Origin of the sequence: Microvirga arabica (assembly GCF_016811235.1) — a bacterium.
In the GTDB taxonomy this organism is placed as follows: Bacteria; Pseudomonadota; Alphaproteobacteria; order Rhizobiales; family Beijerinckiaceae; genus Microvirga; species Microvirga arabica.
Genome location: NZ_JAFBID010000009.1, coordinates 1 through 56634 on the forward strand (window position 1 = coordinate 1; position 56634 = coordinate 56634).

The window sequence follows — 56634 nt, forward strand, 5'->3', positions numbered from 1 at the left end:
GGCCGGCAGGATGTTGCCGCCGGGCGCGATCTCGATGCCGAAGCGCTCGGGCTTCAGGTCGGCGATCTTCGGCAGCGGGTGCTGGCCGGCCCAGATGATGTTGATGATCTTCTTGCCCGGCTTGTCCTTAAGCGCGTCGAAGATGCGCTGGGCGGAGGCGGTGAAGTCGGTGGCGTTCTGGGGTGCGTACTCCTCGAACACGACCTTCGCGTTCGGGCGGATCTCCGCGAGCGCGTTTTTCAGGGCCGCGACGCCGTCCTTGCCGAAGGCGTAGTCCTGCGCAAGGGTCGCGATGGACACCTCACCGCTTGCCGGCACGGCCGCCGCTGCGCCATAGGCATCCTGGGTCGAGTTGCGGGAAGTGCGGAAGATGAAGCGGTTCCACTTCTCGCCGGTGATCGCGTCGGCGACGGCGGGCTCCACGATCAGAACCTTGCCGTTCTCTTCGGCCACGGGAAGCATGGCGAGAGCCGCGGCGGACGAGGTGGTGCCGACGGCGAGGTCGACGTTGTCGTCGTTATAGGCCTGCTCCAGCAGCGTCTTGGCAAGGTCCGCCTTGAGCTGATCGTCCTTGACGATCACGTTGATCTTGCGGCCGTTGATGGCCATGGTGCCCTTCGTCAGGTACTCCAGGCCCATCATGAAGCCGGCCTCGGTCTGCTTGGCATAGGCCTCGAGCGGACCGGTCTTGCCGGCGATCAGAGCAATCTTGATGTCTTGAGCAAAAGCTGAAGATGCAAAGACAATTCCTGCCGCAGCGGCAGCGATTTTAAGTCCCAGGCGCATCGGTCTCCCCGTTTTTGTTATCGCGCCATTGATGACTTTGCAGTGCAGCATGTCAAGCGCAGGGCCCGCGCCGTCCCTAGTCAGAAAGGATGATGGAACAGACAGGGCTCACGCTTCCGGCAGCACCGGCTTTTCGATGTCCTTCGCCTCGCGCCCGCGCCGGGCGGCCTCGCGTTCGAGCAGCAGGAGAGCAAGCCCTGCGCCGCAGATCACGGCAGCTCCCACGAGCGTCCAGAACCCCACCACATCGCCGAAGAACAGATAGCCGAGCACGATCGCCCAGACGATGAGGGTGTACTGATAGGGAGCAACCACGGAGGCCGGAGCGATCTTCAGGGACCTGTTCACGCAGACATGCGCCGCCATGGACACGATGCCGAGCAGGAATAGGCCGGCGAGATCGAGGGGGCTTGGCGTCACCCAGGCGAGCGGCGCCGCGATGAGGCCGAAGATCAGGGCTCCGAGAATCTGGCCGAGCACCAGGGTGGCGTCGTGGGTCTCTCGCAGCTTGCGGGTCGTGATCATGAGAAGCGAGTAGAACAGGCTTCCCGCCAGCGCGATGAGGGCGGGCAGGGACAGGGTGGCGCTCGACGGGCGCAGGGCGATCAGCACGCCGACGAAGCCGCAGGCGATGGCGAGCATGCGCGGCTTGTCGATCTTCTCGCCGAGCCAGAACGCCGCGAAGGCCGCCACATAGATCGGTCCTGCCAGGTAATAGGTCATCACGTCGGCGAGCGGCAGATAGGTGACCGCCCAGTAGAAGCAGGCAACCTCCAGGGTCGAAAGGGTGATGCGCACCAAATGCAGCCCCGGCTGCGGTGGGATCTCGAACGGAACCTTCTGCCGGCGCATGAGGGGCAGGAGCACCATGAGGGCCGCGACGCTGCGCAGGAGCAGGACCTGCCCGACGGAATAGGTGGCGACGAGCCATTTGCCCATGACATCGTTCATGGCGAACATGAAGACGCCGAGCAGCATCAGGCCGATGCCGACAAGGACGCCTGACCGCACCTTGTGGGCTGGGGAAGAACCGGGGTGAGACATGGGCCGCATTCATGCGGGAAGCGGCAGCAATTCACAAGCGCGCGGGGGCAACTTTCAGAAGGTTTTCGCCCCGTTCACGGGCAACATGATCGCGTAAAGCGACGTCGTGGCGCAGATGTAGAGACGGTTGCGCTTCGGGCCTCCAAAGACCACGTTGGCGACCGCCTCGGGTACAAGGATCTTGCCGATGAGCGTGCCGTCGCTCTCGTAGCAGTGCACGCCATCGCCGGCGCTGGTCCAGATCCGCCCCGCCTCATCCAGCCTGAAACCATCGAACAGGCCCTGGATGCAGGTGGCGAAGACGCCCCCGCCTGAGAAATTTCCGCCATCGTCCACGTCGAAGACGCGGATGTGCCGGGGACCGTCCTTTACATGCGTCGCCCCCGTATCGGCCACATAGAGCCGGCGCTCGTCGGGCGAGAAGGCAATCCCGTTCGGGCGCACGAAGTCACCGGCGACGCTGCGCACATCGCCTGAGTGCGGATCGATACGGTAGACGTGGCAGGCGCCGATCTCGCTCTCCGCCTTGTGGCCCTCATAGTCGGAATCGATCCCATAGGCCGGATCCGTGAACCAGATCGATCCGTCGGATTTCACCACCACATCGTTGGGGCTGTTGAAGCGCTTGCGCTGGTAATGGCTGGCGAGCACCGTGATCGACCCGTCATGCTCGGTGCGGGTGACACGCCGGTTGCCGTGCTCGCAGGTGACGAGGCGTCCCTGCCGGTCGACCGTGTTGCCGTTCGAATAGCCGGAGGGATGACGGAAGACGCTGACGGCTCCCGACGTCTCGTCGAAACGCATCATCCGGTCGTTGGGCACGTCGCTCCAGATCAGGTAGCGGCCGGCCGGAAAGTAAGCCGGTCCCTCCGCCCAGCGGCATCCCTCCGCCAGCTTCTCAAGTCGCGCCGACCCGATATGCAGACGCTGGAAGCGATCGTCGAGAACGACGGCGATATCCCGGAACATGGCTGGAGCGATATCCCGTCAGTGCGCCATTAGGACGGGCATGGTCGTGTTGCCCAGGATATGGCTGGTGGCGCCGCCGAAAAACATCTGCCGCAGGCGGCTCTGGGTGTAAGCGCCCTTCACCAGCAGGTCGCAGCCAAGGGCGGCTGCCTCCTTCAGGATTGCTTCGCCTGGCCGGTTGGACGGATCGGCCGCTGTGATGGCTTCTGCCGGAAGATCATGCATGCGCAGATGACGGGCGAGCTCCGAGCCGGACGGGCCGGGAACGCCCCAGTCGTCGAGTTCGAGAACCACGATCCGCTTGGCCTTCCGGAGCAACGGCATCGAGTCCAGCACCGCACGGGCTGTTTCCGTGCTCCGGTTCCAGGCGATGACAGCCGTCTCGCCGAAGCTGCGGGTCGGCACAGGCGGAGCGATCAGGACGGGCCGTCCGGCTTCGAAGAGGGCGGCCTCCGCCGTGGACAGGCGGGTCTGGCCGTTCGATCCATCGGGCCGTCCTACGACGATGATGTCGAAGACCCGCCCGTAGGCTCCCAGGAAGGCATCCTCCATCAGCCCATCCTGTCGCCAGCCGGAACTCAGGCCCGTGAGCCCGGCAGCAGCGCGCGAGATCTGCTTTCCGGTCATGAAGGCCTCGAAGCGCTCGCGGCAGACGCGAGCCATCTCGAGACGGTTCTCGGGAGTGATCGGGGAGGGAACGCCGATGGCAATGTCCACGGGCAGGACCACCGGGTAATCCGGCGTGATGGCAATACCCTCGATATAGCTGTCGAACAGCTGGGCGAGCTGCACGGCAGCTTCCAGCTGGGGCTCGATGACGCCGTGGTCTTCGATCGGGACAAGAATGCTTTTCATAAGGATTATTGTCGCGCTTTAACCCACTGTCGACAAGAGGGCTCTTCAGGTCTCTCCTCTCAGACCTTCGGCGACCAGATATAGGGTGTCGTGGTGCTGAGGCGCTGGAACCCCCGCCGTTCGAGGATCGGCAGGCTCATCGGGCTGCAATCCACCGTCAGCCACTTGCAGCCCTGCTGTCGCGCCGCATGAGCCCGTATGGCGACCAGCGCCGAATAGACGCCTTTGCCGCGCCATTCCTTCAAGGTCGAGCCACCCCAGAGGCTTCCAAACATGTCTCCTGTCTTGTGACGGACCCAGCCGACGCTGACAGGCTGGTCTCCCGCAAAGGCCGCATAGATCCTGATCGCGTCAGGATCCGACTGCTTCTCCTTCGCAATCGAGGCAACCAGCCACTCCGAGTGCCGTAGATTTCCGTAAACGGCGGTGTTCACCACCCCGATGGCTTCCAGGGCGCCGGGGTTCTTCAGTTCTTCGATCCTGATGCCATCCCCAAGATCGGCATCGGCAAAGTTCTGGCTGGCATCCAGGGCCACGAGGGTCTCGGGTTCTTGAGCCTCGAAGCCTGCGGCGCGCAGTTTTTCGGGCAGGCTCGCCGGCTGGTCATGGCTGAAATGCTTCCACTCGAAAGCATACCCAAGGGCGCCGAAAAAGCCGATCTGGCGGGCGATCTCCCGGTCGGCATCCGCTTCGGTGAGCTGGGCGCGTGTGACAGCGTTGTCGTTGGGATCGGGGCTTGCACCGACGAGACGCACGATAGGCCCGACGCGCTCGACGCGATAACCGGGCGCGGGAGCCACAAGCGAGCCACGGACCTCGGTATCATAAAGAGTGAGAAGATTCATCATCGGTCCAGGAAGCACGGGAATGGATGCGCTTCACTATATCGGAGCTCAGACGACGGAGAAGTCACCAGGATTCCAGGAAACCTGCGGGTATTGCGGGTTCATCTCCTCGAGCGTCGCTTTGACGATGCTCGCGATGGCGGCGTTGCGGACCCATTTGCGGTCGGCCGGAATGACGTGCCAGAGCGCCCATGGGGTCGAGCAGCGATGGAGCATCGTCTCGTAAGCCTGCTGGTAATCGTCCCAGTGCTCCCTGTCGTCCAGATCGCCGGGGTTGAACTTCCAGTTCTTGGTGGGATCGTCGAGGCGGGCCTGCAGGCGCTCCTTCTGCTCATCCTTCGAGATGTGGAGCATGAACTTGAGGATCGTGGTGCCGTTCTCGACCAGCATCTTCTCGAAGGCATTGATCTGCTCGTAGCGCTGCTCGATCACCGGCTCGGGCGCGAATTTCCTGACCCTCCCGATCAAAACATCCTCATAATGCGAGCGGTTGAAGATGCCGATCGTCCCGCGTCGGGGGCAGACAGCGTGAACGCGCCAAAGGTAATCATGCTCCAGCTCGAGCTTCGTGGGCGGACCGAAGGCATGGACCGCGACCCCGAGAGGTCCCGTCGCATTGAAGACGCTGCGGATCGTGCCGTCCTTGCCCGAGGTGTCGGTGCCCTGGAGGATCACGAGAAGGGACCGCGCACCCTCGGCATAGAGCCGGTCCTGCAAGGTATCGATCTCCTTGGCGAGAGATGCCGTGTTCGCCTTGGTCTCCTGTTCGTCGCCGAAGAGGGACTTGTCGCGCGGATCGCGATCCCGAAGGCGAGCCTTTTCGCCGGGGCTGACCCGCAGCTTCTCGATCAAGGTCTTGGCCAGATCCGTCATCGTCATCTCCCGCTCTCTTCAGGACGATAGGGCATGAGCGCGTGAAAGGAAGGTTGGGATCGTCGGCAGGATGCCTTTACGGCCTTCGCGGCGCCATCTACCAAGAGAATGCCAACGACAATTCAGGGGCTCACGATGCTCGCTCTCTACTACTATCCCGGCAATGCCAGCCTTCTGCCGCACATGATGCTGCGCGAGATCGGAGCCGAGTTCGAGCTGCGCCTCGTGGACCGGGGGCAGAATGCTCAGAAGAGCGCCGAATACCTGAAGCTCAATCCCAGTGGGCGCATTCCGGTTCTGGTCGATGGCGATCTCGTGCTGTTCGAGACGGCCGCAATCGCCCTTCACCTGGCCGACAAGTTCCCGCAGGCCGGCCTTGCGCCTGCGCTCGGCACGAGCGAGCGGGCCGAGTTTTACAAGTGGATGATCCACCTGACCAACACCCCGCAGGCGGAATACCGCGCCTGGTTCTATCCGCATGAGCATGTGAGTGACGAGGCGGCCGCACCGGCGGTGAAGCAGGCCTCCAGCGAGCGCCTCAACCGCATGTTCGACGTGATCTCCGAGCAACTCGGCGACAGGACATGGCTCCTCGGGGACCGGTTCTCCGCCGCCGATCTCTTCCTGTTCATGCTGATCCGCTGGGGTCGTGGCATGCCGCGCCCGCCGCGGAGCCTGCCGAACCTGAACGCCCTGGCCGAGCGGGTACTGGCCCGCCCTGCGGTGCAGCAGGCTATAGATGCCGAGGGGCTCAAGGCTCCGATCTTCTAAGCGTTAGTTCTTGCGCGACGTACGTTTCGACGGTTTTTGCTTTGGCAGGACCTGATCGACCGTTCCGATATCCGCCCAAGGATCCTTCTTGAGCGATAGGAGGCGTTTGCCCAGGTTGTCGACCGTGAAGCCGTTGGGCCTGAGATCGGGTGAAAGCTCCTCCCAAGCCACCGGTGTCGCCACAGGTGCACCGGGCCGGGAGCGGGTGGAATAGGGCGCGACAGCCGAGGCCTCGCGGTTGTTGCGCAGATAGTCGATGAAGATGCGGCCCTCGCGCTCCTGCTTGACGGATGTAGTGGTGTAGCGATCCGGCTCGTCGGCCGCCATCGCCTCCGCAATCCCGCGCGAGAAGGCGAGGGCCTCTTTCCAGGGAGCCTTTGGCTTCAGAGGCACGACCACGTGCAGGCCTTTGCCACCGGTGGTCTTGACGAAGCTTTCCAGACCAAGAGCTTTCAGACGCTCGCGCACCGCAAGAGCGCCCTCGATCACGCGCGGCCAGTCCACGCCTTCTCCCGGATCAAGGTCGAAGATGAGACGGTCCGGGCGTTCGAGATCGGCAAGCGTCGCGCCCCAGACATGCATCTCCAGCACACCCGACTGCACGAGGGCGATCACGCCCTGGATGTCGGTGACCGTCAAAGCCTCCTGCGTGCCGCTGTTGTCCGGAATTGTGGTGCGATGAATGAAATCGCTCATGCCGGCCCAGGAATGGCGCTGGACGAAGCACTTCTTCTGCGTGCCTCCCGGGCAGCGGATGAGCGTGAGAGGACGGCTGGCGAGATGCGGCAGCAGCCACTCGCCGATGTCGAGATAAAACTCAGCCAGTTCCTGCTTCGTGAGCCCCTGATCCTCCCACAGCACGCGGTCAGGATGGGTGAGAGGCACGCCGGCCACTTGGATGCTGCCGGCCTTCGCCTCCTTGGCGCTTGAGGCTCGCTTCGCAGGCTTTGGTGCTTTCGCCGGTGATGGCTTCTTCGCGGCAGCATGCCGTTTTGCGGGACTCTTAGCCACGCGCCTTGGTGCGATCTCCTCGAGCGAGCGTCCGCTTTTCACCGAGAGCGGCGCCTCTTCGAGAATATCGAGGTCATCCTCGGTCCTTGCATGCGCATCATCGGCTTTGATCAGCAGCCAGGACGGCTGGCGCTCGCGCGGCCGCTTCGCCATGCGGACGAGATGCCACGTGCCTTTCAGCTTCTCGCCGTCGAGGCGGAAGGTGAGGTGGCCTTTCTCGTAAGCCTCGTGAGGGTCGCCCTCCGGTTCCCAGGCCCCCCGATCCCACAACAGGACGGTGCCGCCGCCATACTGGCCGTCGGGGATGGTGCCTTCGAAATCGCCGTATTGCAGCGGATGGTCCTCGACCTCGACGGCCAGACGCTTCTCGCCTTTGACCAGGCTGGGTCCCTTGGCCACCGCCCAGCTCTTCAGCACGCCGTCGAGCTCGAGCCGGAAGTCATAGTGCAGGCGGGAGGCATCGTGCTTCTGCACGACGAAGGAGGCGCCCCGGCGCCGGGAGGCCTTGCCTGCCGGCTCCGAGGTTTTCGTGAAGTCGCGCTTGGCGCGATAGGCTGCGAGCTTTGCCATGGCGTCAGAGCATGATTTGGTCAAGTGGATACCGGTTCACCGCACGATCATGCGGCAAACAAAGATCAAATCCGCGCCATGGTCTCCGGTTCCAACCCTCAGGAGGCCAGGGGCTGGACTGCCGTTTCAGCCTTGTCGTCCTTGGTGAGGAAGGCGGCCGCGATCAGGTCGCGGGTGTATTCCTCGCTCGGCCGGTCGAAGATCTCTTCGGCCGTGCCGCGCTCCACCACCTTACCGCTCTTCATAACCATGATCTCGTCCGAGAGCGCCCGCACCACGGCGAGGTCGTGGCTGATGAACACATAGGCGAGGCCATGGGCCTTCTGCAGATTGCGCAGAAGCTCGACGATCTCCTTCTGCACGGAGCGGTCGAGGGCCGAGGTTGGCTCGTCCAACACCACGAGCTTCGGGTGCAGGATGATGGCGCGGGCAATGGCGATGCGTTGCCGCTGGCCGCCGGAGAACTCGTGCGGGAAGCGGTTGCGCCATGCCGGGTCGAGCTGCACCTCCTCGAAGGCCTGGGCGGCGCGCCGGTCGCGCTCCTTTCGGGAGATGCTCGGCTCGTGAACGAGGAGGCCTTCGGTCACGATCTCACCTGCCGTCATGCGTGGGGAGAGGGAGCCGAAGGGATCCTGGAACACGAGCTGCAGGTGGCGCCTCAGCGGCTGCAAGCCACTTCGGTCGAGGGGCATGAGGTTGCGATCCTCGAAGCGGACGAGGCCGGAGGCCGGCTGCAGGCGCAGGATGGCGCGCCCCAGCGTCGACTTGCCGGAGCCGGATTCGCCCACGACGCCTACTGTCTCGCCGGCGCGAACCCTCAGGCTCACGTCGTCAACGGCGCGAAGCACATGGGTGGCCTTGCCGAAGAAGCTCTTCTCCAGGGTGAAATGCACCGAGATGTTCTGTGCGTCCAGGATCACCGGAGCGTTAGCCGCAACAGGCTCCTTGCGTCCGGTTGGTTCGGCATCGATGAGCATCTGGGTATAGGGATGCTTCGGGGCCGCAAAGATGTCGGCCGTGCGACCGCTTTCGACGACCTCGCCGCGCTTCATCACATAGGTGCGATCTGCGAAGCGGCGCACGACGCCGAGATCGTGCGTGATGAACACGATGGACATGCCGAGCCGCTTCTGCAGATCCGCCAGGAGTTCGAGGATGCGGGCCTGCACCGTCACGTCGAGGGCCGTGGTCGGCTCGTCGGCGATGAGCACGTCCGGGTTGTTGGCGAGCGCCATGGCGATCATCACGCGCTGGCGCTGACCGCCCGACATCTCGTGCGGGTAGGCGTCGATGCGCCGGGCCGGATCCGGGATCCGGACGAGCTCCAGCAGCTCGATGGCGCGCTTGCGCGCGTCGGCCTTGCTCAGGCCGCCATGGGTGGTGAGCGGCAGAGCCAGCTGATCCCCGATCCGGTAGAGCGGATCGAGCGACGTCATCGGCTCCTGGAAGATCATGGTCAGCTTGGAGCCGCGGTAGTGATTGAGCCTGCCGGGAGAAAGGCCCACCAGCTCCTCGCCGCGGTACTTGACCGAGCCCTCGGCCCAGCCGTTCGAGGCGAGAAGGCCCATGACCGACATCATGGTCTGGCTCTTGCCCGATCCGGACTCACCCACGATGGCGACGGTCTCGCCGGCGTTGATGTCGAGATCGATCCCCTTCACCGCATGGAGGATGCCGTCACCCGTGCGGAAGCGGACGTGGAGGTTGCGAACGGAAAGAACAGGTTCGGCCATGTCAGCGATCCTTCGGGTCGAGAGCATCGCGCAGGCCGTCGCCGATGAAGTTCAGGCAGAACAGGATCGCGACAAGCGTCAGTGCGGGATAGACCAGCATCCAGGTGGAATCCTGAATGCTCTTGGCGCCTTCCGAGATCAGGACGCCAAGGCTGGTATAGGGCTCCTGGACACCTAGTCCGAGAAAGGACAGGAAGCTTTCGAGCAGGATCACGCGCGGCACCATCAGGGTCATGTACACCACGACGGGTCCGAGGGTGTTCGGGATTACGTGCCGGCGGATGATGCCTTTGGTTCCAACACCGAGCGCCTCGGCCGCTTGGACATATTCCTGCCGCTTGATCGACAGCGTCTGTCCCCGGACGATGCGCGCCATGTCGAGCCACTCAACGGCGCCGACGGCCAGGAACACCAGCACGAAGTTCCGGCCGAAGAACACGACCAGCATGATGACGAAGAAAATGAACGGCAGCGAGTAGAGGACGTCGACGATGCGCATCATCACGAGGTCTGTGCGACCGCCGAGATAGCCGGAGGTAGCTCCATAAATGACACCGATGACGATCGCCACGAGGGTCGCCAGAAGTCCGATCGCAAGCGAGACTTGGCCGGCCTTCATGGTGCGGGTGAGAAGGTCGCGCCCATTGGCCTCCGTGCCGAAGAAGAAATACTGCTTCTCGATGGGCACATCGACCACAAGACGGCGCCCCTCGTCCTGCCTTTCCACGACCTGCGCGGTGCCGAACAGATCCGAGCGCTCGAAATAGGCGAGCAACCGCTCGTCTACGGGCCGCGTGCTCGTGCTGACGAGAGCCATGCGCACGGTGTCGCCGGTGATCTCGATGTTCTCAGGCTTGGCCCTCACGCGGGAGCCGATGCGCTCGGCCTGGGGGATGATTTGCTCCGCCTTCGGATATGCGGACAGGCTCGCCGGAGCGCGCACGTAGTCCGGATAGACCCGATCAAAAGGGTGGCCGGTGAAAAACGGCCCGAAAATGCACGCGAGCGAGATCAGGCCTAGAATGATCATGCTTGCGACGGATGCCTTGTTGCGGAGCAAACGTGCTCGCGCATCGGCCCAAAGCGAGCGACCGGAAACGGGACCAGTCGCGGGGATGTCGGAAATGACGGCGCCTTCAGCCATGGCGGTGCCTCAGTCGTAACGGACGCGGGGGTCGATCACCGCGTAGAGGATGTCGACGATCAAATTGAAGATGAGCACGAACACCGCCACCACGACGACGGTGCCCATCACGAGGGTGTAGTCGCGGTTCAACGCGGCCTCGACGAAATAACGACCGACGCCCGGCAGGGCGAAGATGGTCTCCACCACAACGGAGCCGGTGAGCAGGGCTGCGGCGGCCGGTCCGAGATAGGACACGACCGGCAGGGCCGCGCCACGCAAGGCGTGCCGCACGATTACCCACCGAGGAAGGCCAAGGGAGCGGAGCGTGCGGATATGGTTCGAACGCAGGTTCTCGATCATGGCCGCGCGGGTCATACGTGCGATGATGGCGATCTGCGGCAGCGCGAGGGTGATGACCGGCAGGATAAGATTGCGGGGAGCGCCGCCCGCCCAGCCCGCAACGGGCAGCAGGGCCAGCGCGAGACCGAAGACGATCTGCAGTACCGGGGCGATCACGAAGGTAGGGATCGTCAGGCCGAAGGTGCCGAGGCCGCTCACCATGTAGTCGATGGTGCTGTTCTGCCGGAAGGCAGCGATGGATCCCAGTGTACCGCCGACGATGATGGCGAGGCCGAGCGCGAGCCCGCCGATGCGCATGGAGACGGGCAGGCCGTTGGCGAAGAGCTCAGCAACGCTGAAATCGCGCATGATGAAGGAGGGGCCGAAATCGCCCTGCACAACGGCAGCGAGATAGCGCAGGTACTGCTCGAAGAGCGGTCGGTCGAGACCGTAGATCTTCTGCAGGTTCTCCATGACCTTGGCTTCGAGCGGGCGTTCGAGGTCGAAGGGGCCGCCCGGCGCAAGCCGGATCAGGAAGAATGAAATTGTGATGATGATGAAAAGGGTAGGAATCGCCGAGAGTAGACGGCGGAAAACGAAGGGGATCACGGTATCGACTCCGCTCGATAACAACCCCTCAGCGAGGGAGGCAGCCTTGCCGGCTGTCGTGTTGTTTGTGAGCCGAGCGGCCATGAGGCCGCTCGGCAAGATCGAGGATGTTTACTGCTTCAGGGACAGGAAGCGGCTCGGGTACACGCCAGAAATGTTCTGGTTGAAGCCGACGAGCTTGTCCGAGACCAGGTTCTTCGTGCTGTAGTGGAGCAGCGGAATCCAGGGCTCTTCCTTCATGAAGATCTGCTCAGCCTGGAGCAGATAGTCGGCGCGCTTCTTGAGATCGCCTTCCTTGGCAGCCTTGTTCTTCATGAGGTCGTCGAACTGAGCGTTCTTCCACTTGCCGTAGTTGAAGCCTTTGTTGTCGCTTTCCAGCAGGAACAGGAAGTTCTGCGGATCCGAGTAGTCGCCGATCCAGCCGTAGCGGGCCACATCGAAGTCGCCGCCGTCGCGCAGATGCGCGAAGTGGGTCTTGGAGTCGGTGTTGATGAACGAGGTCTCGACACCGAGAGCCTTCCACTGGTCGGCGATGGCTACAACCGTGTTCCGGTTGTTGTCCGTGGTGTTGTAGCGGATCTCAACCTTCAGCGGCTTGCCGCCGGGGCCGTATCCGGCTTCCTTCAGCATGGCCTTCGCCTTGTCCTCGCGGTCGATCGGCGACATGGAGGCGTACTCGGCCTGGGCCGGCTTGCCGTAGTTGCCGATGCCCGGGGGCACGAAGGAATAGGCCGGCAGCATGGTGCCGCCCCAGATCTGCTCCGCGATGAACTCGCGGTCGATCGCCATCGAGAGCGCCTTGCGGACGCGCACGTCATCGAACGGCGGCTTCGAGGAGTTCACCGGCAGGGCATAAACGCCGAGATACGGGCCGATCACGACCTGCTTGCCAAAGCGCTCTTTGAGAGCCTTCACCTGGTCGGCCGGAATGTCCGGGGTGGAGTGAAGCTCGCCGGCCTGGAAGCGGCGGACGGCGGCGGCGAGGTCGGAGATCGGGTAGAACATCACCTGATCGATCTTGACGCTCGCGGCGTCATGGAAGTTCGGGTTCTTCACGACCTTGATGTGCGAGTTCGGCACGAACTCGGCCAGCGTGTAGGCGCCGTTCGACACCAAGTTGCCGGGCTTCACGTAGTCCTTGCCAAACTTCTCGACCGAAGCCTGGTGAATGGGCAGGCCCGTCTGGTGAGTCAGCTGCTCGATGAAGTAAGGTGTCGGCTGCTCAAGGCGGATCTCGAGGGTGCGGTCATCCACCGCCTTCACGCCGAGCTCCTCAGGCTTGGCCTGACCCTTGTTCACCTTCTCGGCGTTCAGGATTGGATAGAGGATGTTGGCGTACTTGGCGCCGGTTTCCGGATTCATGATCCGGCGATAGGCGAACACGAAATCAGAAGCCTTCAGCGGATCGCCGTTCGACCACTTTGCGTTGGCGCGCAGCGTGAAGCGGTAGGTCTTGCCGTCGTCGGCCATCTCCCACTTCTCGGCAACGCCGGGCACCACTTCGCCCTTGTTGTTCTTGATCACGAGACCTTCATAGAGGTCGCGCAGGACGTGGGACTCGCCCACGGTGGAGGTCTTGTGAGCATCGAGCGTTTCCGGCTCACCGTCGTTGCCGCGGTGGTAGACGACTTGAGCGACCGCGAAGCTCGAAAAAGCTACCGTTGCGGCAGCCGCCAGAGCGGTACGTTTCAACCATGATGACATTGGACGCGTTCCCTTTCTGATTATCTCAGGGTTTTTGAATGTTTCGGTCAGAGCCGGTAAGGCAGTAACCTTGTCCTATTTGTTGATCAATCAACTGTTTATGTCCAGTACTATCCAAAAAATTAAGGAATTTCTGGAATAACAAAGGGTTGAGCCTGTGGAGGCGGCTCAGGCGCCCGTGTCGAAGACCAGTCCGACCGCCTCGATGCCGGCTGCTGCGGCGATTTCGTCGTTGTCGGAGGTGTCGCCGGAAACTCCCACCGAACCGAGGATCCGGCCCTGGCCGTCCTTGATCAGCACGCCGCCCGGAACCGGGACGAGCTGCCCGCCGACCGCGTGGGTGGCCGAAGCGATGAAGTAGGGACGGTCGGTCGCCATCTTGTGCAGGGCGCGCGAGCCGACGCCAAGCGCCAGGGCGCCGTAAGCCTTGCCCATGGCGATCTCGGCCCGCTTGATGCTGGTGCCGTCTTCCGACAGGAGGGCCTTGAGTGCGCCCCGGGCGTCATAGACCACCACCGCGAGAGGCTTGAAGGACTTCTCCCGGGCTGTCTTGAGGGCAGTGGTGGCGATCGTCTGAGCCGCTTCCAAGGTGAGTTCGGTCACTCGGTCTCTCCATTATAAGGTTACTCGCCGCAGGGTGCGGCATTCAGTGGGTGGCCGTGTCCCGTGCCGCCAGCCAGGTTGCCACGGCCCGGCGCTCATCGAGGGTCATCTCGGTGATGTTGTTGGGCGGCATCGCATGGGTGAGCACGCTCTGGACCCGGATGATCTCCCGATGTCGCTCGATCTCCTCAGGTGTATCGAGGCGAACGCCCTTCGGGGCGATGGTGATGCCGTCCCAGACGGGTTCCGCCGCATGGCACATGGAGCAGCGGGACTGGATTGCGAGCACGGCCTCGTCGAAGGAGGCCGTCACCACCTCGGGTGCTGCGGACGAGGGCGCCTGGGCCGTGTTGGCGTTGCCGGGCTTGCCGATGATCGAGAGCCAGATCGCTGCCCAAATGCAAAGCGCAGCCAAGGCCCAGGTCCACCAGGGCGAGTCCTTGCCCGCATGCTGCGAATTGAAGAAGTGCCGGATCGCCGCGCCTGCGATCACGATCAGCCCGATGATGCCGACCGAATAGGCGGACGACCACGCCAGCGGGTAGTGGTTCGACAGCATCAGGAAGATGACGGGGAGGGTCAGGTAGTTGTTGTGGGTCGAACGGAGCTTGGCCTCCTTGCCGAGCTTCGGGTCGGGCGTCTGCCCGGCCAAGAGGGTGGCCACCACCTTCTTCTGGTTCGGGATGATGACGAAAAAGACGCTGGCCGACATCCAGGTGGCGATCATCGCGCCCGTGTGCAGAAAGGCGGCGCGGCCGTTGAACACCTGCGTGAAGGCGTAAGCCGCCAAGAGAATATAAGCAAAGAGCACAGCGCCGAGCAGGAGCCCGTTCCTGCCGAGCGGGGAGCGGCACAGGCCCTCATAGACGAGCCAGCTCAGGGCGATGCCGCCGATGCCGATGGCGGCGGCCTGCCAGGTCGTGAGCGCTCGAACCGCCGGGTCGATGGTGTAGAGATCGGCCTGGAGGTAATAAACCCAGACGATGAGGAAGAACCCGCTGATCCAGGTGGAATAGCTCTCCCACTTGAACCAGGTTAGCTCCTTGGGCAGTTCGGGCGGCGCAACGAGATACTTGCGCATGTTGTAGAACCCGCCGCCATGGACCTGCCAGGCCTCGCCGCCGACGCCTTCCGGCAGATCTTCCCGCTTCTTCAGGCTGAGATCGAGATGGATGAAATAGAAGGAAGAGCCGATCCAGGCGATGGCCGTGATCACATGGGTCCAGCGGATGATCTGGCTGATCCATTCGGAAATTTGCGGGTCGATCATGCAGCTGCTTGAATGATGAAGGAATGCTTAGCCTAGGGCGGCGGTCGGGATTGCGATAGGCTGTGTCGGCAGCTTTTTCAACAGGAACCCTTTCAGGAAATCCTTGCCTTTCCACGGCGGCATCAATGGATGCGGCTTGACGCGGAACGCGCAGCCCCGAAAGAATTCCGGGTTCGATCTGACCTTTCTCCCAGCCGCGAGGTTTCATGGGTCGCCTGTCTACCCACGTTCTGGATACCGTCAACGGCAAGCCCGCCCGCGGCGTCTCTATCGAGCTGTTTGCCATCGAAGGCGAGGGGCGCCGCTCCGTCCTGCGCACCGTCACCAATGCGGATGGGCGCACGGATGCGCCGCTGATGATCGGCGATGCGTTCCGCATCGGAACCTACGAGCTCGTCTTCGAGATCGGCGCCTATTTCAAGGCCCTCGGCACGGCCATGGCCGATCCGCCATTCCTGGACGTCGTGCCGATCCGCTTCACCATCGCCGAGCCCGACGGGCATTACCACGTTCCGCTCCTCGCCTCCCCCTGGAGCTATTCCACCTATCGAGGAAGCTGAATATGCCCGCCTCCTATCCCCGCGACCTCGTTGGCTATGGCCGCAACCCGCCGCATCCGCGCTGGCCGAACGGCGCCCGGATTTGCGTGCAGTTCGTGATCAACTACGAGGAGGGTGGCGAGAACAGCATCCTCCACGGAGACCGCGCCTCCGAAGCGTTCCTGTCCGAGATCGTCGGGGCCCAGGCATGGCCCGGCCAGCGGCACATGAGCATGGAGTCGATCTACGAATACGGCTCCCGCGCCGGCTTCTGGCGCTTGTGGCGGATGTTCACTGAGCGCAGCATGCCGGTCACGGTCTACGGCGTCGCCACCGCTCTCATGCGCAACCCGGAGGCAGTCGCCGCCATGAAGGAGGCCGGCTGGGAGATTGCAAGCCACGGACTCAAGTGGATCGACTACCGGGATTTCTCCTCGGAAGAGGAGCGGGCGCATATGAAGGAGGCGATCCGCATCCACACCGAGGTCACGGGCGAGCGGCCCCTCGGCTGGTATACGGGGCGGACCTCGGAGCACACCAACCGCCTTGTGGCGGAGGAGGGCGGCTTCCTCTACAGCGCCGATTCCTACGCCGACGAACTGCCCTATTGGGAGCAGCACGGCGACCGGCAGCAGCTCATCGTGCCTTATACGCTGGACGCCAACGACATGCGCTTTGCCACCCCGCAGGGCTTCAATGCGGGGGACCAGTTCTTCGCCTATCTGAAGGACTCGTTCGACACACTCTATACGGAGGGCGAGACCGCGCCGAAGATGCTGTCGGTCGGCCTCCATTGCCGCCTCGTCGGCCGCCCCGGGCGGGCCGCCGCGCTGGCGCGCTTTCTAGACTACGTGGCTTCCCATGACGATGTCTGGGTGGCCAAGCGCATCGACATTGCCCGCCGCTGGCTCCGGCAGCATCGCCCGGCGGGCTTGAAACCCAGCACCATGACCCGCGCGCTCTTCGTGGAAGCCTTCGGCGATATCTTCGAGCACTCGCCCTGGATTGCCGAACGCGCTTTTGATGCCGGCCTCACCACCGGGCAGGATACGGCGGAGGGCCTTCATGCTGCGATGGTGCATGTGCTCTCAGGCGCAAGCCACGGGCAGAAGCTGGCGCTGATCAACGCCCACCCGGATCTCGCCGGGCGTCTCAAGCTCGCCGACCTCACGGCCGATTCCCGCAACGAGCAATCCTCAGCCGGGCTCACCAGCCTGACGGAGGAGGAGCGCGACCGCTTCCTGGCCCTCAATGACCTCTACAAGGAAAAATTCGGCTTCCCGTTCATCATGGCGGTGAAGGGACGCTCCAAGCACGAGATCTTGGCAGCCTTTGAGGAGCGGTTGGAGCATGACCCGGAGCAGGAATTCGCGACGGCCATCGTCCAGATCGAACTGATCGCGCTTCTGCGGCTCAAGGACCGGCTCCCCTCCCTGGCGGACGTGTTCTCGAGTCTCGGCTGAAGCGGAACCGTTCGAAGCCCCGCGCGTCATCGTCTCAGCTTGGCTGTCTCAAGGTCAGGCGCAACGAGAGGAGGACGACGTGGGTCTGTTCAAGTTCATCAAAGAGGCCGGCGCCAAGATCTTCGGCGGCAGCGCCGAAGCCGCCACGCCGGAAAAGCTGCAGCAGGAGGTCCAGGGGCATGGCTTCGACGCGAGCAAGCTCGGGATCAACGTCGAAGGCGACCGGGTGAAGCTCTCGGGTCAGGCCGCCACCCAGGAGGAGGCCGAGAAGATCATCCTCTCCCTCGGCAACACCTACGGGGTCGCAGAGGTCGATACGTCGGGTCTCCAGGTTCAGCAGCCTTCAGCCGAGTCCACCATGTACACGGTCCAGAAGGGCGATACCCTTTGGGAGATTGCCGAGAAGCACTACGGCAAGGGCAAGGGCGCGAAATACACCGAGATCGTCAAGGCCAATTCCCCGCCGGTCAAGGATCCCGACATGATCCAGCCGGGCTGGGTGCTGCGGATCCCGCCGCTTTCGTAAGAGCTCCGATTGCGCTCCTCCCTGCGATGCCGGTATGTGGCAGGCACAGCAGGGAGGACTTTTCTATGAGTGAAGCGAAGCACGTCATTGATCTCGACCGTGAGGCCATCAAGCAGGGGCTCAGCGAGGGTTCGCTTCTGCTGGTCGACGTGCGCGAGCCACATGAATTCGCCGCAGGCCATATTCCCGGTTCCGTCTCTCATCCGCTTTCGGCCTTCGATCCCTCGAGCCTGCCCGAGGGCAAGCGAATCGTTTTCTCCTGTGCGGCAGGGGTCCGGTCCGTCCGAGCGATTGAGTTTGCCCAGGCGGCGGGTCGCGACATCCGCGAGCACTACAAGGGCGGGTTCAAGGATTGGGCTGCAGCGGGCGAACCGGTGGAATAAGCCTCGTTTCACCGAAAGATCACATAGATGTGTTCTAAAGTAGAGTGCTCAAGCTTGAGTACTTATGCGCTAATGTCGGCCCGCTGAGGACAGTTGGAAAAACTGTCTGTCGCGCCCACGAGGGGAAACACATAAATGAAGCGTACAATATTTGTCGCCAGCCTTTTGGCGATTGGGGTGACTGCCGCCATTGCCCAGAGCAACGTAGTCGAGCAGCGTCAGGCTCTGATGAAGGAGATGGGCGCGCAGACCCGTCCCATCGGAGCTATGATGCGCGGCCAGGAGCCCTTCGACCTCGCCAAGGCTCAGGCCGGCCTGAAGGTGTTCTCTGAGAATTCCAAGAAGTTCGTTACGCTCTTCCCGGAAAGCTCGAAGAACGCCGAGAAGACCGAGGCTCTGCCGGCGATCTGGGAGAACAAGGCCAAGTTCGAGTCGATTGGTAACAAGATGAGCCAGGACGCTCAGACTGCCTTGGCCAACATCAAGGACGAGGCCTCCTTCAAGACGGAGATGCCGAAGGTGCTTCAGAACTGCGGCGCCTGCCACAACGAGTTCCGCAAGAAGACCTCCTGATCGGACGATGCTGAGCAATGGGCGGCCCTTGGGCCGCCCGTTTCATTTGGAGAAGAGGCGATGCGTAAGGCGCTCATAGGGCTGGTCGCCCTGATCATTCTCGGCGTGATCGGCTTTGTGGCCCTCACATCACCGTCAGCCTATCGCCTCGTCCGCGCCGAGGCGGCTGCTCCGGATGCCAACCGTGCCCCGAATGTGGAGAACGGCCGCGTCATGTTCTTCGCCGGAGGCTGCACCTCCTGCCATGCGGTGCCGAACAATGACGACAAGCTGCGGCTCGGCGGCGGCTATGCCCTGAAGTCCCCCTTCGGCACCTTCCACGTCCCGAACATTTCGCCTCATAAACAGGACGGCATCGGCTCCTGGACGACGGCCGATTTCATCCGGGCCATGCGCGAGGGCGTGTCGCCCGACGGTCGCCACTACTATCCGGCCTTTCCCTACACGTCCTACCAGCGCATGAGTGCTGAGGATCTCTCCGACCTCTTCGCCTTCATGCAGACGCTGCCCGCCGTGGAAGGCCGCGTACGGGACCACGAACTGCCGTTCCCCTTCAACATCCGCCGGGGTGTGGGCTTGTGGAAGCTTGCCTTCCTCGATGGACAGATCTTCAAGCCGGATGCATCGAAATCGGCCAGTCTCAACCGGGGAGCCTACCTGGTCGAAGGACCAGGTCACTGCGTCGAGTGCCACAGCGAGCGCAATGTTGCCGGGGCCATCATCGGGGAGCGCCGCTTCGCCGGCGGTCCCGACCCGGAGGGCAGGGGCATCGTTCCCAACATCACGCCACATCAGTCAGGGATTGGCGGCTGGTCTCCTGAGGAACTGGCGACGCTCCTGAAGACCGGCGAGACGCCGCTGTTCGACACGGTCGGCGGACCCATGGGCGCCGTTGTGGCCAACACGGCGCAATTGCCCGATGCGGACCGTCAGGCCATGGCCGAGTACCTTCTGTCCCTGCCGCCGAGGCAGGGCTTCAAGGGGCCCGAATAAGGCGTGGAAGATCGGGGATTGAGGGCAAGCCTCAATCCATCACGGCGGCCTTGAGGATGCAGACCATGGTGGCGCGGCCGGGCTTGTCGCCGATGCAGCGCACGGAATGGGGGCGGTCGCAGCGGTAGCGGAGGCTTTCGCCGGCCCTGGCCTGCTGGACGACGCCGCCCACCTCGACCTCGAACTCGCCCTCGAGAACCGACAGGCATTCCACCGAGCCGCGCTGATGGCTGTCGGAATCGAGCACGCCGCCGGGCTCCGACTGCACGTCGTACCATTGCAGCCATTCGATGGTTTTGAGCCAGCCGATGATGGCAAGCCGCATCTTGCCGTCCTCCGACACGAGGATCGGCGTGTCGGCCTTGGACGACTTCTCGATGAAGGGCTCTTCGTCCCCCGAGGCGAGAACCCGCTCGATCGAGACGTCGAGGGCCTGGCTCAGCCGCCAGATGGTGGCAAGCGTCGGGTTGGTCTCGTTGCGCTCGATCTGACTGATGATGGACTTGGCGACGCCGGATTGCTCAGCAAGCTCCGACAGGGACAGGTTATAGGCCTTGCGCAGGCGCTGGATCGTCTTGCCCATGTTGCCGGACAGAACCTGTGCGCCTGTTTCCAGCTCCCGGTTCCGTTCTTTGCCCTCGACGCCCATCGCTGCCTCTGTTCTGAAAAACCGTACGCTCGTTCCTCAAAACGGTTGTGGGGTAATCGGCAGGGCGGGTCAAGCGCCGGTGCGGCTGCGGTCTTTGCCTTTTCCCCTTCGCAGGCTTTTCACACGCCGGGCCGTTGGGGTGCTGCCTGGAACTCCTTGGTGCGCAGCAATCCGAGCTGGTGCTCGCGCCACACGATGAACAGGCCGGTTGCCGCCACGATGGTGGCGCCGGTGAGCACGGTCGCGGTGGGCAGGTCCCCGAACACGAACCAGCCGAACAGAAGCGCCCAGATCATGGTGGTGTACTCGAAGGGGGCGATGACGGAGGTGTCGGCGAAACGGTAGCTCTGGGTGAGCAGGATCTGCCCGATCCCGCCCAGGATCCCGGCAACTACGAACAGGGCCCAGTCCTGGGCATCGGGCATGCGCCAGCCGAAGGCAATCGTGCAGAGGGAAAGGACCGAGGCCAGGATGAAGAAATAGAACACGATGGCGCCGGTCTTCTCGGTAGCCGTCAGGCGGCGAACCTGGATCATGGCGCCCGCGGAACAGAAGGCGCCGGCAAAGGCGCAGAGAGCGCCCAGGGTCGGCCCGGCGCTCAAGCCTCCGCTGAAGGTGTCGAGCTTCAGATAGGGCGAGAGCATGATCAGAACGCCCAAGAAACCGACGGCGACGGCGGTCCAGCGGTAGGCCCGGACCTTCTCGTTGAGGAGCAAAGCCGCCAGGATCACGACGATCAGGGGCGAGGCATATCCGATGGCGATGGCATCGTGGAGCGGCAGGTAGGACAGGGCCGCGAAGCCGAGATACATGCCGCTCGTGCCGATCAGGCCGCGCTTGAAATGCCCGACCACGTTCCTCGTCCTCACCGCGTTGATGAGATCCCCCTGCCATTTGAGCCACACCAGGAGAGGGAGCAGCGCAAAGGCCGAGCGGAAGAACACGACCTCTCCCACAGGGTAGCGGACCATCATCGTCTTGAGCGTCGCCGACATCATCGTGAAGACGAGGGCGGACAGGACTTTGAGCGATATCCCTAGGAGTGGTTTCACAGGAGGCGCATCGTCACGGGTGGGTCGCTGGCGAGGGCACGCAGACAACCACGTTCAGGCGGCTGCGTGAAGCCTCATTCGGTCGAAAGGCCCTGCGCCGGGTGCATGGGCTCCGATCGGAACTAGGTCGTCCGGGCTCGCCGCGCGCGGGAGCGGATGAAGCCGATAATCGTGAGAGCCAGCCAGGCCGTTTGCGTGACGAAGGACGCCAGATTGAAGTCGAAGGCCAGCGAGTAGAGGATCAGCAACGCTCCCAGGCCGTTAAGGAACGCGTAGCGCGGATCTTCGAGTTTCAGCGTGCCCAGCTGCAGCAGGCCGTAGGCCGAGAGATAGGCAGCAACTCCGGCCAGTCCTACCAAGTCAGGCACACCCATCGGTGATCTCCATCCGATCCGCAGCGGCGCAGCGCGGGCCGAGAGGGCAACCGCGAATCAGTTCTGCGCCGTCACAAATCTGCAGGAAAACCGTCACGGCGGCGAGATGCGAATCCGATTGTCTGGAGGCTGCAAACTCGTCGGGGAGGCCCATGGCTCAGGATTCGGATCCCATACGCGTGCGAACGCTGTTCCTGTCGGACCTCCATCTGGGGACCCGGGGGTGCCAGGCAGGCGCCTTGCTCGACTTCCTCAAGGCCTACGATGCCGACACCATCTATCTCGTCGGCGATATCGTCGACGGATGGAAGCTGAAATCGGGATGGTATTGGCCGCAGGCCCATAACGACGTGGTGCAGAAGCTCCTGCGCAAGGTCCGGAAAGGGGCACGCCTCATCTACCTGCCCGGCAACCATGACGAGTTCCTGCGCGACTATCTTGGGGTCAACCTCGGGGGCATCGAGCTGGCGGATTACGCCTTGCACGAGGCCGCCGACGGCAAGCGCTACCTCGTGATCCATGGGGACCAATTCGATCTCGTGGTCCGGCACGCCCGTTGGCTGGCGCTCCTCGGGGACGGCGCCTATACGGCCGCTCTCTTCGTCAACACCCATCTCAACATGATCCGCCGCCGGCTCGGGCTGACCTACTGGTCCCTCTCGTCCTGGGCCAAGCTGAGGGTCAAGAACGCCGTCAACTACATCAGCCGGTTCGAGGAACTGCTCGCCGCCGAGGCCGCGCGCCATGAGGCCAACGGGGTGATCTGCGGCCATATCCATCATGCGGTCATGCACGACCAGTTCGGGGTGGCTTACGTGAACACCGGCGACTGGGTCGAGTCCTGCACCGCCGTGGTCGAGCATTACGACGGCTCCTTCCAGCTGGTCCGGTGGACGGATGTCCAGCTTGAAAGGGCCGCGGAACAGAGCGCCGATGTACCGAAGCTCAGCGAGCGGGCAGCATGATGCGCGTGCTGATCGCCACCGATGCATGGCGTCCCCAGATCAACGGCGTGGTACGGTCGCTGGAGCATATGGCCGAGGAGGCTCCGCGCTTCGGCGCCGAAGTCATCTTCCTGACGCCGGAGCGCTTCCGCTCCTTTCCCATGCCGACCTATCCGGAGATCCGCCTCTCGCTGACGCGGCCGGGGATCGTCGCCCGCATTCTCGACGAGGTGGAACCCACCCACGTCCATATCGCGACTGAGGGGCCGATCGGGTTGGCCATGCGCCTCGCCTGCTCGCGGCAGGGGCGGTCTTTCACCACCAGCTATCACACGCGCTTTCCCGAATACGTCGCCGCCCGCACGCCGATCCCTGAATCATGGTCCTATCGGGCGCTTTTGCGCTTTCACCAAAGCGCACGCGCCATGATGGTCAGCACGCCCTCCCTCGAACGGGAGCTGACCGGGCGCGGCTTCAGGAACATCATGCGCTGGACGCGCGGCGTCGACACCACCCTGTTCCGGCCGCGCAACGAGCGGGTTCTGGATGCTGCGGCGCCCGTCTTCCTCTATGTCGGCCGCGTCGCCGTGGAGAAGAACTTGGAGGCTTTCCTCGGTCTCGATCTTCCCGGCACAAAGGTCATCGTCGGCGATGGCCCGTCACGGGCCGAGGTGGCGGTGAAATACCCTGCGGCTCGCTTCCTCGGCCCGCTCACGGGTGAGGACCTCGCGCGGGTCTATGCCTCGGCGGATGTGTTCGTCTTTCCGAGCCTCACGGACACCTTCGGCATCGTCCTGCTTGAGGCGCTCGCCTCCGGACTGCCCATCGCGGCCTTCCCGGTGACAGGACCCATGGATGTGATCGGCTCCTCCGGATGCGGGATCCTCAAGGAGAACTTAAGGGAGGCCGCCCTCGAGGCGCTCGACATCCCGCACGAAAGCTGCCGCGCCTATGGCGAGACCTTCACCTGGCAGGAGAGCGCCCGGCAGTTCTTCTCCAACATCGAGACCGCTCACGCAGGGCCGTAGCGGCCGCTACATCAGGAAGGCAGGGTGAGGATGGAGATCCCGGGCCTTCTCACCGTCGAAAGGGTTGGCTTCCAGCGAAACCTCGGTGCGCTCGATCTCGACCTTGTTGACGTCGATCATCCGCTGGATCTGGCCCTCGAGATAGAGGAGCGTCCGGATCATCTGCCGGATGCGCTGCTCGGCGGCGCTCTGAAGCTCCGCCTCCGAAATGTCAGCTGACTGGTTGGTCGGGAAGGATCGCACCTCCTGCATAGTCCGCTGGATGGCGGCGGCCATGTCCTCCAGATAGGCCTTGAGGGGAGCGACGGTGCCGGCGTCGAGCGGCCTGTCTTTCAGCCGGTACAGAGCCTCCAGCACGGCCTGGGTGTCCGCGTTGCGGTTGCGTCTGGCATATTCCTTCAGGAACCAGCGACCGCGGGCGGTTTCCATCACGGCGGCTTCGATGGTGTCGAAATCCAGGTCGCTGAGCGTGACGTCTGTCTCTTCATCGGGCATGGTGCCCGGGTCCATCTGCGCCAGGGTCTGATTCCACTCTCCCATCAGATGGGTCCAAAGCGGGTGCACGCTCAACCCCTCTAACGCTTTAGAGAGGGTGTCGTGCACCGTATTCTTGTTGATTTGAGCCATTTTGGCCCCGGAAGACCCTGCCCGCGATGCATCCGCTCACTGCTCTCGAACTTCGGCTGGGTACCCTTCAGGCCGCTAGCTTCACCAGCCATGGGATGTACCTGCCGTTCTTCCCGCTCTGGCTGCAGAGCAAGGATCTGTCCCCGACGCTGATCGGGTTCGTCGTCGCTATTCCCATCGTCGTGCGCATCCTGGCAACCGCGCCGCTCATGAGCCTCGCGGATCGCTCCTTCGGGGCCCGGCGGCTTCTTCTGGCAAGTCATCTGGGTCAGCTGATCGGCTTTCCCCTGTTCCTGCTCAGCGACAGCAACATTGCAATCATCGCCCTGGTGGCCCTCGTGGCCGTTGCGCAGTCCTGCATCATCCCCGGCAACGACCTCGTCTCCACCAATGCGGTCCAGAAGCATCCCGGTTTGAACTACGGCCGGATCCGGGGTGCCGGCTCCGTGGCCTTCTTCATCACCAACATCATCGGCGGCTATCTGGTCGGGGCGTTTGGGGCGAGTGCCGTGATCGTTGCCCTGACTCTCATCCCCATCCTGGGCATCGTTGCCACCTTCACAGTGGTTCCTCACGACGTTCCCGAGCCCATGATCGAGGATGAGCCCAAGAAGGACAGAGCGCCTCCGAAGCTGTCGCTCATTCTGTGGATTGTGCTGATCGCCGGCGCCATGACCCAGGGCAGCCATGGTGCGCTCAATGCCTTCGCCAGCATCTACTGGCGCTCCATCGGCTTCTCCGACGAGGTGATCGGCTATTTCTGGGCCGCCGGCGTGATCACCGAGATTCTTGTCTTCATCTTTCTGGGCCGGGCGGTCGGGCGCGGATCCGGCGTGGGGCTCATCCTGATCGGCTCGGCAGCGGCGGCAATCCGCTTCACGATCATGTCGCTCCAGCCCGGCGTGGAGGTCATGTTCGTGCTCCAGGCCATGCACGCCCTGTCGTTTGCCGCGACCCATATCGGCACCATGGCAGCGCTGACGGCGCTCGCCCCGATGCAGGCGAGGGGACGGGCGCAGGGCATCTACGGGTCGCTTGCGGCCCTGACCACGGCCGCCTCCACCATGGTGAGCGGCCTGATCTACAGCGAGGTGGGAGCGGGTGTGTTTGCCGCAATGGCTCCGTTGGGAGCCATCGGGGTTCTGCTGATGCTGGTCATCATCCGGATGCAGAAAGCTCAGCCCCAGAGGGCAGGCTCCGGCGGATAGACGAGGCTGCCCTCGTAGCGCAGGCCCGGCTCCCGGTCCTTGGCCAGAAGGAGCGGACCGTCGAGGTCGACGAAGCGGGAGCGCGGCGCAAGCACCAGGGCGGGCGCCATAGCGAGCGAGGTGCCGACCATGCAGCCGATCATGATGGAGAAGCCTTTGGCCTCCGCCGCACCGGCGAGAGCCAGGGCCTCCGTCAGGCCGCCGGTCTTGTCGAGCTTGATGTTGACGAGATCGTAGAGGCCTACCAGCCGGTCGAGGCTGGCCCGGTCATGAACGCTCTCGTCCGCCAGGATCGGAACGGGACGCGAGATCCGGCTCAAATAACCATCGTCCTTGGCGGGGAGAGGCTGCTCCACCAGGGCGTAGCCGGCCTCGGCACAGGCCGCGAGGTGCCCTTCAATATTGGCCTCCGTCCAACCCTCGTTGGCATCGGCGATCAGCGTCGCCTGGGGGGCTGCCCGGCGCACGGCCCTGATACGCTCGATATCACCGTCGGGAGCGCCGAACTTCACCTTGAGGATCGGCCGCTCGGCGGCCTTTGCCGCGGCCTCGGCCATCCCCTCCGGGGTATCGAGGCTGATCGTGTAGGCGGTGGTGACCGGCGGCCAGCGGGTGAGTCCGGCCGTCACATGGGCGCGGATGCCGGAGCGTTTGGCGTCGAGATCCCACAGGGCGCAATCGACCGCGTTGCGGGCTGCGCCGGCTGGCATCAGGGTCTGGAGGGTTTCTCGGGTCAGGCCCGCCTCGATCTGGGGGCGGATGGCCTCGATGGCCGCCGCCACACCCTCGACCGTCTCACCGTAGCGCGGGTAGGGGACGCATTCCCCGTGCCCGACGGCGCCGCCTTCCGCAATAGTGGCGGTGACCACCACGGCTTCGGTGCGGGAGCCCCGGGCAATGGTGAACTTCCCGGCAATGGGAAAACGGTCGATGGAAACGGTGAGCTGACGCATTCTCTTGGCTTCTCGTGATGAAGTTCGTCTCGACTTGTGGCGCAATGACACGCTATCACCAAGCGGAATCAATGCCGAAGGGACAATCGTGGCGCAGGGCACCCTGGCTCAAGGGCCGGATATGACGATCGACCGCGCAGGCGGGCAGACGACGGTGCGTCTGTCCGGCCCCTGGACGGCGCCGTATGCCCAGCGCGTGGAGGCTCTCGTCGGCGAGATCGAGGCGGAAGCCGACAGCTTCCCGGTGCTCTTCGATCTCAGCGGCGTCGAGCGGCTCGACACCCTCGGCGCCTGGACCCTGGACCGGACCCGCCACGAGCTGTCATCCAAGGGGCAGGCGGATTTCGCCAATGCCTCGCCGGAGCAGAAGATCCTCCTGGAGGAGGCGGCTTACCGCGATTTCGAGGACAAGCCGAAACCCCGGCATGCCCGCTCGGTCGATTTCCTCGTCGATGTGGGCCAGAGCGTGGCCGGGGCCGGCAAGGATCTCGTCGGCGGCGTTGGCTTCCTGGGCGAGCTTATCTCCGCGATGGTGCGCGTGGTCATCCATCCCCGCCGCTTCCGCGGCACGGCGGTGATCAACCAGCTGGAGCAGATCGCCTATCGCGGCGTGCCCATCATCGTGCTGATCTCGTTCCTGGTGGGCTGCATCGTGTCCCAGCAGGGCATCTTCCAGCTGATCAAGTTCGGCGCGACGCCCTTCGTCATCGACCTGATCGGCATCCTGGTCCTGCGTGAGCTCGGCGTGCTCCTGACCTCCATCATGGTCGCGGGCCGGTCCGGCTCGGCGTTCACCGCCGAGATCGGCTCCATGAAGATGCGGGAGGAAATCGATGCCCTGCGGGTCATGGGCCTCGATCCCATCGAGGTCCTGATCGTCCCACGCATCCTGGCGCTGATCATTGGTCTGCCGCTCCTGACCTTCATAGCGTCCATCGCGGCCCTCGTGGGCGGCGGGCTGACCACCTGGGTCTATGGCGGCATCAGCCCCGACATCTTCCTGGAGCGCCTGAGAGCCGCCGTGAGCCTGAACACCTTCCTGGTCGGCCTGATCAAGGCGCCGTTCATGGCGGTGGTCATCGGGATCATCGCGACCCTGGAAGGCATGGCGGTTGCCGGATCCGCTGAATCGCTCGGCCGCCACGTCACCTCCTCGGTGGTGAAGGCCATCTTCATGGTCATCGTGCTCGACGGCCTTTTCGCCATGTTCTTTGCAGCAATCAATTACTGACATGATGCTCGAGCGCCGCCACCCCGACCTGACGAAGAACCGCGAGGTCATCATCCGCGCCCGCAGCGTCGAGGTCGGCTTCGGAGAGCGAACCATCCTCAAAGGACTGGATCTCGACGTCTATCGCGGCGAGATCCTGGGCTTCGTCGGAGGCTCCGGCCAGGGCAAGTCGGTCCTGACCCGCGCCATCCTCGGGCTCGTTCGCAAGCGGGCCGGCACCATCGAGGTGCTGGGCCGGAACCTCGACGAGCTGTCACCGGACGAGCGCCGGCAGCTGGAACGCCATTGGGGCGTGCTGTTCCAGCAGGGCGCACTTTTCTCGGCGCTCACCGTGAAGCAGAACATTCAGGTGCCCATGCGCGAATACTTACGCCTGTCGGACCGGCTGATGGACGAGCTGGCCATGCTCAAGATCGAGATGGTGGGCCTGAACCCGGACGCCGCCGACAAGCTGCCCTCCGAGCTGTCGGGCGGCATGATCAAGCGCGCGGCCCTGGCGCGGGCGCTGGCCCTCGACCCGGAAATCGTCTTCCTCGACGAGCCGACCTCCGGCCTCGACCCGATCGGGGCCGGCGAGTTCGACGACCTGATTGCGACGTTACAGCGGACTTTAGGCCTGACCGTATTCATGGTAACCCATGATCTGGACAGCCTTTACTCGGTCTGCGACCGGATAGCGGCTTTGGGCGAGGGAAAAATTCTCGCGGAGGGTCCCATCGAGGCGATGCTGGCCTCTGACCATCCGTGGCTTCGCTCTTATTTTCATGGGAAACGGGCACGCGCGGTCATGGCCGGCGACGCTCAAGGGTAACGATGGAAACGCGTGCAAACTACGCCTTGATCGGCCTCTTCACCCTGGCGGTGATCGCAGCCGCCTTCGGCTTCGTCTACTGGTTCTCCGGTGGCGAGCGGGGGCAGGCGCGCCAGACGATCCGCATCGTGTTTTCCGGATCGGTTTCGGGCCTTTCGCAGGGCTCGAGCGTGTCCTTTAACGGTCTGCGCGTCGGTGAGGTGTCGAGCCTTGAGCTTCTGCCGGAGGATCCGCGCCGGGTCGTGGCCATCGCGTCGGTCAACAGCAGCACGCCGATCCGGGCCGACACCCGCGCCCGCCTGGAATACCAGGGCCTGACCGGCGTCGCGAATGTGGGCCTCACCGGCGGCGAGGCCGGCGCGCCCCCGCTGGTCGCCGGTCCCGGCCAGCCCATGCCGACGATCTTCGCCGACCGATCCGACTTCCAGGACCTCATCGAGAGCGCCCGCAACATTGCCCGCCGGGCCGACGATGTGCTGGAGCGGGTCGGGCGCGTTGTCACCGACAACGAAGCCTCGATCAGCCGCACCATCCAGAACGTGGAGCGCTTCTCCCAGGCCCTGGGCGAGAACGCCGAGGGCATCGACCGCTTCCTGGCCCAGGTGGGGCAGGCGGCCGAGAAGGTTGGTCCCCTGGCCGAGAAGCTTGAGACCCTCGCCACCAACGTGGACACGGTCGTGCGCGCGGTCGATCCGCAGCGCGTGACGCGCATCGTCGAGAACGTGGAAGGCTTCACCCAGGCCCTGGGCGAAAGCCGCCAGGCAGTCGAGAACACCCTGCGCAACGCCGACAGCCTCGTGGCTCGACTCAACGAGACTGCGCCGAAGCTCGACAGCGCCGTGGGCGACATTGCGAACATTGCGGATGCCATCGATCCGGCCAAGATCGGCCGCACCGTCGACAAGGTGGAGGAAGTCGCCAGCTCCATCGACGGGCAGCGCGTCTCCCGGATCGTCGAGAACACGGACAACTTCACCCGGGCTCTTGGCGAAAACCGCGAGACGATCAACAACGCCCTCCGGGATGCCGCAAGCCTGATCGCGTCCCTCAATGTCACCGCGCCCAAGCTGGACAGGGCCGTGAGCGAGATCGCCGAGCTCGCCCAGGCCGTCGATCCGGCCAAGGTTGGCCGCACGGTCGACAACATCGACACCTTCACCCAGACCCTGAGCCGCCGCAGCCCCGACGTGGACAAGGCGATCCAGGAGGCACGCTCGATTACCGAGAAGCTGAACAAGTCGGCGGATCGCATCGACGGCGTCCTGGCTGGAGCAGAGAAGTTCCTCGGCTCGGCCTCCGGCGAAGCGGGCAAGGGAGCCTTCGACGAAATCCGTGCCGCTGCTGTTTCCGTGCGGGAGCTTGCCAACGACCTCAACTCCCGGACCGAAGGCATCCAGGGGGTGCTGTCCGGCGTGGGCCGCTTCACGGATTCGGGCCTGCGGGAATATGAGGCCCTGGCCGTCGAGGGGCGCAAGACCCTTGGTGATATCAGTCGGGCGGTGCGCAGCATCGAACGTAATCCACAGCAGTTTCTTTTCGGTGGCCGTTCGAACCTCCCCGAGTACAATGGACGCCGTTAAGTAACCAGTATGCGTGGATCCTCCGTGGTAACTCCCCAGACTGATCGAGCCTGCCTGCTCCGGCGCCTTGCCCCGGTAGTGTTCCTGGCTGCCCTGACGGGTGCCTGCTCGTCGGGACCTGCGCCCGCCACCTTCGACCTCTCGGCGCCGTCCGCCCGAATCCGGGGGGCATCCGGCGTCCAGGTTCTGGTGAACGAGCCAGCGGCCCTGCAGCAGCTCTCGACCCAGCAGATCCTGGTGAAGGATGCCAGCGGCTCCGTGTCGTTCATCGGAGGAGGGCAGTGGGCCGACAACCTGCCCCGCCTGGTTCAAACCCGCCTGATCAACACCTTCGAGAATGCCTCCCAGATCCGGGGCGTCTCCCGCCCAAGCAGCGGTGCGGTGGCCGACGTCCAACTCGTGTCCGAGCTTCGGCGCTTCGAGATCTCAACCCCGGACAATCAGGCGGTCGCCGAGATTTCCGTGAAGATCGTCAGCGACCGGGACGGCCGCATCGTCAATGGCCGGATCTTCCGCGCCAGCATTCCGGCCAGTGCCGTCGACGCCCCGAACGCGGCCCGCGCCCTCGATGAGGCGCTGTCCGTGGTCATGCTCGACATCGTCCGCTGGGTCAGCGGCAGCCAGCTGCCGCGCCGCGAAGATCCGGGTACCGCTGCGGCGGGTGAAGACCGGGCGCCGGCTTAGAAGAGCCGATTAATTCACCACATTCAGCTTGAGTAGATCGTCATGCCCAGGCTTGTCCCGGGTATCCACGTTTTATGGCGCAATGGTTCAAAGACGTGGATGGCTGCAACGAGTGCGGCCATGACGGTGCAGGTGTCATCCCCGGCGAGCGGAGCGAGGGAAGGGGATCCACTCACGCGCTCGGTGCTATGGATTCCCTTCCCCTCCGCTGACGCTCCGGCCGGGAATGACACTGTGGATTAGGCAGCACCACCAACAAAAAACGCAGCCCGGGGCCGCGTTTTTCGCACTCAATCGAGACTAGACCCGCTCAGTCGAACCGGCCGCTCGCATGGGCCAGCATGGTGTAGACCTTGCCGGTCTCCGAGGTGAGATAAGTCTTCGTCAGCATGGAGTCGCGGTCGTCGCGGGAGACCTCCGCCAGCAGGCGCTCGAACTCCTCCACGTAGCGGTCCACCGTCTGCCGGAACTCGTCGTCACGGCCGTACTTGCGGCGGATCTCCTCGAAGGTCTGCTGACCCTGCAGGGTGTAGAGCCGGCGGGTGAACACGTTGCTCTCGCCGCGGCGGTAGCGGTCCCACAGCTCCACGGCCGCGTCGTGGTCGATCATGCGGGCGATGTCGACCGAGATCGAGTCCAGCGACTCGAGGCTGTTGGTGCGGGCGCGGTCGGGACGGCCTGCAGGGCTGCGGGCCGGCTCCACCGCATCCTCGCGGGAGGCCCGGTTCAGGAGATCCGATAGCCAGCCGCCACGGGCACCGGCCTCAGGGGCGGGGGCCTCCTGACGACGGGAAGCCGGACGCTCGACCGCGGGCTGAACCTGGCGCACGGGCGCAGGGGCCGGAGCGGGCGCAGGCTTCGGTTCCGCCTGACGCGCCACCGGTGCCGGAGCAGGGGCGGGCGCCGGGGCAGGAGCCGGGGTCTGGGCAATCCGCTGCTCGACCGCGGCGGCGACCGCCGCCATGGTCGCGGCAACCGGGGTCTCGTTGACGGCCGCCTTGCGCGGCTGGGCCGCGGGAGCCGCGTCGACGAGGCGGTTGGAGCGCGACACGAGGGCCGACAGCTCGTTCAAAGCCTTGATCTGGTCGGCCACGACACGGCGCATGTTGGCGGTCGTTTCCTGGGTCTCCTGCGGCAGCTCGACGACGCCGCGGCGGAGTTCAGCCCGAGTGGCCTCCAGCTCACGCTGGATGTTGCCGGTCATGCCGCGCAGCTCGCCCATGGCATCGCGGAACTTCGCGATGGCGTTGCTCAGGGCCTCAGCCATCTCGGCGGTGGCCTGCTCGTAGCTGGCGCGCAGGGCCTCTGCTGTCCGCTCGCTCTCCTGGCCCGTGGTGGCCCGAATACGCTCGAACTGCTCGCCGATAGCGGCCGTGGTGGTGTCGGCTGCCGACGACAGGACCGAGCCGATCTGGCGCGCCTTGGCCTCGGCGTTCTGGAGGGAGCCCTCCAGGAGGGTGGTGAAGGACCGCGTGACGGACTCGAGATCCTGCGAGCGCTCGCCGATCCGGGTCAGGAGCTCGTCCAGGGCCTGCTGGCGGCTGGAGAGCGCCTCGTTCATGCGAGCCTCGACGCTCTCCAAGGCAGCGGCCGCCTCGGTGAGGGTGCGCATCTGCTCGGTGGTCGTGCTGGTGAGAGCCTGTCCGCGCTCTTCGAGGCTGCGGGCCAGCTCCAGAGCCTGCTGGATGGCGCCGGACGACACGTTGCGCAGTTCGTCGACCTGCTCGGCGACCTGGTCGGAGGCGCGGCCGGTCTGGGTGGCGATCTCCGACAGGAGCGTCTCGATGTGCTGGACACGTCCGGCGAGCCCGTCCTCGACAGCCCCGAGATTGCTGCTGGCGGACACCGCCACCTGCTGGAGCATGCGGTTGGCGTCGGTCAGGCGGCCGAGCACGTCGGTGAGTTCGCCGCGCAGGCGCTCGTTGGCGCCGGTGAGGGCCTCCACCGTCTGCTCGGTTCCCTCGTTGATGGACGCGCGCACGGCCTCCGTCGACTGCAGATAGGAGGCGGTGAGCTCCATCGTGCGCTCCTGGAGCGACGAGAGGAGGGTGGTGCTGCGGTCCTGCAGGCTCTCGATGACGGCGTTGCTGCGCTCCTCGAGGCTGAGCAGGGTCGTATCGCTGATGGACGCGACCTCGCGGCCGATGACCTCGCCACGGCTGCCTAGAGCCTCCACGAGCGAGGCGCCCTGGGTGTCGAAGATCGAGCGGATCTCGCCGATGCGGCCCGTGAGGGAGCCGAGAATGGCTTGGCCGCGCTCGTCGATGGCCTCGGCCGCGCCGGTCAGGCGGTTGACTACGCTGTCTTCGAGCATCGTGACGCTCTGGTTGAGAGCGGCAGCGAGCTCCTCGGTGCGGCTGCCCAGCGTCGCGGCGATCTCTTCCGCGCGGCTGCCCAGGGTCTGGTTGATCTCGAAGGCACGGGTGCCGAGGGTCTCGGCGATCTCGTCTGCACGGCTGCCCAGAACCTCGTCGATCGAGGCGATGCGGCTGTCGAGGGAGAGGCCGATCTGCTCGGCCTTGGACGACAGGGTATCGGCGATGGCGTTGGTCTTGGCAGTGATCGCTTGGCTGATCTCGTCCACGCGGGCCTGCAGGGCCGTGGCCACGTCGCGGCCGCCTTCGGCCATGACGCGGGCCATCTCGCCGGTGCGCACCACGAGGGCCTCGTTGAGGGCCGTGGAGCGGGCGCCGAGCACGCTGTCGACCCGCCCGACGATGGTGTCGAAGTTGGCCGTGATCTCGGTGGAGCGGCGAGAGGCATGCTCCTCAAGGGCCGAAAGTTGCGTCTCGATGGCGGTGGTCGCCTCGCGGGCACGCTCGGTGAAGGACTCGGCCACGGTGCGGCCCTGCACGGTGATCAGGCGGTCCATCTCTTCGAGGCGGCCGGTGATCGTCTCCGTCATGCTGCCCACATCGCGGGAGATGCGCTCGGCCACCTCGCTGCCGCGGGTGGTGACGTCCTCCAGGGCCGTGAGGCGGGCCACAAGGGTCTCTTCCATCTCGCGGGTGCGGGTGTCGACGGTCGTGGACAGGGTTTCGGCAGTGCGGTTGAGGGCCTCGTTGACGCGCGAGCCCTGGCTGGCGATGGCGAGCACGATCTCCTTGGCCGTATTGGCGAGGCGGGTCTGCGCGCCCTCGGTATGGAGGGAGAGGGTGTCGGAGAATTCCTGACCACGGGTCTCGAACGCGGAGCGGAATTCCTCGACCTGAGAGCCCATGAGGGTGGACAGGCGCTCGCCGGCCTGGGTGAGGCTGGTCTCGAGGGCCTGGCCCTGAACGGTGACGGATTCGCTGACGCGCAGGCTGGCGGTTTCAAGCCGGCTGGCGAGATCCTCGACACGGGTGCCGATGGACTCGTCGGCAAGGCGCACGGCGCTCTCCAGGTGCTCGCGCACCTCGGTGCCGCGCTGGCTGATCTCGCGGGTGACGTCGCCCGCCGTAGCGGCCAGGCTCTCGCGGAACTCATTGCCGCGCAGCACGATCTCGTCGACGACGCCGGTCCCGGTGCTGGCGAGCTGCTCGCGCAGGGAGCCGCCGCGGGTGGCAAGCTCTTCGATGAGCGAGGAGGCCGTGAGGGCGAACTCCTCACGCACGGTGCTGCTGCTGGTGGTGAGGGCCTCAACCAGGGTGGCTCCGGTCTCGGAGAGCTGCTCGCGCATCTGCGTGCCGCGGGTCACGATCTCCTCGCTCACGGAAGTGCCGGCTGCCGCGATCTGGTCGCGCATCTCGGCCGTGCGAGCGGAGATGTCGTCGGCGATCACGCCGCCGGTGGCCGCGAGCTTCTCGGTGATCTCGGCGCCGCGCTGGGCGAAGCTGTCTTCCAGGGTGCGGGCCGTCTGCTCGAAGGCCTCGCGCACATCGTTGCCCTGCTGGGCGAGGGCGTCGATCACGCCGCGTCCGGTCTCGGCCAGAGTGCGGGTGACCTGGCTCGCGCCTTCCTGCAGGTGGCGGGTCAGGAGGTCGCCGGTGCGCTCGAAGGCGCCGGTGATGTCCTGGGCCTTGCTCTCGAGGGCGGTTGTGATGGTGACGCCCACCTCCGAGATGCCGTTCTTGATCTCGTCGCTGGAACCCGCCAGGCGATCGACCAGCTCGACGCCGCGGCTGGCCATCTCTTCGACGACGCGCTCGCCGGCGCGGCCCAAGGCCTGGGTGATGTGGTCGCCCTGCTTCTCAAGCGAGGCGGTGACCTTGTCGCCTGCGCCGCTCACGGCGGATACGACACGCTCGCTGGCACCGTCGAGATCCTGGATCAGGTTCTGGTGCACGCCGGTGATCGAGCCACGCACGCGCTCCGCGTTCGACACGATGGCCTCGCGCTGCGCCACGAGCTCGTCGATGAGCGAGCGGATGCGGATCTCGTTGTCGGAATAGGCGCGCTCCAGGGTGGAAATTTCGCTGCGAACGAGGGTCTCGAGTTCGCCGGCGCGGGCGAGCGCCCGCTCGACGCCGTCGCCCACGGCCGCCACTTCACGGCGCACGGCCTGCGAGACGGAGAGGACCGCGTCGGTGGAGAAGTTCTCGGGCTGGGCCAAGCGTGCGGCCACTTCGCCGACCGCGCGGGCCACCAGCTTCATCTCCTGCGAGCGCACGGTGAGCATGGCGGCAATGAAGAACAGGAAGATCGGCCCGACGAGACCCACGGCGCCGAGCGCCAGCTGGGACGTGGAGAACGTGGCGAGCAGCTGCTCGGGCGTGGTGATGCCCTGGGTATAGACGAGGGCGCCGATGCCGCCGAGCCAGAGCAGGGACAGAAGCGCGGCCATCCAGTAGGCCCGGCGGGAAGGGCGAACCTGAAGCGCCTGCAGCATCACGCCGACATTCTGGCGGTCGTCGTTGGCCACGGCATTCCGGTCGGGGGCGATGAAACTGGAGCGGGCCATGTCGTCGAGCCGCGGGTCGTGGTCGTCGGCATGCGCGGAAAGGGAGTCGGAGCCAAGCCCGAAGGGGCCCCTGGTGAAGTCGTGATCGTCGATATCCGGCAGCTTGGGCTCATCGCCGAAGGGCTTGTCCCCCGGCCGGGACGGGGTGTGGATCACGAAAGTCTCTTCGAGGTTGAGTGCCTGCTCCACAGCCGTCAGGGCTGCTTCAGCCGGGTCCTTCATCTTCTTGTTCTCGGTCGCCATGATCCGCCCTCGTGACGCAACTGATGATTCTGAAGCCGCACCCTTTTCCCGAAAAGCAAGGTGGATGCATGGCCTCAGCCGCTACGGAGGACCCTGATAAGGGACTTCCGCACGGTAATCTGTCATTTACCAAGCAAGTCTAGCGGCCGATCTGAAACAAGGAAACCAATTGTCCCCTGTCACTTGCGAACGTCGTTAACGGCTTAGTAACCCGCACTACGGGGCACAATGCGGCAAAAAGACGGCGTGCGTCGGGCCTGTCTCTCGTCTTCCGGTGCAGTCTGTCATAAGTATGCGCCAGCAAGCAGAGGTCCGCAATGATCCAGATCACGTTCATCGATACTGAGGGAACCTCCCGCACCGTCGAGGCGGAGGAGGGGGCAACCGTCATGGAAACCGCCATCCGCAATGGCGTTCCCGGCATCGAAGCCGAGTGCGGCGGGGCCTGCTCCTGCGCCACATGTCATGTTTATGTCGCCGAGGAATGGGAGGCCGCCACGGGCCAGCCTCAGCCCATGGAGGAGGACATGCTCGACTTCGCCTTCGACGTGCGCCCGAATTCGCGACTCTCGTGCCAGATCCGGGTGCGGCCGGAGCTCGACGGCCTCGTCGTCCACACGCCCACCCGGCAGGGCTGACACAGGGGAAAAGCCATGTTCAAGACAATTCTCGTTCCCGTCGATCTCGGCGAGATTGAAGCGGCCAAGCCTGCCATCGACAAGGCGGTTCAGCTCGCCGAGAGTTCCGGTGGCGCCTTACGCCTCGTCTATGTGCGGGCCATCGTGCCGGTGACCTACATGGAGTTCATGCCCCCGGCCTTCGACGAGGAGCAGCAGGGCCAAGCCGAGGCCAAGCTCGCCGAGGTGGCGGCCGGCGTCGCCCTGCCGGCCGAGCGCGTGTCGGCTGTGGTTCGCCTCGGTTCGGTCTATGCCGAGGTGCTCGACGAGGCCGAGCAGATCGGTGCGGATCTCGTCGTCGTCGGCTCCCACCGGCCCACCATGGCGACGTACCTGCTCGGCTCCAACGCCTCCACCATCGTGCGCCACGCCCGGTGCTCGGTGCTGGTGGTCAGGGCTTAACGAATAGCGCCGCTGTCATTCCGGGGCCGCGTAGCGGAGCCCGACCCGAAGGGCCGCGCCGAAGGCGTGGAAATTCATAAACACGCCAACTCTCGCGTAAGACGCTTCGGAAGCCGGTGCGTTCTATCCTGTACCGTCAGCGTTTATGGATTTTGGGCTCTCGCTTCGCTCGCACCGAAATGACAGAGCGAACTCACGAAGCCTTCGGCAGCAATTCCTCCGGCAGCGCTTCCGTTCGGAAGCGACGGGGCTTGTTGAGCCGGATCATCGGCTCGATCTGCCAGTAGCCGACGACCGCCAGGAGGATCCCCAGGAGCGCGACCGGGGTCGCACCCATCTGGAAGGCCTGCCAGACCAGATAGGCCATGGCCAGGAGCGATGCGACGGCGAGCGCTGAACTCGGCAGCCACAGGCCCATCGGCTTTCCGGCCACGAAGCGGGCCTCGGGATTGGCCCTGATGATGGCCTCGCACAGGGCCTTCACGAAGGCGCGGTATTCCCTGGTCATTTCCTGGGCCTCCACGAGGCTCTTCCAGTCGAGCGAGTTGAAGGTGAAGGACTTGCCGTCCTTCATGATCACCTTCGTGCGGAAGGACCGTTGGGCCAGCCGGCCGGGCTCGAAGGTCATGCGCACGGTGTCCACCGCGCCGAGCTGGACCTCGTGCATCTTGCGGCCCGTATCGACCGTGAGCGTGCTGCCCTTGAGGGTGAAGGAAATCGGTCCGCTGAAGGGCTTGGGGCTGTGGCTGTAGGTCTGTTTCATCGGTTCAACGTACCAGTTCGCGCATGGCGTGGTCGATGCCTTCGAGATTGAGCGGATACATGCGCTCGGCGAAGGTTTGTCGGATCAGGCTGATCGACTGTGTATAGCCCCAATGCGGCTGCAGCACCGGGTTCAGCCACACGGCCTTGGGGAAATGATCGAGGATCCGCCGCAGCCAGACCTGGCCGGATTCCTCGTTCCAGTGCTCAACGGAGCCGCCGGGATGGGTGATCTCATAGGGACTCATGGAGGCGTCGCCCACGAAGACCACGCGGTAATCCGACGGATAGGTGCGGATCACGTCGAGAGTGGGGATTGTCTCGTCGAAGCGCCGGCGATTCTCCTTCCACACATTCTCGTAGACGCAGTTGTGGAAGTAGAAATGCTCGAAGTGCTTGAACTCGAGGCGCGCCGCCGAGAACAGCTCCTCGGCGATCTCGATGTGCCAGTCCATGGAACCGCCCACATCGAGAAACAGCAGCACCTTCACGGCATTGCGGCGCTCGGGTCGCAGGCGCACGTCGAGATAGCCCTTGTGGGCGGTCTCGTGAATCGTCTCGTCGAGATCCAACTCTTCCGCCGAGCCGGTGCGGGCGAAACGGCGCAGGCGCCTGAGCGCAATGCGCATGTTGCGAACACCCAACTCGACGCTGTCGTCGAAATCCCTGAACTCGCGCTTGTCCCACACCTTCACGGCGCGGAAGTTGCGGTTCTTGTCCTGGCCGATGCGCACGCCTTCCGGGTTGTAGCCGTAGGCCCCGTAAGGGGAGGTGCCGGCGGTGCCGATCCACTTGTTGCCACCCTGGTGCCGGCCTTTCTGCTCCTCCAGGCGTTTTTTAAGATTCTCCCAGAGCTTGTCCCAGCCCATGGCCTCGATCTGGCGCTTCTCCTCGTCGGTGAGATAGCGCTCCGCGAGCTTGCGCAGCCATTCCTCCGGGATCCCGGTCTCTTCCACGGCACGGCCCATGCTCTCGAGGCCCTTGAACACATGGGCGAAGACCTGGTCGAACTTGTCGAAGTGGCGCTCGTCCTTCACCAGGCAGACGCGGGAGAGGTAGTAGAACTCCTCCACGCTCTTGTCGGCGAGGTCCCGGTCGAGCGCCTCCAGCAGGGCCAGGTACTCCCGGAAGGAGACCGGCACCTTGGCCGCGCGCAGCTCTGTGAAGAAGGTCAGGAACATCCGGCCAATGTCGGGCAATGGCCCGCGAGGTCAAGCGCCAATCGGCTGTGCCGGGCCGTAGCCTTCACTTCCCGACGGTCCGCCGCGCCCGGAACTCGAGGCGGTCCGGCTTGCGGGTGTTCTTCGTCTTCAGGATCTCGCGGAACTCGTCGCGCCGCTCGTGGATCGAGGCAATCACGAGGCCCATGGGCACGCCGATATCCGCCAGCACCGCTTCGCTCAGCTGCAGGGAGGCCTCGATGGTCTCCGGCACCGCGTCGTCCACGCCCATCTCGTAGAGCTGGGCCGCGTGCTTATCGTCGCGGGCGCGGGACACGATGGTGATGTCGGCCCGCTCCTGCCGGGCCGCCGCCACGACGGCCCCGATGGAGCTTGGGGTGTCAAGCGTGATGACGAGGGCCCTGGCCTGCTCGATGCCGCAGGCGCGCAGGAACTCAGGGTAGGAGCCGTCGCCGAAATAGACCGGCCTGCCGGCCCTGCGCTGCTCGGCGACGCGGGCCGGATCCATGTCGATGGCGAGATAGGGCACCTTGTGGCGCTGGAGCATGTCGCCCACGAGCTGACCGACGCGGCCATAGCCGGCAATGATCACCCGCCCGGGCTCCTCCGGCGGCGGGGGAACCGCTGCGGCCGGGTCCGTAGCGCGCTTCTTCTCGAGCCGCCGGCTCAGGCGCCGCGCCACACGGGCGAAGAACGGGATAGCAATCATAGTGAGCGTCGTCACGAGCAGGAGATTCTGCCCGATTCGGTCCGGAACCAGCCCTGCCGCCATGGCGCTGCCGAGGATGACCAGCGCGAACTCGCCGCCGGGACCGAGCAGCAGGCCTGTCTCCGCAGCCTCCGCCGCATTGAGGCCGAACGGCCGGCTCAGCCAATAGATGATCACGCTCTTGATGGCGATCAGGAAGGTCGCCACCGCCAGGATCGTCAGCGGCGTCTCGAGAAACTGGAACACGTCCAGGCTCATGCCCACCGAGACGAAGAACACGCCGAGCAGCAGGCCCTTGAAGGGCTGGATGGTCGTGTCGACGGCCCGACGGTACTCGGTCTCCGACAACAGGATGCCGGCGATGAAGGCGCCGAGCGCCATGGACAGCCCGCTCACGGCGGCAATCAGGCTGGTAACCATGACCACCAGCAGGCAGGCCGCCATGAAGAGTTCCGGGCTCCGTGTGGCTGTGACCATCTGGAAGAACGGGCGCAGGACGAGGCGCCCGATGCCCACGATGACCGCGAGTGCGAGGGCGGCCTGACCAAGGGCGATCAGGAAGGAGAAGATGGTCGCCTCGGGCAGGCGCGCGTCCAGGGCCGCGATGGTGAACAGGATCGGGGCGACGGCGAGATCCTGAAACAGGAGCGCGGAGAAGGTCGCGCGCCCCGATGTGGTGTTGAGCCGCTTCTGCTCCGCCAGGACGGGCAGGACGATGGCCGTCGAGGAGAGGGCGAACGCGATGCCGATGAGAGCCGCTGCCGTGATCGTGTCGACGACCTTGTAGGCAAAGAGCCCGACGGCGATGGTGCACAGCAGCACCTGAAGGCTGCCGAAGCCGAAGACGAGGCGGCGCAGGATGCGCAGGCGCTGCCAGGACAGCTCGATGCCGATGGTGAAGAGCAGGAACACAACGCCGAACTCGGCGAGCCGGGATGTGCCTTCCGGATTGGTGAAGGTGAGCCAGTCGACCCAGGGGTATTGCGGGATGAGACGCCCAAGCCCGTAGGGTCCCAGCAACGCGCCGGCCGCCAGGAACCCCAGCACCGGGCTGATCCTCAGCCTGTGAAAGAGGGGAACGACGATGCCTGCCGTTGCCAGAAATAGAATGGGTTCCTGATAGGCATGCAGGTCTATCGCAGCGGCCATTGCTTCCTTCCGGTCGAGGATATTGTCGTTCTAGCCGCGAGGGATGCGCAAGAGGTTAATGCCGCTTGCGTTGGATGGGGGGCGCGACATGAAGGCAGGGCGTCGTGCCTCACGCTCCTGCCATGAACCCCACGGGAGAGGGTGACACGCGCCCTGTTACGCCTCGTTCGTGACGACCCGCCCGTCAATCGGTTCAGATTACGAAAAAGTCCTTGTGCGTGAGCGCGACTTTCTCCGCAATCTTGAGGATCTTGACCGCAGCACTCCTGCCGGAGCCGTCCGCATCATAGAGCACGTCGCTGGTTTTCTTGTTGTAGAGGATGCGGTCGTTGGCATCCTTGGCCTTGGTGCCGAGCACGAAAGCCGACTTCGACACGGTCCCTGTCTTCTTGAGGCCCTTGTAGATGGCGTTCTCCAGGCGGGTCGTGTCGTCCTTGGCCGAAAAATCGAGGATCGTATCGACATTGGTCGTCTTGTTGAGGCGCGAATCGAAAACGAACGAATCCTTGCCCGCGCCGCCGGCAAGAACGTCCTCGCCGGTCCCGCCGTAGAGAAGATCGTCGCCTAACAGGCCTTCGAGGAGATCGTTGCCCGACGAGCCTTTCAGTATGTTCTTGCCCGCGTTCCCGGCAAGCGTGTTCGCCAAGGCATTGCCGGTGAGGCTGAGCGCCGTCGTGTCCTCGGCCTTCTCGGCTTTCAGGTTCTCGACGGCTCCAAGCGCAGCAAGGCTGAAGTCGAGGATGGTCAGGACGGTATCGGTGCCCTGGCCGGCCGCCTCCACGATGATGTCGCCCGCATCCCGGATCAGGAAGGTGTCGTTGCCGGCCCCGCCGATGAGGGAGTCGATGCCGCCGCCTTCATAGAGTCGATCGTCACCACCTCCGCCATTCAGGGTGTCGGAGCCAAAATAGCCTTCCAGGGTGTCGGCGAGGGCGCCCCCGGTCAGCTTGTCGTTACCCGAGCCGCCCTGAAACCGAACGGACTCAATGCTAATGATCTCGGTGCCGTCGAATAGGGTCTGGGTGCCGGAGGCCGTGAGGTCGAAGTCGAAAGCCTGCGTTTGATTCCAGCGGACGATGGACGCGAAGTCGGTTCCCTCTCCGCCATTGATGATCTCGGCGCTTCCAGCTCTCACAATGCCGGCGCTGAACAGGCTGTCGTTGCCGGCGCCGCCGTTCATGGTGTCATTGCCGCTGCTGCCGACGATCGTGTCGTCGCCGGCTCCTGTCGAGATCTCGTCATCCGCCGGCGATCCATAGATGGAATCGGCTTGGCCCATATCGCCGACGGTAAAGTTCATCTCGACCTTCAGCTTCGAGCCTGGAAGTCTGTTGAGTTCCCATCCGGAGAGATCGAGATTGACCGGTCCTGATCCCGCCCGATTGAACGCAAGAACGGCATTCGTATTGGTTTTCGTCTGGACAGACAGGGTAGACGACAGCTTACTGGCTCCGACCATGTCGGTGCCGATCGTCATCCGGATCTCTGTTTCCGCATTCGGCCCCATGAACTCGAGTCGGTCGATCCCGAAGATTCCCGCGAAGCTTGCGTTCTGCCGAATGCTGAGCACGTCGTGATCGGCAGGATTGCCCAACCCAACCTCGTTGCCGCCGTAGACGGTCACATCAGATAGGCCTGAGCTAGCACTGAGGATGAGAGTATCGCTGCCTAAGCCGCCAATCAGAATGGAATCCGAGGCGGTGGCGGTTAGGAAATCATCGCCTCCCCAGCCCTCAAGCGTATCGTTTGTGCCATAGGTCTGGAGATGATCGATACTCGTGGTTCCGATCTGCCGGTCGGCAGTTGCGGCAAATAGGTTTTCAATGACAAGGCTTACGTTTGGTTAGCCTGTCCATGAAGAATGCCGCAAAGTCTCGCTGGAGACCGTTCTCGACCTTGACCAACGTGTTCCCGCTGGCGTCCCTTATCTCCAATCCTGTAATTGTGCCAGCAGCTGGGTTTCCCGCGTGGTTATATGAAAAGTTCTCGCCCTTCAGGATGAACTTGTATCCGCCGAAATTACCGAATTCGGTTGGAACATTCCCGTAGTTCGTCAAGGTGAAGGTTGAGGTATCCCCATCCATTGTTTGCGAGAGATTGAGCATATACCCACCGAGAGGAGGGTTGATGCCCCGCTGATTGGTATAGACGATCTCAGCCATCATATGCCCCTTAAGATTGGCAGCATGTTATATTGTTTCGAGGGTATGTAAAGTGAGGTTCAGCCCGTTTCACAAGGGCCGAGCCTTAGAGCGACTCACCCCAGCGTCGACAGCGCCTGCGCCAGATCCGCTACTAGATCGTCCGGGTGCTCGATGCCGATGGAGACGCGGATGGTGGCATCAGAAACGCCGAGGCGGTCGCGGGTTTCCTTCGGCACGCCGGAATGGGTGGTGGAGGCCGGGTGCGAGATCAGCGACTCGGTGCCGCCCAGGCTCACCGCCAGCTTGAACACCTGGAGCGCATTGAGCACCCGGAAGGCTTCGGCCTCGCCGCCCTTCACGTCGAAGGAGAAGGTCGAGCCGGGGGCATCGCACTGCTCCTCATAGACCTCACGGGCGCGGGAGCCTTCGGGCAGGTAGGCGAGGTGGTGGACCTTGGCCACGCTCGGGTGGTCGTGCAGGAACTGCGCGACGATCTCCCCATTGCGGTTCGCCGCGTTCATGCGAAGCGCCAGGGTCTCCAGGGAGCGGCCGAGCATCCAGCAGGAATGCGGGTCGAGCTGGGTGCCGATAGAGGAGCGCAGCAGACGCACGGTCTTCATCATCTCCTTGGAGCCCAAAGCCGCGCCGGCGATGAGGTCCGAGTGTCCGCCCACGTATTTCGTGAGCGAGTAGACCGAAATGTCGGCGCCGTTCTTCAGGGGCTTCTGGAAGACCGGGCCGAGCAGGGTGTTGTCGCTCACGATCACCGGGCGGTGCCCCTGAGCCGCGCCGATATCGTCGGCTACGGTGCGGATGAGGGCGATGTCCACCAGGGTGTTCATGGGGTTGGACGGGGTCTCGATCTTGATCACGGAAACGCGGCCCTTTGCCATCGCCTCCTTGGCGGCAGCCCGGATGCCTGTCTCGTCAACGCCGTCGCCGAAGCCGACGGCCCCGATGCCCATGTTGGCGAGCGTCTTGGCGATTAAGGTCTCGGTGCCGCCATAGAGCGGCTGGGAATGGAGGATCACGTCGCCGGGACGGGCGAAGGCCAGGATAGTGGTGGCAATCGCCGACATGCCGGAGGAGAACAGGAGGCCGGCCTCTGCCTCCTCGAAGATGGCGAGCCGGTCCTCGACGATCTCGGAATTCGGGTGGTTGAAGCGGGAATAGACGAGGCCCGCGGCCTCGCCCTGCGGCGGCTCGCGGCGCCCCGCCACGTAGTCGAAGAACTCCTTGCCGTGCTCGGCACTGTTGAACACGAAGGTGGAGGTGAGAAAGACCGGGGGCTTCACCGCGCCTTCCGACAGGGTCGGGTCATAGCCGTAGCCCAGCATCAGGGTCTCGGGCTTGAGCTTATGATTGCCGATGCGGTCCTTGTGATAGCGGTTTGCAGCCATAGGTCATGTCTCCCATTTGTTTGTCATGGGCTTAGCCTATGAAGGCGATTGCCGAAAGGGCGGGGCAGGACTTAGGGTCTGATTGAAGCGAGGAAGTGTGGAATGGCGCGTTTTGCCGGAACTGAATCCTATGTGGCCACGGAAGACCTCACGGTCGCGGTCAACGCCGCGATCACCCTGGAGCGTCCGCTCCTGGTGAAGGGCGAGCCCGGCACGGGCAAGTCGGTGCTGGCGGAGGAGATCGCCCGGAGCCTGAACGCCCCGCTCCTGACCTGGCACATCAAGTCCACCACAAAGGCCCAGCAGGGACTCTATGAGTACGACGCCGTCTCCCGCCTGCGGGACAGCCAGCTCGGCGACCCGCGCGTTTCGGAGATCCGCAACTACATCAAGCGCGGCAAGCTCTGGGAGGCCTTTGCCTCTGACCAGCGACCGGTGCTGCTGATCGACGAGATCGACAAGGCCGATATCGAGTTCCCGAACGACCTCCTGCTCGAACTCGACCGCATGGAGTTCTTCGTCTACGAGACTGGCGAGACGGTCAAAGCCGCCCGGCGCCCCATCGTCATCATCACGTCCAACAACGAGAAGGAATTGCCGGACGCATTTCTGCGCCGCTGCTTCTTCCACTACATCAAGTTCCCCGATCCGGAGACCATGGCCCGCATCGTCGAGGTGCATTACCCCGGCATCAAGCACCGGCTGGTCGAGGAGGCGCTCAAGATCTTCTTCGAGGTCCGGGACGTGCCGGGTTTAAGGAAAAAGCCCTCGACCTCGGAGCTGCTCGACTGGCTCAAGCTCCTGCTTTCGGAGGATATCGGGCCCGAGCAGCTGCGGGAGCGCGACACCCGCAAGCTCATCCCGCCGCTGCACGGGGCGCTCCTCAAGAACGAGCAGGATGTGAGCCTGTTCGAGAAGCTGGCCTTCATCGCCAGACGGGAGGGGCGCTGATGCTCCGCCTCCTGCTCCTCCGCCATGCCAAGTCCGGCTGGCCGCCCGGCATCCTCGATGTCGACCGTCCCCTCGCGCAGCGGGGTCAGGAGGCGGCCCTGGTCATGGGCAATTACCTGAAGCGGGAGCGGCTCGCGCCCGATCTCGCCATCGTCTCACCGGCGCGTCGCACGCAGGAGACCTGGGAACGGGTCCATCCGATCCTTGGGGAGATAGAGATGCGCCTAGACGGGCGGATCTACGAGGCGCCCGTTGGGCGGCTGCTGGAGATCGTGCGTGAGGTGGAGCCGGAGATCGGCACTCTTCTGCTCATCGGCCACAACCCCGGCTTCGAGGAACTGGCCAAGCTCCTCATCGGCGAGGGTGACATGGACAGCATCCTGCGGCTCGGCCAAAAATACCCGTCCGCCGGGCTCGCCGTGATTGATTTCGAGCTGGAGAGCTGGGGCGATGTTGCGAAGAAAACCGGCCGGCTCGAACGCTTCGTGACGCCGAAATCCTTAGGAAACGGCGAGGACGATTAGGCGCCTCCGGGCTGCGGCAGGTCGAGATAGAGCAGTTCCTCGTCGTAGAACATGTCGCCGACCTTGAGGGCTTTGCGCTGGACTCCATAGGGCTTGAAGCCGAGCCCGTGATAGGTGCGCCGGGCGCCGTCATTCGCGAGCCCGACCGCCGCCTCCAGCATGATCACATGCCGGGACGCGTGGTCGATCACGCGCTGGACGAGCCGTTTGCCCACATGGTGCCCGCGCCAATCGGCCTTTACGTAGACGCCCCACAGAACCCCCTTATGGCGGGCCTTCACCCGGTCATAGACCGCAAAGCCCGCTACGCCGACGAGTGCCCGATCGGCGAAGGCCCCGAAGACCGCATTTGGGCTTGCGGAGAGGCGCGCTCGCATCGTCTCAAGCGGTATCGACGCATCTTCCTCATAGCTCGCGCCGAAGGCCTCGGGCGCAACCGTCAGCGCCTCAAGCCGCAGGCTGCGGAACGCTTCGGCGTCCGATGGGTCGAGAATGCGGATCAGGATGTCAGAAGCCATGGATGCCTGCTGCCGGTGAGGGGCGTTATTCGTGGAATGCACGGTCCTTGCGGTCAAGATGGGGGCTTGAGGATGAACCTATCCGCCCCACCATCGTTTGGCCTGAAACCTTCCCGATTGTTTCCGGCCGAAGCGGGGGCTGATCCTCATCATGGTGCCTCAGACCTTTTATGCGCTCGTCCTTACGGTTCGCGCGCTCCTGCCCGGCGAGTTTGGCGCCGGCGGCGATGCTGCGCTGCCGGAGCCCCAGGCTGTCGCGGCGCGATATGAGCCGACCAATCGCGAGGTCACCAATTGGCGCTCCGAGGCCATGGAGGCCCTGGAGCCAAAGCCGGTTGTGGCCATGGCCGCCCTGTTCAAGGCCGAGCGGCCCTTCGTGACCCGCTGCGTGAAGCTCAACAATTACTGGTGCATCAAAAGCGCTCGCTGGAACGGAGAACTGGCCACCGATAGCGAGGGCCATGTGGGCTTCGCCACGGCCGATCACAGCGCCGATGCGGCCGCCACCCTGCTGCGGCGCTACTATCTGGAGTTCAACCGCAAATCCGCCCTCGACATCGTGCGCCGCTGGGCGCCGGCTGAGTGCAATGTGGCGACCGGCATCGGCGGCATGGCGATGCTGGCCGTGCGAGGAATCGGTGGCACGGTGCGGGCGCAATACCTCGCCTCCCGCAGCAAGAAGGGCGGGGCGGTCCGCTACACCGCAAAAGCCGGTCCGGGCGGCAAACCGGGCCGGGTCTCCATGGTGATCCCGATGGCGCCGAAGACCCCGCAATACCGGGTGCCGAGCATCGCGGCCGGCATGGGTGAGAAGCCGAAGCCTGCGAAGTCGTTGGAACCCTTGGTGGCTGCCCGACGCAAGCCGGTAAGGGAGCCGGCGACCACCGCGTCGGCCGCGCCGAAGCCGACTCCCAAGGTGCAGGTCGCCGCAGCCTGCCCCTCGGAGGAGCAGCGCCATCGCAATTATGCGGGCCGGATGGTTGAAGGCTTGGGCCTGGGTCCGAGCGACGACCTGAAGCTGTTCGCCGATGACGGAACGCCTCTGCCCAACCTCACCCACGTGATGCTCGCCATGTCGGCCTTCGAGCTGGGGGCCCTGCGCGCAAGCCCCGACCTCGTGGAAGGGGCCATCGAGCGCGCGATCGCGAAAGTGCAGGAGAATGCCAAGGCGGCCGCGCAGAAGGCTGAGGTGTCCCAGGAGCAGCAGGCGGGAACTGTGGAGCGCTAGAGCGCCTTGCAGGTTAGGATTTCAAGCCCCACCTACGAGCTTGGCTTGGGAGTATTAGGTTCATTTTCGTGTCTGTTATTACCGATCTCGCCTCCCGCGCCGGGTCTGCTGCGCAATCGCTCTGGGAGGCTTCCGGCCAGCTGGTCCAGCCGTCCCTCCGCCTCGGCGTCACCGGGCTCGCCCGCTCCGGCAAGACCGTATTCACCACGGCTCTCGTGCATCATCTGACCCGCGGCACGAATCTGCCGGCCTTCCGGGCCTCCGCCGAGGGGCGGATCCGGCGGGCGCAGCTAGCGCATCAGCCCGACGACGCGGTGCCGCGCTTTCCTTACGAGGAGCATATGGCGGCGCTCACCGAGAGCCGCCGCTGGCCGCAATCCACGAACCGGATCAGCGAGCTGCGGGTGGATGTGGAATACGAGCGGAAAGGCGGCTGGCGCACGGGTCCGGCGTCGCTTGCTCTCGACATCGTGGACTACCCGGGCGAATGGCTTCTCGACTTGGCGCTCCTCGATGCAGGCTATGCGGAATGGTCCCGCCAAACCATCGAGGCGAGCCGCAAGCGCGACCGACTGCCGGTGGCGGGCCGCTGGCACGAGACGTTGAAGGCTCTGGATCCGGCTGGCGCTTCCGACGAAATGCTCGCCTCAAGGGCGAGCGAGGCCTTCAAGGATTACCTCACGGCCCTGCGTGCGGGTTCGGAGGCGGTGGCCACGACACCGCCGGGGCGGTTCCTCATGCCGGGCGATCTCGCCGGTTCTCCGGCGCTCACCTTCGCGCCACTCGATCTGCCTGAAGGACAGCCTATCCCGGCGGGGAGCTTTGCGGCTCTCATGGAACGGCGTTTCGAGGCTTACAAGACTCATGTGGTCCGGCCATTCTTCCGCGATCATTTCCAGCGCATCGACCGCCAGATTGTGCTGGTGGACGTGCTCGCCGCCATCGACGCGGGGCCTGTGGCGCTTGCCGAGCTGGAGGAGGCGCTGGACCAGGTGCTCATGGCCTTCCGGACCGGTCGCAACACGCTCCTGTCGCGCCTGTTCTCGCCCCGGGCCGACCGGGTCCTGTTCGCGGCCACCAAGGCCGACCACATCCATCACACGGATCACGACCGCCTAGACGCCATCCTGCGCCTGCTCGTGAACCGAGCCTCGCGCCGCACCGAGGCCGCCGGTGCGCGGGTGGGCACCGTGGCGCTCGCCTCCGTGCGCGCCACCCGGGAGACCACCATCCGCGAGGGGCGTGAGGCCCTGCGGGCCGTTGCCGGGGTTCCGGAGGCAGGCGAGCGGGTCGGCGACGACATCTTCGACGGCGAGGCGGAGGCCGCAATCTTTCCGGGCGAGCTGCCCGGGAGCGCCGAGGCGGTGTTTCAGGGGGCGGTGCCGCCCGGCTCGTTCCGGTTCCCGCGCTTCCGGCCGCCGAAGCTGCCCGTCGATGCGGCGGGCCGCATGGCCAAGATGCCCCACATCCGCCTCGACCGGGCCCTTGAATTCCTCCTGGGGGACCGCTTCACATGAGCCGCCAACCTCGCGCCTATCGCCTCGACGATCCCAACATCACCGCCGGCGCCGTGCAGGTGACGGAGGAGCCCTTCGATGCCATCGAGGCCGCCGACGGCGTCGTGGTGCCGATGGGGTCAAAGCGCCGGGCACCTTGGCTCGGCATCCTGCTGTCCGCGCTGTCGGGGCTGCTTCTCCTTGGCTTAGGTCTCGCGGTCGAGAACCTGATCGTCGATCTCTACCGTGTCGCGCCCTGGCTGGGCTGGGTCGCGCTGGCACTCACTGTGCTGGCCGTTTTAGCCTTCCTGGCCATCATCGGCCGGGAGGTTTCGGGGATCTGGCGAGAGCAGAAGATCGAGAGCCTGCGCGAGGCTGCGGTCGATGCGCTCGCTGTCAAGGACCACAAGGCCGCCAAGGGCATCGTGCAGGATCTCATAGCACTCTACGGCGGCCGGACCGCGGCCGCGCAGGGCAGCGCCAGACTTAAGGGCCTCACCGATGAGATCATCGACGCTGACGACCGCCTCGCCATCGCCGAGCGCGAACTGCTCGCCCCCCTCGATAGGCAGGCGAAGCGCGCGATCGCTGGGGCGGCCAAGCAGGTTTCGCTCGTCACGGCCGTGAGCCCCCGGGCCATCATCGATGTGGCGTTCGTGATCTTCGCGGCGGTGCGGCTCCTGCGGACTCTGGCCCGGATCTATGGCGGCAGGCCCGGCTTCTTCGGCTTCCTGCGGCTCGCCAAGGCTGCGTTCAACCACCTTGCGGTCACAGGAGGCGTAGCGGTTGGCGACAGCCTCATGCAGCAGGTGCTGGGACTGGGGCTCGCGGCCCGCATCTCGGCCAAGCTTGGCGAGGGGGTGCTGAACGGGCTCATGACCGCACGGTTCGGCCTGGCCGCCCTGTCGGTCTGCCGGCCGCTCCCCTTCATCCGCGAGGAGGCGCCCAAGATCGGCGATGTCGCAGGAGAACTCATCAGCCGGGCGGAGGCAGCCGCCTCCTAATGGTGCGACATGTCGTTCGGCGTGAGCTTAACCAAGGCTCATAAGGGGTGCCGAGGCCAATTAGACAAATCGATGACGCTTAATCTCGTTGTCGCGGTCCCTCCTTACCTATATAGGGGCGCCACGGTTCATCGGGGAAGAACGGCTGAACATGACAGATAGCGTGATTGATGAAGGCTACCGTCCGACAGAAGACGAGCCTTTCATGAATGAGCGGCAGAGGGAGTATTTCAGGCGCAAGCTGATCCGCTGGAAGCACGACATCCTCAAAGAGGCTCAGGAAACCCTCGCGACGCTGCAGAGCGAGAACGAGAATCATCCTGACCTTGCGGATCGCGCCTCATCGGAAACGGACCGCGCCATCGAGCTTCGCGCCAGGGACCGTCAGCGCAAGCTGATCGCCAAGATCGATGCCGCGCTCGCGCGGATCGAGGACGGCTCTTACGGCTATTGCGAGGAGACGGGCGACCCGATCTCCCTCAAGCGCCTTGAGGCCCGCCCCATCGCGACGCTCTCCCTCGAAGCGCAGGAGCGCCACGAGCGCAACGAGCGGGTCTACCGGGACGACTGATCCGGTCCTGCTATAGATATGGAAAAGGGCTCCGCATGCGGAGCCCTTTTTCTTTGGCCTTCAGGGCAGGGGCCCTAGAGCATCGTGCGGAAAAGTGGATCCGGTTTTCCGGTCACACGATGCTCTCATCCAATAAGAAAGCATTGGATTGGTCCCAAAAGTGCAAGTCCACTTTTGGGTCCGATGCTCATGCCTCAACCCTTCTTGCTCGGGTCGAGCGGGCGTCCCAGCAGGCGGGCGAACTCTGCTTCGATATCCTCGACCGAGAACGGGTCGGCGGCTTTCTGCTGGGCCGAGGCGGGTTCCTTGGCCTGAGGCGGAAGGGGAGCCGATGCAGGCACAGGCGGAGCTGGCTGGACTGGCGGAGCGGTCCGGACCGGCTCGACGGGCGGTGCAGATGGGACCGGGGAGGGAGCTTCGGGCTCTTCGGCGAGATCCTCTTCCTCCACAGGTTCGTCATAGGACGCGACGATCTCCTCCTCGTCGGCCGGGGCCGGCTCGAGAGGGGCGTCCTCCTCATCGCTGATGTCCTCGTACACGGCTGGGGATGTCCCGCTGACCGGGGCCGACGGAGCAATCACGGGCGGAGGAGCAACCGGGCTTGCCGGGCGCTTCAGGGCTTCTTCCAGCTGCTTGGCCATATCCGAGAGAAGGTTGGCGTCGGGAGTGGGCCGCTCGCTCGCTGCCGGCTCGGGCGGCCGGACGGGCTCAGGCGGCTGCACGATTGGGGCCGGCGGCACGGGAGTGGCCCGTGACTGGAACGGCGGCGGTGTGAACTGGGCGCGCGGCTCGGGGCGCTCTGCCGGGGGAGGTGGGGGCGGAGCAGGAGGCGTGTTCTGGAATGCCGGGGTCCTCGCCTCGGCGCGCAGCCCCTGGATGGCGGGAGGCGCAGAGATCGCGACGGCATCAGGCTTCAGGACCGGTTCGGGATGGGCCGGAACCGGCGCGCTGACGGTTGCCACCGGGGAGAGTTCCTCGTCCATATCGGATTCCTCCGACGGACGGCGCACGAAGGCCCCGAGCTGGGCGGCGAGCTGGCTCTCGATGGAGGGCCGGCCATTGGACTCGACCTGGGGCGCGCGAGGCGCTTGATGATCCAGCGAGGGCTCGAAGCGCTCCGCACCCATGTCGGCCGGAGGAGCGGGAATGCGCGCGCCGGCAACGCGGACGATGTTGGTCTCGATCACCACGTCGTTGGGGCCGCCGATGAGGAGGAGATGCTCGACATTGTCCCGGCGGAGCAGGAGAAGCTGCCGCTGGCGGTCGAGATCATACACGTCCACAATGCCCAATCGCGGCTGGCGGCTGCGGCCGCCGCGGTCGCTGCCCGGCATGATCAGGCGCCCGCCCCAGACCTTGCGCAACACGAGCCCTAGGAGCACGAGCAGGATCAGAATGATCGCGAAGGCGATTGCAAATTGAACTGCCCGCGGTGCTTCGAGACCGAAAAGAGATGACACGATGAACTCTCAAACGTTGACTGACCTTCGCAGGCCACTTCTGTGTTGGTTGTACCACATTGACCGCCAAAGCCACCGGCAAGGTTAACAGATGGTTAACGCAAGCCCGGCATCTGCATCGGGCCGAGAACACAGGACAGGCTCTCTGTGATCCGTCCAAGATGGTGCTGACTGCCGTTACATCAAGGAAAATAAGGATTTCCTGTGACGGTCCTCACCGATGAGGCCCATACCATCCGCACCGGCCCTTGCATCCGTTCGTGCTGCCGCCTTAGAGGTCGATCAATAAATACCGTGTAATATGATCGGAAAAGATCGAGCGGTTGGCCGCAACCCTGCAGCCGGTGCCGCGAGGCACATCCGCCTCCGTTGAGGATGTAGACATTCCATGGCTTACGAAGGCGATACGCCAAAGGGTTCGGCCATCGACCGCTCCGACCGCCACGGCCATATCGGATGGGTGCTGCTCCTGGCCGGCCTTCTTGTCGGCGCGACCCTGAGCCTGCGCTTCCTCGGCATCGAGCAGGCGCAGCCCCTGGTCCTCGCGCTTCTGGCGTTCTTCGCCATGGCGGGCGTATTCTTCCTCTTTGCGATGGCGATCGGCGTCGTTCAGTTCTCCGGTCAGACGGCTCGCAACGATATCACCAAGCTGATGGCCGACACGTCTGGCGACGGGCTCGTAGTGGTCGAGGATGACGGGCGCATCACCTATGCCAACGAGACCTATCTTGCCTTCGCCGGATTGCAGGGCGGCGAGGTCATCCCCGTCGAGCGCCTGTTCATCGGCGCGCCCGAAGTGTCGGAGGCCATCTACCGGCTCGCGCAGGCAGCGCGCGAGCATCGCACGGGCACGGAGGAGATCCGCCTGTCGCCATCGCTCAATGGAGCGCGGGAATTCGGCTGGTACCGGGTACGCGTGCGGCCCGTGCCGCGGCCGAAGGGACGGCAGGCGGCACTCTGGGCGATTTCCGAAGTCACCCATGAACGCGAGCGCCAGGAGAATGTCTTCCAGGAGCTGCAGCACGCCATCGACTATCTCGATCATGCCCCTGCGGGCTTCCTGTCCGTCGATCCCGGCGGCTCCATCGTCTATCTGAACGCCACGCTGGCGTCCTGGCTCGACTATGATCTCGCGCAGGTCGGCTCCGGCGGCCTGAAGCTGGCCGACATCGTGCCGGGCGACGTGGCGTCGATGATGACGTCGTTTTCCGGCGAGCCGGGCAGCGTGCGCACTGAGACCTTCGATTTCGACCTGCGCCGGCGCAACGGCCAGTTCCTCCCGGTGCGCCTCTATCACCGCATCGCCTTCGGCCAGGATGGCCGCATGGGTGCATCGCGCACGCTCGTTCTCAACCGCTCGGCCGGAGGCGAGGTCGACGAGGGGCAGCGCGCGGCGGAAGTGCGCTTCGCACGCTTCTTCAACAACACGCCGATCGCCATCGCGACCGTCGACCGTGCAGGCCGCATCGTCCATGCCAATGCGCCGTTCTCCAGGCTCTTCGGCGCGCTGCCGCGCACGGGCGAGAACGGGACGGACGGGCCGTCGATTCCCGATGCCTTCCGCGAGCGCGACTCCATCGAGGCAGCCCTCAAGGCGGCAGCCGAGAACAAGGGCGACATCCCACCCCTCGAGCTGCAGACGGTGGCCGAGGGCGGCGGCTCGGTTCGGGTGTGGGTCACGCCCGTGGGCGACACCGGTGCGGACGGGGAGACGGCGATCCTCTACGCCCTCGACACCACCGATTTCCGTAAAGTGGAGGAGCAGCTCGCCCAGGCCCAGAAGATGAACGCGGTGGGACAGCTCGCCGGCGGCGTGGCGCACGATTTCAACAACGTGCTGCAGGCCATCATCGGCTACAGCGACCTGCTGCTCGCCAACCATCGGCCCACCGATCCGTCCTTCCAGGACATCATGCAGATCAAGCAGAACGCGAACCGGGCCGCGGGCCTCGTGCGCCAGCTGCTCGCCTTCTCCCGCCGGCAGACCCTGCGGCCGGAGGTGCTGAACCTCAACGACCAGCTCTACGACCTCTCCATGCTGCTCAAGCGCCTCCTCGGCGAGCGCGTGGCGCTGGATCTCAATCACGGGCGCGACCTCTGGTTCGTGAAGGCGGACGTGAACCAGTTCGAGCAGGTGGTGGTGAATCTTGCGGTGAATGCCCGCGATGCGATGCCGGGCGGCGGCAAGCTCGCGATTCGGACCGCGAACGTCACGGCAGCCGAGGCGGAGCGGCTCAATGTGAGCGCCATGCCGCCGGCCGACTACGTGATGGTCGAAGTCTCCGATACCGGCTCCGGCATGACGCCGGAGATCATCGAGAAGATCTTCGAGCCGTTCTTCACCACCAAGGAGGTGGGCAAGGGCACGGGCCTGGGCCTGTCCACCGTGTTCGGCATCGTCAAGCAGTCCGGCGGCTATATCGACGTGGACTCGACCCCGGGCCAGGGCACGACCTTCCGCATCTACCTGCCGCGGCACATTCCGGCCATGCAGGAAACGGTCGAGGAGGTGAAGCCCGAGGTCGCCAAGAAGCCGGTCGCCGACATGACAGGGCAGGGCACGATCCTGCTTGTGGAGGACGAGGACCCGGTGCGCGCCGTGAATGCCCGCGCGCTCTCCGCCCGCGGCTATACCGTGCTCGAGGCGGCCTCCGGCATCGAGGCCATGGAGATCATCGAGCAGCGCGGCGCGCCGGTCGATCTCGTAGTCTCCGACGTGGTGATGCCCGAAATGGACGGACCGACCCTGCTGGGCGAACTGCGCAAGCTCTACCCGGATCTCAAGGTGATCTTCGTCTCCGGCTATGCCGAAGAGGCCTTCCGCAAGAACCTGCCTGAGGGAGAGGAGTTCAACTTCCTGCCCAAGCCCTTCAGCCTGCGCCAGCTGGTTGAGACCGTGAAGCAGGTGATCGACCGATAAGTCCTTGAATTAAATGATTTTTAACCCTGCGGCATCGTGACCTGCGCGGGAACTGTGAATTCCCGAATGAGAACGAAAAAAGAACTTGTAAGGGGGAACAAAGTGAGTACATATATTCTCTCAACACCGCGTTGAGATTCACTCTTCCTCCTGCCATAAGGATGTTAGGTCATGTCACAGTCCTCCCTGAGACTGGTGGAAAGCTCATCAATGGACAAAGAAAAAACCAAAGCTCTCGACGCGGCGCTCTCCCAGATCGAGCGTGCCTTCGGCAAGGGCTCGATCATGCGGCTCGGCAAGGGCCAGCAGCCGGTGGAAATTGAAACCGTTTCGACGGGTTCGCTCGGTCTCGACATCGCGCTCGGCGTGGGCGGTCTGCCCCGCGGCCGCATCATCGAGATCTACGGACCGGAATCGTCCGGTAAGACCACGCTCGCGCTGCACACCATTGCCGAGGCCCAGAAGAAGGGTGGCGTCTGCGCCTTCGTGGACGCGGAGCACGCGCTCGATCCGGTTTATGCCCGCAAGCTCGGCGTCAACCTGGACGATCTCCTGATCTCCCAGCCCGACACGGGCGAGCAGGCTCTCGAGATTTCCGACACGCTGGTCCGCTCCGGCGCGGTCGACGTGCTCGTCATCGACTCGGTGGCGGCGCTGACCCCGAAGGCCGAGCTCGACGGCGAGATGGGCGACGTTCAGCCGGGCCTGCAGGCCCGTCTCATGAGCCAGGCCCTGCGCAAGCTTACCGGTTCGATCTCCCGGTCGAAGACCATGGTGATCTTCATCAACCAGATCCGCATGAAGATCGGCGTCATGTATGGCTCGCCGGAGACGACCACGGGCGGCAACGCCCTGAAGTTCTATGCCTCCGTGCGCCTCGACATCCGCCGCGTCTCGACCCTTAAGGATCGAGACGATCCGATCGGCAACTCGGTGCGCGTGAAGGTCGTCAAGAACAAGGTCGCTCCGCCCTTCAAGCAGGTCGAGTTCGACATCATGTTCGGCGAGGGTGTGTCCAAGGTGGGCGAGCTCATCGATCTCGGCGTCAAGGCCGGCATCGTCGAGAAGTCCGGCGCTTGGTTCTCCTACGACAGCCAGCGCCTAGGCCAGGGCCGCGAGAACTCGAAGCAGTTCCTGCGCGACAACCCTGAGGTCGCCGACAAGATCGAGGGTCTCATCCGCCAGAATGCCGGTCTCCTGGCAGACCGCATCCTGGACCAGGCAACCCCGACCGCCGACGATCTGGACGAGGGTTCCGCCGAATAAGCCTTTGCTCTCCTTCAAGGGCAAAGAGAGGCCGTCGCGAGAGATCGCGGCGGTCTTTTCGTTTGGGGAGTGGCAGGGAGGGCCGCTCCTATCGCAGATCCACGCGGATCCCGGCCCCGATGAAGTTCGAACCGGACTCCTTCGGCGCGATCAGCCCGAAGATCCCGGAGCGGTGATGGACCCGCGGGACGAAGTACACGCCGGGCAGCGACGCATGGGAGAACTCCGCCTCGAAGGCGAGATAGTTGAGGAGGCGGGTCGGCTCGACCCGGAAGCTGCCCTCGAGCGCCGGCCGCTCGGACGCATAGGAAAGACCCTCGCCGAAGGCCAGGTTGACGCTCAGGCCGCCGAAGAGCGGGATCTGGCCCGTGCGGAACATGAGCGCGATCGTGCCCTCCCAATGGCTCTGTTCACCGAAATG

The 56634-nt window shown here is 64.6% G+C and carries 52 protein-coding genes and 1 pseudogene (1 of these 53 only partly in view); 24 read left to right on the forward strand and 29 right to left on the reverse strand.

Annotated features, from left to right (window positions below):
• The 6 genes from JQC81_RS06685 to JQC81_RS06710 all read right to left on the reverse strand — a co-directional run.
• Positions 1-786, reverse strand: a 786-nt coding sequence (locus JQC81_RS06685; RefSeq protein WP_203271042.1) for an ABC transporter substrate-binding protein, incomplete at its 3' end; no start/stop codon positions are given.
• Positions 787-894: 108 nt separating this feature from the next.
• Positions 895-1830: a DMT family transporter gene (locus JQC81_RS06690; RefSeq protein ID WP_203271043.1), complete on the reverse strand. Its 936-nt coding sequence runs from the start codon at positions 1828-1830 to the stop codon at positions 895-897.
• 54 nt (positions 1831-1884) lie between these two features.
• Complete coding sequence (locus tag JQC81_RS06695; RefSeq protein ID WP_203271044.1) at positions 1885-2799, reverse strand: SMP-30/gluconolactonase/LRE family protein; 915 nt, start codon at positions 2797-2799, stop codon at positions 1885-1887.
• 18 nt (positions 2800-2817) lie between these two features.
• Positions 2818-3654, reverse strand: a complete 837-nt coding sequence (locus tag JQC81_RS06700) for a universal stress protein (protein WP_203271045.1) — start codon at positions 3652-3654, stop codon at positions 2818-2820.
• 59 nt (positions 3655-3713) lie between these two features.
• Entirely contained in the window at positions 3714-4499 is a 786-nt protein-coding gene (locus tag JQC81_RS06705; RefSeq protein ID WP_203271046.1) for a GNAT family N-acetyltransferase, read from the reverse strand.
• A gap of 48 nt (positions 4500-4547) precedes the next feature.
• Positions 4548-5378: a polyphosphate kinase 2 family protein gene (locus JQC81_RS06710; protein ID WP_246520280.1), complete on the reverse strand. Its 831-nt coding sequence runs from the start codon at positions 5376-5378 to the stop codon at positions 4548-4550.
• 129 nt (positions 5379-5507) lie between these two features.
• Between JQC81_RS06710 and JQC81_RS06715 the strand changes: the two genes are divergently transcribed.
• The gene (locus JQC81_RS06715) at positions 5508-6143 is read left to right on the forward strand and encodes a glutathione S-transferase family protein (RefSeq protein ID WP_203271164.1); all 636 of its coding nucleotides are present in this window, start codon (positions 5508-5510) and stop codon (positions 6141-6143) included.
• Positions 6144-6146: 3 nt separating this feature from the next.
• Here JQC81_RS06715 and ligD read toward each other — a convergent pair whose 3' ends face one another.
• The 7 genes from ligD to JQC81_RS06750 all read right to left on the reverse strand — a co-directional run bounded on the left by ligD (position 6147) and on the right by JQC81_RS06750 (position 15108).
• A complete protein-coding gene (gene ligD / locus JQC81_RS06720) occupies positions 6147-7724 on the reverse strand; it encodes a non-homologous end-joining DNA ligase (protein WP_203271047.1) in 1578 nt (525 codons plus the stop codon).
• 98 nt (positions 7725-7822) lie between these two features.
• Entirely contained in the window at positions 7823-9457 is a 1635-nt protein-coding gene (locus JQC81_RS06725) for an ABC transporter ATP-binding protein (protein WP_203271048.1), read from the reverse strand.
• Position 9458: 1 nt separating this feature from the next.
• A complete protein-coding gene (locus JQC81_RS06730) occupies positions 9459-10601 on the reverse strand; it encodes an ABC transporter permease subunit (RefSeq protein ID WP_203271049.1) in 1143 nt (380 codons plus the stop codon).
• Between the two features lie 9 nt (positions 10602-10610).
• Positions 10611-11531, reverse strand: a complete 921-nt coding sequence (locus JQC81_RS06735) for an ABC transporter permease subunit (RefSeq protein ID WP_203271165.1) — start codon at positions 11529-11531, stop codon at positions 10611-10613.
• 111 nt (positions 11532-11642) lie between these two features.
• Positions 11643-13235 carry a peptide ABC transporter substrate-binding protein gene (locus tag JQC81_RS06740; RefSeq protein WP_203271050.1) on the reverse strand — a complete coding sequence of 531 codons (1593 nt, stop codon included), beginning with the start codon at positions 13233-13235 and terminating at the stop codon, positions 11643-11645.
• A 168-nt stretch (positions 13236-13403) separates the two neighbouring features.
• On the reverse strand, positions 13404-13838 hold the full coding sequence (locus JQC81_RS06745) for a GlcG/HbpS family heme-binding protein (protein WP_203271051.1): 435 nt from the start codon (positions 13836-13838) through the stop codon (positions 13404-13406).
• A gap of 43 nt (positions 13839-13881) precedes the next feature.
• Positions 13882-15108, reverse strand: coding sequence for a urate hydroxylase PuuD (locus JQC81_RS06750; RefSeq protein ID WP_203271052.1), 1227 nt, complete (start codon positions 15106-15108; stop codon positions 13882-13884).
• Between the two features lie 206 nt (positions 15109-15314).
• Here JQC81_RS06750 and uraH point away from each other — a divergent pair, with 206 nt between their 5' ends.
• The 6 genes from uraH to JQC81_RS06780 all read left to right on the forward strand — a co-directional run bounded on the left by uraH (position 15315) and on the right by JQC81_RS06780 (position 19585).
• Positions 15315-15668, forward strand: coding sequence for a hydroxyisourate hydrolase (gene uraH, locus JQC81_RS06755; RefSeq protein ID WP_203271053.1), 354 nt, complete (start codon positions 15315-15317; stop codon positions 15666-15668).
• A 2-nt stretch (positions 15669-15670) separates the two neighbouring features.
• Positions 15671-17110, forward strand: coding sequence for an allantoinase PuuE (puuE, locus tag JQC81_RS06760; RefSeq protein WP_203271054.1), 1440 nt, complete (start codon positions 15671-15673; stop codon positions 17108-17110).
• Between the two features lie 79 nt (positions 17111-17189).
• A complete protein-coding gene (lysM, locus tag JQC81_RS06765) occupies positions 17190-17636 on the forward strand; it encodes a peptidoglycan-binding protein LysM (protein ID WP_203271055.1) in 447 nt (148 codons plus the stop codon).
• A 65-nt stretch (positions 17637-17701) separates the two neighbouring features.
• Entirely contained in the window at positions 17702-18019 is a 318-nt protein-coding gene (locus JQC81_RS06770) for a rhodanese-like domain-containing protein (protein WP_203271056.1), read from the forward strand.
• 135 nt (positions 18020-18154) lie between these two features.
• Complete coding sequence (locus JQC81_RS06775; RefSeq protein WP_203271057.1) at positions 18155-18592, forward strand: c-type cytochrome; 438 nt, start codon at positions 18155-18157, stop codon at positions 18590-18592.
• Between the two features lie 60 nt (positions 18593-18652).
• Positions 18653-19585, forward strand: coding sequence for a c-type cytochrome (locus tag JQC81_RS06780; RefSeq protein WP_203271058.1), 933 nt, complete (start codon positions 18653-18655; stop codon positions 19583-19585).
• Between the two features lie 31 nt (positions 19586-19616).
• Here JQC81_RS06780 and JQC81_RS06785 read toward each other — a convergent pair whose 3' ends face one another.
• The 3 genes from JQC81_RS06785 to JQC81_RS06795 form a co-directional block, all read right to left on the reverse strand.
• Complete coding sequence (locus JQC81_RS06785) at positions 19617-20234, reverse strand: helix-turn-helix domain-containing protein (RefSeq protein ID WP_203271059.1); 618 nt, start codon at positions 20232-20234, stop codon at positions 19617-19619.
• A gap of 119 nt (positions 20235-20353) precedes the next feature.
• Entirely contained in the window at positions 20354-21286 is a 933-nt protein-coding gene (locus JQC81_RS06790) for a DMT family transporter (RefSeq protein ID WP_203271060.1), read from the reverse strand.
• 122 nt (positions 21287-21408) lie between these two features.
• Positions 21409-21660 carry a CBU_0592 family membrane protein gene (locus JQC81_RS06795; RefSeq protein WP_203271061.1) on the reverse strand — a complete coding sequence of 84 codons (252 nt, stop codon included), beginning with the start codon at positions 21658-21660 and terminating at the stop codon, positions 21409-21411.
• Between the two features lie 152 nt (positions 21661-21812).
• Between JQC81_RS06795 and JQC81_RS06800 the strand changes: the two genes are divergently transcribed.
• Positions 21813-22625 carry a UDP-2,3-diacylglucosamine diphosphatase gene (locus JQC81_RS06800; protein ID WP_203271062.1) on the forward strand — a complete coding sequence of 271 codons (813 nt, stop codon included), beginning with the start codon at positions 21813-21815 and terminating at the stop codon, positions 22623-22625.
• The gene (locus JQC81_RS06805; RefSeq protein ID WP_281400237.1) at positions 22625-23632 is read left to right on the forward strand and encodes a glycosyltransferase family 4 protein; all 1008 of its coding nucleotides are present in this window, start codon (positions 22625-22627) and stop codon (positions 23630-23632) included. The genes JQC81_RS06800 and JQC81_RS06805 overlap by 1 nt, the downstream gene beginning before the upstream one ends.
• Positions 23633-23638: 6 nt before the next feature.
• Here the strand turns inward: JQC81_RS06805 and JQC81_RS06810 are convergent, their stop codons facing one another.
• Complete coding sequence (locus JQC81_RS06810; protein ID WP_203271064.1) at positions 23639-24172, reverse strand: hypothetical protein; 534 nt, start codon at positions 24170-24172, stop codon at positions 23639-23641.
• Between the two features lie 113 nt (positions 24173-24285).
• Here JQC81_RS06810 and JQC81_RS06815 point away from each other — a divergent pair, with 113 nt between their 5' ends.
• A complete protein-coding gene (locus JQC81_RS06815; protein ID WP_203271065.1) occupies positions 24286-25467 on the forward strand; it encodes an MFS transporter in 1182 nt (393 codons plus the stop codon).
• On the opposite strand, the gene dgcA is transcribed toward JQC81_RS06815, so the two are convergent.
• Positions 25437-26420, reverse strand: a complete 984-nt coding sequence (gene dgcA / locus JQC81_RS06820; RefSeq protein WP_203271066.1) for an N-acetyl-D-Glu racemase DgcA — start codon at positions 26418-26420, stop codon at positions 25437-25439. The genes JQC81_RS06815 and dgcA overlap by 31 nt on opposite strands.
• Positions 26421-26541: 121 nt before the next feature.
• On the opposite strand from dgcA, the gene JQC81_RS06825 reads away from it, so the two are divergent.
• From JQC81_RS06825 to JQC81_RS06840, 4 genes are read left to right on the forward strand one after another with little or no spacing between them, the layout of a single operon-like run.
• Positions 26542-27651: an ABC transporter permease gene (locus JQC81_RS06825; protein ID WP_203271166.1), complete on the forward strand. Its 1110-nt coding sequence runs from the start codon at positions 26542-26544 to the stop codon at positions 27649-27651.
• Between the two features lie 4 nt (positions 27652-27655).
• Positions 27656-28462: an ABC transporter ATP-binding protein gene (locus JQC81_RS06830; protein WP_203271167.1), complete on the forward strand. Its 807-nt coding sequence runs from the start codon at positions 27656-27658 to the stop codon at positions 28460-28462.
• Positions 28463-28464: 2 nt separating this feature from the next.
• Positions 28465-30042 (forward strand): MlaD family protein, encoded by a 1578-nt coding sequence (locus tag JQC81_RS06835; RefSeq protein ID WP_246520281.1) that lies wholly within the window; start codon positions 28465-28467, stop codon positions 30040-30042.
• Positions 30043-30066: 24 nt separating this feature from the next.
• Entirely contained in the window at positions 30067-30726 is a 660-nt protein-coding gene (locus JQC81_RS06840; protein ID WP_312887486.1) for an ABC-type transport auxiliary lipoprotein family protein, read from the forward strand.
• Between the two features lie 310 nt (positions 30727-31036).
• On the opposite strand, the gene JQC81_RS06845 is transcribed toward JQC81_RS06840, so the two are convergent.
• Complete coding sequence (locus JQC81_RS06845; protein WP_203271068.1) at positions 31037-35851, reverse strand: apolipoprotein A-IV repeat region-like domain-containing protein; 4815 nt, start codon at positions 35849-35851, stop codon at positions 31037-31039.
• Positions 35852-36168: 317 nt separating this feature from the next.
• Here JQC81_RS06845 and JQC81_RS06850 point away from each other — a divergent pair, with 317 nt between their 5' ends.
• Both JQC81_RS06850 and JQC81_RS06855 read left to right on the forward strand, forming a co-directional pair.
• Positions 36169-36489 (forward strand): 2Fe-2S iron-sulfur cluster-binding protein, encoded by a 321-nt coding sequence (locus tag JQC81_RS06850; RefSeq protein ID WP_036350677.1) that lies wholly within the window; start codon positions 36169-36171, stop codon positions 36487-36489.
• A gap of 15 nt (positions 36490-36504) precedes the next feature.
• Complete coding sequence (locus JQC81_RS06855; RefSeq protein ID WP_203271069.1) at positions 36505-36930, forward strand: universal stress protein; 426 nt, start codon at positions 36505-36507, stop codon at positions 36928-36930.
• Between the two features lie 193 nt (positions 36931-37123).
• Here JQC81_RS06855 and JQC81_RS06860 read toward each other — a convergent pair whose 3' ends face one another.
• The 7 genes and pseudogenes from JQC81_RS06860 to JQC81_RS06890 all read right to left on the reverse strand — a co-directional run bounded on the left by JQC81_RS06860 (position 37124) and on the right by JQC81_RS06890 (position 44275).
• Positions 37124-37693, reverse strand: coding sequence for a hypothetical protein (locus JQC81_RS06860; protein ID WP_203271070.1), 570 nt, complete (start codon positions 37691-37693; stop codon positions 37124-37126).
• A gap of 4 nt (positions 37694-37697) precedes the next feature.
• The gene (locus JQC81_RS06865) at positions 37698-38873 is read right to left on the reverse strand and encodes a vWA domain-containing protein (protein WP_203271071.1); all 1176 of its coding nucleotides are present in this window, start codon (positions 38871-38873) and stop codon (positions 37698-37700) included.
• A 64-nt stretch (positions 38874-38937) separates the two neighbouring features.
• Positions 38938-40731, reverse strand: a complete 1794-nt coding sequence (locus JQC81_RS06870) for a cation:proton antiporter domain-containing protein (protein ID WP_203271072.1) — start codon at positions 40729-40731, stop codon at positions 38938-38940.
• Between the two features lie 193 nt (positions 40732-40924).
• Positions 40925-42355, reverse strand: coding sequence for a calcium-binding protein (locus JQC81_RS33780; protein WP_203271073.1), 1431 nt, complete (start codon positions 42353-42355; stop codon positions 40925-40927).
• Positions 42356-42445: 90 nt separating this feature from the next.
• Positions 42446-42556: pseudogene (locus JQC81_RS34275) on the reverse strand (hypothetical protein); the annotation flags it as partial.
• Positions 42552-42893 carry a hypothetical protein gene (locus tag JQC81_RS06885; RefSeq protein WP_203271074.1) on the reverse strand — a complete coding sequence of 114 codons (342 nt, stop codon included), beginning with the start codon at positions 42891-42893 and terminating at the stop codon, positions 42552-42554. The pseudogene JQC81_RS34275 and the gene JQC81_RS06885, both read right to left, overlap by 5 nt.
• A 95-nt stretch (positions 42894-42988) precedes the next feature.
• Entirely contained in the window at positions 42989-44275 is a 1287-nt protein-coding gene (locus JQC81_RS06890; protein WP_203271075.1) for a cystathionine gamma-synthase family protein, read from the reverse strand.
• Positions 44276-44377: 102 nt separating this feature from the next.
• Between JQC81_RS06890 and JQC81_RS06895 the strand changes: the two genes are divergently transcribed.
• Positions 44378-45226, forward strand: coding sequence for an AAA family ATPase (locus JQC81_RS06895; protein ID WP_203271076.1), 849 nt, complete (start codon positions 44378-44380; stop codon positions 45224-45226).
• Positions 45226-45750 carry a SixA phosphatase family protein gene (locus JQC81_RS06900; protein WP_203271077.1) on the forward strand — a complete coding sequence of 175 codons (525 nt, stop codon included), beginning with the start codon at positions 45226-45228 and terminating at the stop codon, positions 45748-45750. The genes JQC81_RS06895 and JQC81_RS06900 overlap by 1 nt, the downstream gene beginning before the upstream one ends.
• On the opposite strand, the gene JQC81_RS06905 is transcribed toward JQC81_RS06900, so the two are convergent.
• Entirely contained in the window at positions 45747-46268 is a 522-nt protein-coding gene (locus JQC81_RS06905; protein ID WP_203271078.1) for a GNAT family N-acetyltransferase, read from the reverse strand. The two genes, JQC81_RS06900 and JQC81_RS06905, sit on opposite strands and share 4 nt — an antisense overlap.
• A 151-nt stretch (positions 46269-46419) precedes the next feature.
• Here JQC81_RS06905 and JQC81_RS06910 point away from each other — a divergent pair, with 151 nt between their 5' ends.
• The 4 genes from JQC81_RS06910 (at position 46420) to dksA (ending at position 50567) form a co-directional block, all read left to right on the forward strand.
• Complete coding sequence (locus tag JQC81_RS06910) at positions 46420-47496, forward strand: hypothetical protein (protein WP_203271079.1); 1077 nt, start codon at positions 46420-46422, stop codon at positions 47494-47496.
• 68 nt (positions 47497-47564) lie between these two features.
• The gene (locus tag JQC81_RS06915; RefSeq protein WP_203271080.1) at positions 47565-49013 is read left to right on the forward strand and encodes a YcjX family GTP-binding protein; all 1449 of its coding nucleotides are present in this window, start codon (positions 47565-47567) and stop codon (positions 49011-49013) included.
• Positions 49010-49996 (forward strand): YcjF family protein, encoded by a 987-nt coding sequence (locus JQC81_RS06920; RefSeq protein WP_203271081.1) that lies wholly within the window; start codon positions 49010-49012, stop codon positions 49994-49996. The genes JQC81_RS06915 and JQC81_RS06920 overlap by 4 nt, the downstream gene beginning before the upstream one ends.
• A 151-nt stretch (positions 49997-50147) precedes the next feature.
• Positions 50148-50567, forward strand: coding sequence for an RNA polymerase-binding protein DksA (gene dksA, locus JQC81_RS06925; protein WP_036350657.1), 420 nt, complete (start codon positions 50148-50150; stop codon positions 50565-50567).
• Positions 50568-50761: 194 nt separating this feature from the next.
• Here the strand turns inward: dksA and JQC81_RS06930 are convergent, their stop codons facing one another.
• Entirely contained in the window at positions 50762-52027 is a 1266-nt protein-coding gene (locus JQC81_RS06930; protein WP_203271082.1) for a hypothetical protein, read from the reverse strand.
• A gap of 388 nt (positions 52028-52415) precedes the next feature.
• On the opposite strand from JQC81_RS06930, the gene cckA reads away from it, so the two are divergent.
• On the forward strand, positions 52416-54947 hold the full coding sequence (cckA, locus tag JQC81_RS06935; RefSeq protein ID WP_203271083.1) for a cell cycle histidine kinase CckA: 2532 nt from the start codon (positions 52416-52418) through the stop codon (positions 54945-54947).
• Between the two features lie 171 nt (positions 54948-55118).
• Positions 55119-56213 (forward strand): recombinase RecA, encoded by a 1095-nt coding sequence (gene recA / locus JQC81_RS06940; protein ID WP_203271084.1) that lies wholly within the window; start codon positions 55119-55121, stop codon positions 56211-56213.
• Between the two features lie 88 nt (positions 56214-56301).
• On the opposite strand, the gene JQC81_RS06945 is transcribed toward recA, so the two are convergent.
• Positions 56302-56634, reverse strand: the end of a protein-coding gene (locus tag JQC81_RS06945; RefSeq protein WP_203271085.1) for a hypothetical protein. It continues 357 nt past the right edge of the window; the window shows 333 of its 690 coding nt (coding positions 358-690); its start codon lies beyond the right edge, outside the window; its stop codon occupies positions 56302-56304.

Coding starts and splice junctions, on each gene's coding strand:
- JQC81_RS06690 (WP_203271043.1), bottom strand. CDS start 1,830: ATGTCTCACCCCGGTTCTTCCCCAGCCCACAAGGTGCGGTCAGGCGTC.
- JQC81_RS06695 (WP_203271044.1), bottom strand. CDS start 2,799: ATGTTCCGGGATATCGCCGTCGTTCTCGACGATCGCTTCCAGCGTCTG.
- JQC81_RS06700 (WP_203271045.1), bottom strand. CDS start 3,654: ATGAAAAGCATTCTTGTCCCGATCGAAGACCACGGCGTCATCGAGCCC.
- JQC81_RS06705 (WP_203271046.1), bottom strand. CDS start 4,499: ATGAATCTTCTCACTCTTTATGATACCGAGGTCCGTGGCTCGCTTGTG.
- JQC81_RS06710 (WP_246520280.1), bottom strand. CDS start 5,378: ATGACGATGACGGATCTGGCCAAGACCTTGATCGAGAAGCTGCGGGTC.
- JQC81_RS06715 (WP_203271164.1), top strand. CDS start 5,508: ATGCTCGCTCTCTACTACTATCCCGGCAATGCCAGCCTTCTGCCGCAC.
- ligD (WP_203271047.1), bottom strand. CDS start 7,724: ATGGCAAAGCTCGCAGCCTATCGCGCCAAGCGCGACTTCACGAAAACC.
- JQC81_RS06725 (WP_203271048.1), bottom strand. CDS start 9,457: ATGGCCGAACCTGTTCTTTCCGTTCGCAACCTCCACGTCCGCTTCCGC.
- JQC81_RS06730 (WP_203271049.1), bottom strand. CDS start 10,601: ATGGCTGAAGGCGCCGTCATTTCCGACATCCCCGCGACTGGTCCCGTT.
- JQC81_RS06740 (WP_203271050.1), bottom strand. CDS start 13,235: ATGTCATCATGGTTGAAACGTACCGCTCTGGCGGCTGCCGCAACGGTA.
- JQC81_RS06750 (WP_203271052.1), bottom strand. CDS start 15,108: ATGATCGACCCGCAAATTTCCGAATGGATCAGCCAGATCATCCGCTGG.
- uraH (WP_203271053.1), top strand. CDS start 15,315: ATGGGTCGCCTGTCTACCCACGTTCTGGATACCGTCAACGGCAAGCCC.
- puuE (WP_203271054.1), top strand. CDS start 15,671: ATGCCCGCCTCCTATCCCCGCGACCTCGTTGGCTATGGCCGCAACCCG.
- JQC81_RS06770 (WP_203271056.1), top strand. CDS start 17,702: ATGAGTGAAGCGAAGCACGTCATTGATCTCGACCGTGAGGCCATCAAG.
- JQC81_RS06775 (WP_203271057.1), top strand. CDS start 18,155: ATGAAGCGTACAATATTTGTCGCCAGCCTTTTGGCGATTGGGGTGACT.
- JQC81_RS06780 (WP_203271058.1), top strand. CDS start 18,653: ATGCGTAAGGCGCTCATAGGGCTGGTCGCCCTGATCATTCTCGGCGTG.
- JQC81_RS06785 (WP_203271059.1), bottom strand. CDS start 20,234: ATGGGCGTCGAGGGCAAAGAACGGAACCGGGAGCTGGAAACAGGCGCA.
- JQC81_RS06795 (WP_203271061.1), bottom strand. CDS start 21,660: ATGGGTGTGCCTGACTTGGTAGGACTGGCCGGAGTTGCTGCCTATCTC.
- JQC81_RS06800 (WP_203271062.1), top strand. CDS start 21,813: ATGGCTCAGGATTCGGATCCCATACGCGTGCGAACGCTGTTCCTGTCG.
- JQC81_RS06805 (WP_281400237.1), top strand. CDS start 22,625: ATGCGCGTGCTGATCGCCACCGATGCATGGCGTCCCCAGATCAACGGC.
- JQC81_RS06810 (WP_203271064.1), bottom strand. CDS start 24,172: ATGGGAGAGTGGAATCAGACCCTGGCGCAGATGGACCCGGGCACCATG.
- JQC81_RS06815 (WP_203271065.1), top strand. CDS start 24,286: ATGCATCCGCTCACTGCTCTCGAACTTCGGCTGGGTACCCTTCAGGCC.
- dgcA (WP_203271066.1), bottom strand. CDS start 26,420: ATGCGTCAGCTCACCGTTTCCATCGACCGTTTTCCCATTGCCGGGAAG.
- JQC81_RS06825 (WP_203271166.1), top strand. CDS start 26,542: ATGACGATCGACCGCGCAGGCGGGCAGACGACGGTGCGTCTGTCCGGC.
- JQC81_RS06830 (WP_203271167.1), top strand. CDS start 27,656: ATGCTCGAGCGCCGCCACCCCGACCTGACGAAGAACCGCGAGGTCATC.
- JQC81_RS06835 (WP_246520281.1), top strand. CDS start 28,465: ATGGAAACGCGTGCAAACTACGCCTTGATCGGCCTCTTCACCCTGGCG.
- JQC81_RS06845 (WP_203271068.1), bottom strand. CDS start 35,851: ATGGCGACCGAGAACAAGAAGATGAAGGACCCGGCTGAAGCAGCCCTG.
- JQC81_RS06850 (WP_036350677.1), top strand. CDS start 36,169: ATGATCCAGATCACGTTCATCGATACTGAGGGAACCTCCCGCACCGTC.
- JQC81_RS06855 (WP_203271069.1), top strand. CDS start 36,505: ATGTTCAAGACAATTCTCGTTCCCGTCGATCTCGGCGAGATTGAAGCG.
- JQC81_RS06860 (WP_203271070.1), bottom strand. CDS start 37,693: ATGAAACAGACCTACAGCCACAGCCCCAAGCCCTTCAGCGGACCGATT.
- JQC81_RS06865 (WP_203271071.1), bottom strand. CDS start 38,873: ATGTTCCTGACCTTCTTCACAGAGCTGCGCGCGGCCAAGGTGCCGGTC.
- JQC81_RS06870 (WP_203271072.1), bottom strand. CDS start 40,731: ATGGCCGCTGCGATAGACCTGCATGCCTATCAGGAACCCATTCTATTT.
- JQC81_RS06885 (WP_203271074.1), bottom strand. CDS start 42,893: ATGGCTGAGATCGTCTATACCAATCAGCGGGGCATCAACCCTCCTCTC.
- JQC81_RS06890 (WP_203271075.1), bottom strand. CDS start 44,275: ATGGCTGCAAACCGCTATCACAAGGACCGCATCGGCAATCATAAGCTC.
- JQC81_RS06895 (WP_203271076.1), top strand. CDS start 44,378: ATGGCGCGTTTTGCCGGAACTGAATCCTATGTGGCCACGGAAGACCTC.
- JQC81_RS06900 (WP_203271077.1), top strand. CDS start 45,226: ATGCTCCGCCTCCTGCTCCTCCGCCATGCCAAGTCCGGCTGGCCGCCC.
- JQC81_RS06905 (WP_203271078.1), bottom strand. CDS start 46,268: ATGGCTTCTGACATCCTGATCCGCATTCTCGACCCATCGGACGCCGAA.
- JQC81_RS06910 (WP_203271079.1), top strand. CDS start 46,420: ATGGTGCCTCAGACCTTTTATGCGCTCGTCCTTACGGTTCGCGCGCTC.
- JQC81_RS06920 (WP_203271081.1), top strand. CDS start 49,010: ATGAGCCGCCAACCTCGCGCCTATCGCCTCGACGATCCCAACATCACC.
- dksA (WP_036350657.1), top strand. CDS start 50,148: ATGACAGATAGCGTGATTGATGAAGGCTACCGTCCGACAGAAGACGAG.
- cckA (WP_203271083.1), top strand. CDS start 52,416: ATGGCTTACGAAGGCGATACGCCAAAGGGTTCGGCCATCGACCGCTCC.
- recA (WP_203271084.1), top strand. CDS start 55,119: ATGTCACAGTCCTCCCTGAGACTGGTGGAAAGCTCATCAATGGACAAA.